Source organism: Zunongwangia pacifica, from assembly GCF_023499215.1.
Lineage (GTDB): Bacteria > Bacteroidota > Bacteroidia > Flavobacteriales > Flavobacteriaceae > Zunongwangia > Zunongwangia pacifica.
This window is the reverse complement of sequence record NZ_JAKHSK010000014.1, coordinates 57,672-115,342: the sequence shown is the minus strand read 5'-3', so window position 1 is coordinate 115,342 and position 57,671 is coordinate 57,672. Positions and strand designations below refer to the sequence as shown.

The following is a 57,671-nucleotide window of genomic DNA, read 5'->3' as shown; positions in this document are numbered from 1 at the left end:
GAAGATGAATTAATGGAGGCCTGGACAATGATGGTGGCCAACATCAATGCCGCTACCACCCAGGAAGAATTTAATGCCCGGTTTGCGCTATTTACGCCCGTTATTCTTAAAAAAATGAATGCTTTTAAAATTTCTAATCCAGAATAAGCGTTTTTTAACCGGAGTTTAGACCATTCATTGTATTCTTTAGCGGTCTTTTTCTTCAGTATAGTAAGAAGTCCCCGTTAAAAATTTTTGAAGCCTTGGAGAAAATTTAGGGGACTTCTTGCGGTTTTGCCTGATAAGGCAAAAATACCTTAGAAAAAGTGTCCTTTCTTTTGGTTCGTTTTCTTTGGACAAGCAAATCGACTTTAGGAGATTCACGAGCTCCAAAACCAATAAGCAACAGCGAGCTAAAGAAAATGAACAGAACACCATATAAAACTAAAATTACCCTAACCCGAAGGGTCTCTATTGATACTTCAAATCGATGATTTGGAATTCGCGATTTATAAAGATGATTAAAAATGGAAGGTAAAAAAATGCTGAATTTTCCTTTGATGTAAAAATAGAAGAACCACATATAACCGGATTGAATGATATAACCACCCTGCTAATTTCTGTAGAAGAATCATTTGTTTGGGATAAAGACAATCAAAAATTAGAAATCACCACATTAAAGTTTACCTAAATCAATAAACTCTTTTTTAATGACACAAGAACTGTATCAGAACGCCCTAAAATTTGCTGGCGAAAAGCACAAAAATCAAAAAGTACCCGGCACCAATTCCAATTACGTCGTGCACCTTTCCAATGTCGCGATGGAAGTACTTTTGGCCTACAATGCCGCTCCTCTTTTTAATTTAAATGATGCCGTACAAGTAGCGCTACTGCACGACACCTTAGAAGACACCGAAACAGAATATGCCGAATTGGTAGCTAGGTTTGGAGAAAAAGTCGCCTTAGGCGTACGGGCATTGACCAAAAATAACAACCTGAGCTCTAAAAAGGAAAAAATGGCAGACAGCCTAAACCGAATCAATCAACAGGAAAAAGAAGTAGCAATCGTAAAATTAGCAGACCGAATAACCAATCTGCAAGCACCACCCAGCCACTGGGAAAAAGATAAGATTCTAAATTACCTAAAAGAAGCACAGCTAATCAATGAAACATTGCGCGGAAAAAATGAATACCTAAACCAAAGATTGGAAGATAAAATACGCGATTATAAAAAATATACCCAATAAAACGAATCTGTTATTAAAACCGCCACTAATTTCACGGAAAACAGGTAGAAAAATCAACCCCTAAAAGTCCAAATTTGTAGTATAAAAATTGACGATTATGGATTTTAAAACAATGGTACAATTACCGGTTATAGAGACAAGAGAAGTTTTAAAAATACTTCAGGAAGTCGCAGACCACGAGCGTAAACAGGAGAACCCAAATATGCCAAAGATTAGCTTTAGCAATACAGATGGTACGATTTCGGGGTATTTTATAAACTACGATGCCGATAAAGGGGTGGTTTTAATAGGAAATTGGTACGATAATGAGGCCGATTTACAATACGTGAGTTTCCATAGCATTTCGTGTATTATGTTACAAAACGTAAAAGATTACGTACACCTGCTATCTGACGGTACAATCCCGTTTACGCCCAATCCTAAAGACGTTCCAACGCAACTTCAGCTTAAAAAAGAGATAAAAGCAGCCGTTTTAGCCCTTCAGGAAGGCTTAGGTAAAGAATTGACTGTTACGTTTGATGCTGGAGAAAACCCAAGCGATACCGAGAAATTCTACACCAAAAAAGCCATTCAGTTTTTAAAAGAAACCATTCTTAGCCTTGCCGAAAATAAGCTGGCAAAAGAAGCATTTTCAGAAAGCATTGACGCGATAACTTTTAAAATTTCAACAACCAATGCAGTTCAATTAAACGAGCGAGTGCTTCACATTTCCTTCAATCTTGAAAAAGGCTGGAAAAGCATTTTCAGTAAGACGGAATTACAAGACGAAATCGAAAAAAACTTATAAAATTTAATTATTATGGTTCCCAATACTGTTATCGATCGTATAGAATTCATTTTAAATAAAGATGAAACTACGCAACAAAACTATACCTTACAGCAATTTGATTATAGCATTGCTAGTGCTTACGATATACATAATGAATCTGAAAAAAGAATGGATGTTTACGCCTCTGGTTGTAATAATAACGAGCCAGACCAACTGTTTTTAGAATGGATTGCCAACCACCCTGGCGATTGGTCGGGAATAGTAAAAATCTTCTTTAAAAACGAAGAAACCCCCAATATCACCCTCCATTTTAAAAAATCTATTGCCCAAAGTTATAACCAATCGTTTACCGAGAATAACGGGTATCAACAAAACGGCTATTTTTCTGCAAATTTAATGGGAGTTGTTATTAATAACGTAGCCGTGAATTAGTGCTTAGTTAAAGTAAAAAAAACGTCATTCTGAACCTGCCTGTCGATAGACAGGTTTGTTTCAGAATCTCATCTCATTGATTTAAAAATTGTTATGAGAACCTGAAACAATTCCGATAGCTATCGGAACAGGTTGACGAAAATTGAGTTTTTAGACAGCCTTTTTTGTTTTCGTCATTTAAGACAATAATTTTTTTGCCGCTAAAGTCCGTTTTGAATATTATGTTGAAGTACAATTTCCTAATAGAGTACCGAGAACCTAATGCTTGGCATTAAGTTCTCGATACAAAAACCCTAACCTAAATTTTCACTCCAATAAGCGGTCTTGAAATCTAACTGGAATGTACCAGCAATTACAAGTTATTTTCTAAGTATTCTTTAATCGCAATATCCGGGAAATAACCACTGTGGTGACCACCCCAACAAGCGGTAAGTGAAAATGTACCATCAGCTAACTTTAATTCTTTAGCATCTTCAGCACCTTCGTTCGGGATACAAAAAACCTCAATCGAATTGATACTTTCCTGCACCGCTTCTTTTCCCATATCGTCTGCACAAATATCTTTTAAAGCGTCGGTAAGTCGTTGTAGGCAAACGCTGGGTACAAACTTCATAAAATCAAGTTCAAACGTATCCCAGTGAATGTTTATTGGTAACTCTTTACCGGCAATCTCATTAATCTCGTTTTGGTAATCCCCAACATATTGGTCTTCTATCGCTTTTGCGGTTTTCTTTTCCTGTAAACCCATCTTTTTAGTTTTTAAATGAATACTCCAAAAGTATCGGCTAATTTTCGATATTTATTGACCGTTTTACAGGAATCGGAATATTCACGGAATTCAGGGAGGTGTTTCGATTTCCTATCGTTTACATTCGTTTTATTGGCTTCGCCAAAAGGTTGAATACCTTGAGGCGAGCCTCGGAATTGAAATTTTTTTTCTATCAAATGCCTTGTGGGCTTGCCCTTAGGTAGTTTATTAATATTAGGCTTTTATGAAAAATATCTTTTATACTATAGCGATCCTGGCGGTTATTGTGTGCTGTTTTCAATCCTGCGCCCGCTTATTTGGCGGGATGAGCAAAGACAAAGCAGCCACTACGCTTAAAAAATACCTGAGTAAACATATCAATCACTCCTTAGCCTTCGAAAATCTCAATCGGTTTTGGAACGAAGGAAATATGAACCCCAATATGTTTTCGGTTGAAATTTTTGAAAAAGGAAAGCCGGATTTACGATTCCCGCTTTATTTTGACGCGAAATTGATGAAAGAAAAGGATTCTTTATACCAGGGAGGTTTGCACAAAAAATCTATTGAGCAAATGTATAAGGAGACGAAGGCAGATTATCAGGTTAAGCAACACTTGGTGGCCCAATTAAAAAAGAAAGATGTGATCCTGGAGATGGATTATGCTACGGCGACCGTAAAATTTACTGACAATCCATCACCCCATTTTATCAAAGAAACACTGGTTTCCCTTTTAAAAATGATGAATCAGCATCAAGATTCGCTGTTGTATGCAGGTTCTCTTCATTTTAATGTACAGTTACCCTCAATTGCTCCCCAGGAAATACAGGCAGTAACAGAAACACAACACGAGGAATGGCGATTTTCGCATTTTACCCTTAATTCTAAAACAAAGGCCTATCAACCGCTGCAAGAGTCGATTCAGCAAGGCATAAAAACCTATGTAAAGACCAATGTGAATACCTACCAAATGCATCCTTATCGTAAACTGTATGTAAATGCTGATACTTTTAAGGAAGCCGTATGGATTCAAGGTTTAAGTGAGCGGGAAGCGTCGAATAATTCAGAAATGGCCGACTACAAAGCGCCCGTTACCGCCGTGATATTCCAATTTTTTGATATCGAAGATCAAAGCATCAAAAGCACTGAAATCCTTCCGCTAGACGTAGATCGTACGTTTGAAGAACAGTGGGAAAAAATGGATGAAAAATTACCATTTTCAGTAAAATAAAGCTTGATTTTTTTTGGTTCTTTTTCTTCAGTATAGCAAGAAGTCCCCGTTAAAAATTTTCGAAGCCTTGGAGAAAATTTAGGGGACTTTTTGCGGTTTTGGCACCGGTTTTTAAAAGCTTGTTACATTCAAAAAACTACTGAATTTGATAGCCTATCTTTTAAATCAATTAAAAATCCGCTAGCTTAGTACTTTAACAAAAATGGATATAACACAACTTGTTGGGTTATCCGTACGTTACCTGCAAGCTGAAAAAAACGATGGAAGTTAAATACGACAAAATAGGAATTGATTACAATCTGACCCGAAAAGCGGACAAATATTTGACCGAACAATTACTTTATCATTTGCAACCGACCAAGGACGAAAAATATTTGGACATTGGTTGCGGAACAGGAAATTACACAAGTGAACTTCAAAAAAATGGATTTGACTTCATTGGTATTGACCCTTCCGAATTAATGTTGGAGAAAGCAAAACTTAAAAACCACAAAATTCATTGGAAAATAGGTTCCGCAGAGAATACTGGACTTCCTGAAAATTTTGTGGACGGAATAATCGGTTCTTTGACAATACATCATTGGACTAATTTAACAATCGGATTTTCAGAGCTGAATAAAGTCTTAAAGCCAAACGGCAAAATTGTGATTTTCACATCAACACCCGAGCAAATGCAAGGATATTGGCTCAATCATTATTTTCCAAAAATGCTTTCCGACTCAATAATACAAATGCCAACTTTAGAAAAAGTAAAAAAAGCGATGAAAGATAGCGGAATCGAATTTCTGGAAACGCAAAAGTATTTTATAAAACCTGACTTGGAAGACCAATTTTTGTATTGCGGAAAACAAAACCCTGAACTTTATTTTGACGAGCAAATTAGACACGGAATTTCTTCATTTTCATCATTATCAAACAGAACAGAAGTCGAAAATGGATTATCGGAATTAAGAAAAGATATCGACAGTGGAAAAATTAAAGAAATAATAAAATCCTATGAAAATGATTTGGGAGATTATTTATATGTAATTGGAAAAAAGCCAGCAGGTAACAATGGTAAACGTTGCACAAGACCTTAACTAGTTAAAAAACGCATTCATTTAAACCGCTTTTAAGCGGTTTTTTTGTCTTATACGATCTCTAAATTAGATAGGTAAAGTCTCTTTAGAATGGACTTATATTCCTGATTTAAGGTCTTTGTGATCTTTAAATACAAGCCGAGCATTCCTGCTCCACTTTTCACCCGTTTTTGAGTGAATTTGAGGTACTTCTTAATGTTGTAGGCGATGGCGGACAGTTGCATACACTTGTTGGCTTGTTTTAGTCCTACGGTATTTACCTTCCTTAATCCCATAAACTGAGTGAGCGTTCCAAAGACGGGTTCTACCGTGCTTTGCCGTTTGCCTTTCATATACCTGCCCTGAGGGCTTTCTACCCGTGCGATGTTACGCTGGTATTCTGCTCGGTAATAGGTGACGCTAAACTTCTTTTCCTGTGCGCTTTTACCCAGACAGCTGCTACGTATGGGACAATCAATACACACGTGCTTGCGGGCACGGTATTCTTTCTTGCGGGTACCTGTCCTGTAATCGTTGAACTCCTTGGTAAACGGAATGATATTGCCCTGTGGGCACAGGTAATGATCTTGATCTTCAACATAAATAAATTCATCAGGGCCACCTTTAAACGTGCCGTGGGCAGGTATAAAACTCTTGAGTCCCTGACGCTCTAAAAAGGCGTAGTTCTCTCCGCTGCTATATCCCGTGTCTGCCACACAGTTCTCCCAGACTAGACCTTGTTGCCACAAGCGTCGCTTTACCCGTTTTACAATATCGGGAAGTTGTTGATTGTCTTTACCATCGGCGTGGTAAGCTTTGATGTCGGTGATCACGTGATGGCCCGTATCTACACTAAGTTGGCTCAGGTAATTGAGCTTTCTGGCCTTACCGGGCTTGACACTGATACGGGCATCAGGATCGGTAGGACTGTAATGCGTTTTATTACTGGTATACTTACTGCCTTTATTTCCTGATCCCGGACGCTGATCCTGATCTTTGCTCCAACGCTTGTTGCGGCTAGAGATCGCCTGGAGTTCCTGTTCATTGGCCGTTATGCTGCGTTGCCCTTTGTCTGATTTATCGACTTTACTCTTACGAAATGGCTGATCTTTATCCATCGCACTAATATGACGAACTCTGCGCAAATGAGATTCTAGCTGCTCTTCAGGTACTTTTAGTTCCAGAGTGTCCATCGAAGCGTTGGCCTTTACCGGTGCACTATCAATAGCCTGTGTATGGCCACTCACCATCCCCGCTTCTACACAAAGGCTGAATACTTTGGTAAATACCGACTCAAAGACTTCTTCAGGAAACAACTGTCGTGTTCGACTGATGGTAGAGTGCCAAGGCAGCTCTTCATCAATATCATAACCGGTGAAATATAAAATATCCAAGCGCATACTGCAATGCTCCATTAGCTTGCGGTCGCTGATGATATTCTCCAGATAGCCCACCAGACAAAGTTTAAAGAACACTACCGGATCTATACTCTTTTGACCGCTGCTACCGTAAAAGCCGTGCGTGACTTCATAGAGAAAATCCAGATTGAGCGCAGCTTTTAAACGCCTATAAAAATTTTTCTGGGGGACTCGGTCACTCAAACGGAAGGAAGTGAAGAGTTTTTCCTGATAGTTCTTTTTGCCTTGCATCCCATGAAATTAAACTTTTTTACTAACTTGTGCAACAGGCACAATGGCTATAAGTAATTGCTTGTTCTCGCCTACTTCTGAAAATCCTCGCGGATTTTCAGTTTGGTGTGTACTTGCAAAGTTTAGTGCTAACCCACGCAACTACTCATAGCCGAGACGTTACCCACAAGTGCCACAAAGATCTTGCTTAACTAAAAGCAGACATTTCTTTACCCCAGGAGTCTAAACTTTTTAAGATAGATTCTAATGACTTCCCTTTTTCAGTTAATTCATATTCAACTTTTGGAGGAACTACCGGATATACTTTTCGTGTGATAAGATTATCCTTTTCAAGTTCACGAACGGTTTGAGTAAACATTTTATTAGAAATATCGGGAACTTTATTTTGAAGTTTTCCAGAACGAACTGGTCCTTCTAATAAATGAAATAGAACAAGAGGTTTCCATTTCGTTCCAATTAATTTCATTGTATAGTTAAGAGGACAATAAATTTTATTCATTTTAAAAATATAAATAACTGATTAACAACAAATAACTCTTTTAGTTACCTATATTACATTTGGGTAACTTATTTTTTAACAGACAAATATATCCTTATTTTGTAGCCTTAAAAATAAAATAGATATGAAAAAAGAAGAAACTTATCCACGATCATTTTCACACATTGGTATAACAGTGCCAAACATTAAAGAGGCTGTCAAGTTCTATTCTGAAGTGATGGGATGGTACACAATAATGGAGCCTTCAAAAGTTAAAAAAGAAAGAGAAACTGCTATAGGACAAATGTGTATTGATGTATTTGGAGAAGACTGGGAGGAATTTGAAATAGCACATATGTCAACATCAGATGGAATTGGAATTGAATTATTTTCTTTCCCAAATGGGAAAAAAGAAGCTCCAGGATTCAATCCTTTTAATACAGGATTATTCCATTTCTGTGTACAAGACCCGAACATCGAAAATTTAATAGAAAAGATAGTTTCTGCTGGTGGTAAACAAAGAATGCCAATAAGAGAATATTACCCAAATGATAAGCCGTATAAAATGTGTTATGTTGAAGATCCTTTTGGAATTGTATTTGAGATTTACACGCACAGTTATGAGCTTACATATTCTTCAGGAGCTTATGAAGAGTAAGCACCAGTGGGTAACAACGGTTAATCGCAAATAGGCGGTAGCTGAATAAAATTCGGTAACTTAGAACCTCAAACAAGAAAGCAAATGGCGGACAAATCCTAACGGATTTATCCGCCAACTTGCGATAACCGTAACCGTTGTACCACATACAGAAAAAATTCTCGAATTAGAAATAATTTCTTAGATTTATAAAAAATTGAGAGAAAATGGAAACTATCCGAATTGACATAATAAACCCTAAAGCAAAAAACCTTTTAAAAGATTTAGCTGACTTAAACTTGATTAAAATTAGCAAAGAAAAAAAGAAATCGGACTTCTCTACTCTTTTAAAAAAATTAAGAACTAAATGCAAAGATGAGATTTCACTTGAGGAAATAACAAATGAAGTTGAGCAAGTGAGAAAATCACGATATGAAAAATAAGAAAATAATCCTTGACACAAATCTTTGGATTAGCTTTCTGATTTCTAAAAAGTTTAATCAAATCGATAAACTGATTGAAAACAAAGAAATAACCATAATTTTCTCAGACGAATTAATTGAAGAGTTCATAGATGTTGTAAGTCGTCCAAAATTTAAAAAATACTTTTCTAAAAAGGACATTGAAAAAGTTCTCGAGTATTTTGATCAATTTGGAGAATTAATAAACGTTAAATCCAACATTCAAATTTGCCGAGATGAAAAAGATAACTTTTTACTTAATTTATCGATAGATTCGAATGCTGATTATTTGATAAGCGGAGATAAAGATTTATTGGTATTGGAAAAAATTGAAGAAACCAAAATTTTGACTTTTGCCGATTTTATTGAAGATATTAGATAAAAGTACGTGGTACAACACCATATAACAACAATTGCGGCTTTGTGTCCTGCGGACACAACCGCGCAAGCATAAAAGTCTGTAACTTTTGTTATCTTAGTTTTTAAACAATCCGTAACTGATTTTTACACAAGACCGTTAGGTACATTTAAAAAAATCGCTTTCAAGTGAAATTCATTGATAAATGATTGTATCTTTGATAATATCAAATGATAGTATCAAAATGAATCCTCCTTACGAAATAACTCCAGAAATTTTAAAACTTATAACTTCAATCTCAGAAAAAATTGGAGAAATAAATGCTACTTATCTTAACAGACCTTCCCCAAAATTAAGAAAACAGAACAAAATAAAAACTATTCATTCTTCACTGAAAATAGAAGGAAATAGTTTGACAGAAGAACAGATAACTGCTTTACTTGAAAAGAAAAGAGTTATTGGTCCAAAAAAAGACGTTGTAGAAGTTCTAAATGCCATAGAAATCTATGAGAATTTAAATCAATACAATCCAAATAGTGAAAAATCCTTTTTAAAAGCACATCAGCATTTAATGAAAAACCTAATTAATGATGCCGGAAAATATAGAAGACAAGGTGTTGGTATTGTAAAAGGTTCAAAAGTAGAACATTTAGCACCACCTTTTGAAAATGTCTCTTTCTTGATGAAAGACCTTTTCAAATATTTAAAAAATTCAGATGAAATAGAATTAATCAAAAGTTGTGTTTTTCACTATGAAATGGAGTTTATTCATCCATTTTCAGATGGAAATGGCAGAATGGGAAGATTATGGCAAACTTTAATTTTGATGGAAAAATATCCAATCTTTGAATTTTTGCCATTTGAAACAATGATTAGTAATGACCAAGAAAAATATTATAAAGCATTAGCGCAAAGTGATAAATCAGGAAAATCAACAAAATTTATCGAATATATGTTAACCGTTATTGATGCTTCAATCAATAAGTTATTAGATTTTAATAATAGAACCTTTAATGAAAATGATAGACTTGAATATTTTATATCACTAAATAAAAATGAGTTTTCTAGAAAAGATTATATGGATATTTTTAAAGATATTTCTTCTTCAACAGCCAGTAGAGATTTAAAAAAAGGTTTGGAATTAAATCTATTCGAGAAAATTGGAGAAAAGAATAAAACTAAGTATAAAATAATAACTGGGCACAACAATATATAACAACAATTGCGGCTTTTTGATCAACGGATTCAACCGCGCAAGCATAAAAGTCAGTAATTTTAGCTATCTTAGTTTCTAAACATCCCGCAAATGATTGTTATACAAGACCGTTGTGTGTAGAATTTAACAAAACGAACGAAATGGAAATAAAATGTTTAGACACCAGGGGAAGAGTAGAACATTAAAACATAACCTACGACTGGCCTCGATTTTGTCTTTTGTTTCTGGAATTGTAAATGTTACGGGCTTTTTAGAATTTAAGCAACTAACTACAAACGTGACAGGTCATTTTGCACTTTTTATGAATGATGTTTCCAATTTTGAATTTTGGAAAGGAACAGTTTATTTTCTTTATATTTTTTCATTTCTCTTTGGTTCTTTTTCATCAAGTTTCCTAATCGAAAAATTGAAAGAAAATAAAAAACTTAATGTTTTTGTGCTACCAACAATGATTGAATGTGTCATTTTATTATCAATTGCGATCATAAGCAATACTGGTGAAATAAAATATCCTAATCTTATTGTTTGTCTGTTACTTTTCGCAATGGGACATCAAAACTCTTTTGTGACAAAAATTTCGAATGCTGTCGTAAGAACAACCCACTTAACAGGGCTGTTCACAGATTTAGGAATTGAATTATCACAACTTTTCTTTCCTGAATATCATCCTTATAGGGAAAAAATTAAAGCAACTATAAAACTGCGTATGTATATCATTTGTTTCTTTTTCCTGGGCGGAATAATCGGCGGATTTCTTTACTCAAGACTTGACTTACGATTAAACACGCTTATTTTAGGAGTGGTGATTTTAGTAATAAGTTTATTCTATGATGATTTGCGGTATAAATTAATAGCTACGAGCAGAAAATATAAACAAAGAAAAATTGCACGCAATAGCCATTAAGTAATTACGTGTTCTCGCCTAGCCTTCGACAAGCTCAGATCATCACTTCTAAAAGTGTTAAACAACACCCTACACTCACAATCGAAACCGTTAATCATCAAACAAACCCGATTCTATCGCGTATTTTACCGCGCCGGTAGTGGTTTTGGCACCGGTTTTTAATAAAATATTTTTACGGTGCGTTTCTACGGTATTAACCGAAATAAACAACTGTTCTGAAATTTCTTTAGAAGTCAGCTCCTCACTTAACAATTTCAGCACTTCCTTTTCCCGGGGAGAAAGCTCAATATTTTGGTATTTTTTGCGTTCAAAAACACTCTCCATATAGCGCTGCTTAATACTTTCAGAAAAATAAGACTCATTGTTGATTACCGTTCGTACCGCTTTTTGCAACTCCTTTTTACTGGTGAATTTCGGCACAAAACCATCGGCCCCTTTCTGGATTATTTTATGTACCGTAAGATGGTTATCCAACATACTTAGCATAATGATTTTTACCTCACTGTGCTTCTTTTTAATTTCTTTAAGCAAAGCCACCCCATCCATTTTGGGCATATTAATATCGCTGATGACCAGGTCTATCTCAAACTGCTTTAACAAGCGCAGTACCTGCTTCCCCTCGGTCGCTAAATGAACATTCGCGATTTCGGGCATCGCTTGTAAAATGGTATTGATGCCTTCTAAAAACATTAAATGATCGTCTGCGATAATGATGTTTATTTGTTTCAAAATGGGTGTTTTAAAGGAATGTTTATGGTGATTGAAGTACCGCTATCTGCGCTACTGTCAATTTCTATGGTGCCGTTTATTTGCTGTAAACGTTCTTTAATATTTCGTAAGCCTATTCCCGGTTTTTTAGATTTTCTAAACCCAATGCCGTTATCATTTACTAAAATATTTAAATGCTGTTGGTGCCTGGTGAGTTGAACTTCAGCTTGTGTCGCTTCAGAATGTTTACAAATATTGTTGATTAACTCTTGTACCACGCGATAGGTAGCGATTAAAAGATCGTTGGGTAAATTATCGATGGCTTCTTCAGGATAGAAAAACCCCTGAATGCTTAACGTGCTATTTTTGGAAACCTGCTGAATAAAATCTTTAAGAAAACTACAAAAACCTATTTTAGAAAAGGGCAATGGGTGTAACTGATGCGAAAGTGCCCGCACATCTGTACAGGCGTTATTGATGCCTTCCAGAATGCGTTTTACCTGTGGCTTTTGCGGTTGATCTTCGACATAATTTTCAAAAGCAATTTTAATTCCCGCCAAATCACCGCCAATGCCATCGTGAATTTCGCGGGCCAGGCGTTCACGCTCTTCATCCTGTCCCTGCTGGTGGCGCTCGATCACCGCTAATTTATGATCTTTAATCATCTGGTTAATTTGCTGCTCTGAGTTTTTTTCTTTTTGCAGGTAAAGTTCTTTCTGCACCTGCAACCGCTGAAGATAAAATCGGCGTAAAACCAGTAACGAAATCAATACAAATACAAATCCGCCAATAAACACATTTCGCAATAAACGTTGTTTTTTTACGCTTAAGGCTGCTTTTTGTAATTCAAATTCGTTTAATTTCTTTTCATTTTCAAGCAACTTTATTCGCGCTTCCTTTAATTCGGTTTCGTAACGTTCTTGTAAATTGGCGACATATTTTTCTTTAGAAAGCGAATTTTGTGCGGCTTGTGCACGAATGGATTTTTCGTAAAACGTGAGGGCTTTTTGATAATCGCCCTGCGTTTTATAGAGCTGCGCAAGGTTTTTATAAAAATCGGTATTGTAGCTTAATAAGGTTTGTTCTTCTCCTATTTTTAAAGCTTGCTGAAAATAAGCAATCGCCTGCCCGGTGTGGCCCAGTTTATCTTCACAGATGCCCAAATCGTTATACACAATGGCCATATCTGATTTAAACTGAAGTTCCTGCAGGAGTTTAAGCGTTTTTTTGAGGGAAACAACCGCCTGGCCATACTTTTTTTCTTCCACCAGCATTTGGGAAAGATTAATATTGATGTAAGCAATAACCGTTTTATTATTTTCTTTTTTTCTATAGTCTAAAACGGTCTTATAATGCTCCCGCGCTTCCTCAAATCTCCCTTGTTCCTTTAAAATGTTAGCAAAATTAAATAAGGTGGTATAAATACCGTTTTCGTCTCCCAATTCTTTAAATAAATGGGTTGCCCGGCTTAAATTTTCAATCGCTTTTTTATGCTCTTTCTGAAGGATATAAAGCGTAGCGATATTTTGATAAGCATTGGCCTGCTGCTGTTGGTCATTGTCTTTTTTAGCATAATCCAGGCAATGCAAAAAACTCTCCATTGCCTGGGTATAATTGCCCATATTCTTATAACCCAACGCCAATAAATTATAACTTGTGGCTAAGCCTGAATCGCTTTCTAATTCTTTTAATAATTCAATTGTTTTTTTGGAATGAACAACGGTGTTTTTATAATCTCCGGAACTATTTTCTAAATTTCCCAGCGCATAATAAGCACGGGCTTGTTGTTGCTTTAGCCCTGCTTTTTTAGCGATAGCCAACCATTCTTTAGCGGCTTTAGCGGCTTTTTTAGGCTGGCTGTACAAGTATTGCTGATAGATGGCTGAAAGGGAATCGATGGTTTGGGAGGTTGCTGAATTTTGACCAAACCCGGGAAGAAAAATTCCTAAGAAAAGCACTAAAACCAGTAACCGATGTTTTTTAAATACCGTCATTTATAAATGGGTGCACGCTTCACTCCTAAGCGTTTCTAATTTTCAATTCAAATTTACCATTGATAGCTGTGAACGTAAAGCTATTCTTCCCTTTTTTTGGTGGTTATGCCATTAAAAATTCTTCTTCATCCAGGTATAAATCGTCCAGAAAGGCTTCTAAACTTTCTGCTATTTGGTAGCCTATTTCCTGGTCTGCACCAAAACGTATGACTTGACCGGGAGTTCCTTTTTCTGTAGGCGCAAAATCTAAGGCGATAAAATTACCGTTGTATAAATCGAAAAACGGGATCCAATACGGCGTGGTGTACATCAATAAGGTTTTCCCTTCATTTTCACTATAGGTGTCCCATAATTCGTCCTGCGTCCAATCTTTATAAACAGATTGCCAGTCTTTCCATTCCTTTAAAATCGATTCGGCATTTAAAAAAGGGGTATTTTCGACACCGTTGTGCAGGCTTAAAAAATCTTTGAGCAGCGGCGGAAATGCAAAGCCTGCTTCGGCTTCAAACTCGTCATAAATTTGTTGATGATCTTTAGGCGTAATCACGTTCCACGAATTTTTGGCGACCAGTTTTTCAAAATTCTGCTGTATGGATTCCAGATTATAAGAGGCGTCAAGATGTATAAAAGGCGCTAAAAAATCGGCTTTTTCCTTCGCTAATTCTTCCGCGATAAATTCATTGGGAATCGCGTTACTTATAAAATCTCCGGTATGATTAAAAATTTGTTCCTGAAGCTTTTCATCAATAGGTCGATAACTATAACTCTGTTTGGAAAACATAAATAATTGAGGCTTATTTTCATCTTCTTCATCGATGATGCAATCGTACCAGGAGTTAAAAATTTCGGTTTGTTGAAAGCTAACCGTAAGCACCTCTTTATGTTCTAAATAAGCAACACCATAAAAGTTGGTGTTGAAATTAAGATCTGGAGTAATAAATAGTAATTTAAAAACCTTATGTTGGGTGTATTCTTCCAGTGTTTTTAGCAGGGTATCCCTAAATATAAAGCTGTTTTCATAACTTAAATAGTCGATATCTTCTGGTAACAAGGTGACCTGAACGGGTTCAAAATTAAAATCACTCCACTTTTTATGTCGTAGTTTGGTATAATATACCGCATTGGGATTCATCATATACTAATTTTTTTAGGTGGCTAAAGTAGTATAGATTGGGGCTAAAAAAATCCCTGAAAATCGGGATTTTAAGTGTAAACCAACTATTCCGTTTTTTGATGGATGGGTTTTATGGTAGTACGACCAGGGCCATAACTCCCGTAAATTTCCTGAAAATGAACCTCCAGTTTTTCAACAAATCCTTCCATAGAAAAGTCGGGGAGCTGATCGAGACAGGTCACCATTAATTTCTTAGCGATAGGGAGAGGCGGATGATGAATCGCATCGCAGCTTAACGCATAATTTAATAAGGAAACGTCTAATGCTTTGGTGCGGAATTTTCCCTGAAATTCATTTTCTACATTGGCTTCGTTTTCATTATGCTGTAATTGCACGTTTTTGGTGGCACTCATTGGTCCGTTCCCGTGGCGGGTTTGGTAACAGCGGGTAACGTAATAGATCTCGATTTTGGCGGTTTTTAGGTACTTTTCTATCAGCTGAAGGGCATTTTTAGAGGTGGTATTGCTCCAGGTGGTGTGCGGATAAAATCCATACTGCGTGTCTAATAAAATTCCCTGACTTCCTTCAAAAATAAAATGCTCAAATGCCGGAACCAATTCAGGCAAATTTGCAATGCTATAAAAGGCTTGAATGTGTTTGCAGCTTTCTATAAAAAAGGTTTCATCGTATTGTTTCAGCTCTTCTTTATAATACTTTTTAACCTCCTTAGGCTGCGCTTTCAGTTGATGCTCGTAGTAGGTTTTAATGCTGTTTAAACGCTGCTTAATGACCCATTCAAACTGTAAATCGTTGGCGAAAAAAAAGATTTCTTCCTTGTTTCTGGCGATGGTTGTCCCAAAACCCAGGCCGCAAGATCCGTGTTGTTGCTGTTTTTCTACCGCCCGGTTAAAAGCGATATCGTAAAGGGTAGTGACCATCGCCAACGGATGCAAATACAGTTGGGGTTGATAGGCTTTTAAGAATTTTCCTTCCTGAAAAATGGCCGGCGGAAAAATGGTGGTTTTTTCTGTATAAAAAGTGGGGACGTTTTGTAACGTACCCGACCCAAAATTACTGAAGGTATGGGTGATTGCAGGCGTGGTAACGGTGTGACCTACCTGATGCCCTCCTGAAAAACGGATGACCAGACTTTTTTTAGGATGTTGCGAAGCCAGAAAATCGGTTGTTAGCCCTTTCCCGGCATCGCCAAATCCTAAATCGATGACTATACTGCATTTAGGCATTTACAACATATTTTCTACATCAATAGAACTACTGCCAAAAGAAGGCTGGTGGTTTTTAATAACCGTTTCTGCAATAATCTTGGCTAATTTCTTATAATCTTGAACTTCAATAAAATGATCGCCTAATAGTTCTTTCCAATTGCCTTTACGGTGATCATCTTTAGACCATTCATTATGTTCTAAATGCATATGAAACACCTCATATTTTTCCTGTGCTTCTTTGATGATCGCTTTGGTAGAAATGCTTTGAGCTTCGTCGGCAATGGTATATCTTTTTATAATTTCATCGGGAATATTCTCAAACACAGGCTCGTCACCAATGGTAAATAAAAATCCTTTTTGGTTTCTTTTTTCCCAACAATCGATAGCGGTATGGCGGGCGGCAAATAAATGCGCCAAATTATAGCCTTCCTGATTGTTGCCGCCACCGCCGCCTTCTAGATAAACGCGGGTTAACCAGCGGTCTAACAACTCGGCCGAAGATTCAAATTGTCCCACTTGTAACGGGGCGCTATCGTAAACATAATCGCCCAGTCCCATAAACAATACCTGCGGATGTTGGATACCGGCATCCATTAACGTCCCTATTAAATCGGGTAAAGCTTCTTTTACGATGAGCTCAGGGATAAATCCCATACTTCCGGTGACATCCAGTCCTACAATAATCGATAAGGATTCAGGGTGTTCTTCAGAATCCCGGGATTCCCTTACCTTAATCGTAGATGGATCCATTTCTGCATCGATAGTTCTGGCGGTAAAAATCTCTTCCCTGGATTTGTTACTGTATCCTTTAGAGCTTCTTAATTGCTCGTAAGCTTTATGACTAAATTTTCCTCCTCCCATAATTATAATGTTTCAATTTTATCACCAAATAAATACGTATATCGTTCTTTGGCCAATTCTAATTTAATTTCCAAATTCCTTATTTTCACCAATAGTTCCAGGTCTCTGTTCACGTAACTTTTAGCAGCAAAATTTGCGGCTTGCATTAACGCGTTTGGATTTTCTGAATTTAAATCCAGCATATTTTCCTGGTCTCGCTTTAAACGTTTTAAATTCAGCGCTAAATCTTCCACTTCCCGCTTATACATTAATTGGGCATCTTCATTGATTGCCTGGGCACGATCATCTAAAATCTGATCGTTATTTCGTTTTAATGAGCCTAAAAATGCAGCTCCTTTTTTATCATCTGCCATAAAAAATAGTTTTCTACAAAGTTAACTCTTAAAATAGCCATATCGTATCCCTGAATATGGGGAATTTTACCTGATCATCGAGCTGGAAAGCTTTGATCCTGTCCCGATTGTTTAAAACGAATGTTTTAAGAAATGCGTCAGCAGCCTGACTTAAAGTGATTTACTCTCTATTTTGATTTTAACAGGCGCGGAAGAACATAGAATATCCCTGAATACGGTTATCCTATTTTAAAAAAACCAACCCAACTTTGCAATAAAGTAACTCGTTATACTTTTTATAAAAATTTCAAGAGCTCTTGATCAATTATTTAAAAAAAAAACTATAAACCTATTGAAACGATGCTTAGTTTAGAATTAACTGAAAATACCTTTAAAATCAACACCGTCGCTATTGAATTTCCTGTTGGGATAGCACAGCTGGAGCAACTTATTAGCACAACCTACCGAACCATAAAACTTAAACATAATACCATTTTTACCTGGGATAGTTTAGGACTGGTAGCCTTTGCTAAAGACGGTAAAAATATAGAAAGTATAAGTCTTGAGTTAGAGAAAGAAACTTATGATTTTAGTCCGTCTCAAACATTCTCTGGCAACTTTATTTTTAACGGGGAAAACATTATGGATTATTATCGTAAGCATACGGAACAACGGGTAAAGTTGTTTAACGGTGATACTTCTGGCGCTTTGGTGTTAAATACGATAAGTGCCTGGTTTGATGTGCGAGAAGATAAGGTAAAGGCTATTGAAGTTAGTACTTACAAGCCTTATGATCGAGCGGAAGGAATCCCGAAAGACAAATATGTAATTCCTACACTTGATGAAGAGGTAATTTCTTTTACCGATTTAGGGTTTAAACTTTCGGTGATAGAAGAGTTAATGTACACCCAAGGTTTATTAAATCCGAAATTTGATGTGCACGAATTTGCCAAATGGTATGCCGACCGGGAAATTGATTTGGACGAAGAAGGCTACGAACCTATTGAAGAAGTTACCCAGTATTTTAAAGATTTTCCGGTTCCTAAACGCCTGGCTCCAAAACTTACCGAAATATACCAGGATGGCGGTAACGATATTTATATGAATTTGGTCCCCTTTGGTAGCGGTGAAGAGGACTATTGGGACATCAACACGGTAGAAGATGCAAAACACTTTCCTAACTTAAAAAAAGTAACCTTGTGTTACGCGAAAGACCACATTGTGGACGATTTTGAAAAATTAGGTATGGAAGCGGAATGGATTTAGACGTTCAGTAATCATAAATTACCGTGCATTCTGAGCTTATTGCAACAAATGAAGCTCGAAGAAATCGAGGCGATCGTGATTGATGGTTACACCATACTGGAAGAAAATAAATTGGGATTGGGCGGACATTTATATGAAAAACTGGATCGTAAAATACCGATTATCGGGATCGTCAAATCGCAATACCAATCGAATACCGCTAATTACAAAGCCTTATTGCGCGGGGGAAGCATACGTCCGCTTTATATTTCGGTCATCGGCATCGATTTAGACAAAGCCTATGAGCATATTCAATCGATGCACGGAAACTTTAGAATGCCCACCCTATTGCAACTGGTAGATACTAAAACCAAAGCAGAAAAAGGGTGAAGTTGTAGGAAGGATTTTTGATAAATTTAGAATTCTTACATTTAAGATTTTTCAGCAAAGCAACAAACCCAGTCACAGCAATATAAAATTCGACAGAATAGAAGCATTTTTCGTAAAGGGTTCGTAAACTTTTGCCATAGAATTATACAAGATGAAAATACTTAACAAAGGGCAGTATTACGGAAATCTTATGGTGGCACGATACTTACATCATTAACGGCAAAACCATCAATTCTATTGAGGCAAGAGGGGCAGGGGGTCAATTTATATTTATACTGCCAGCACTCCAATCGGTAGTGGTGATCACCGCAGGAAATTTTAGAAATGGAAAAGGAAATCAATCAAGAACTATTTTGAAAGATTACATATTACCTGCCATGATAGATTAAATTCATCGCATAAGGATGCTAATATTAAGTGTCATTAAAATAATTGATAGGTCTGAACGTTAGTAGCTAAATAAATAGTTTTTCAGAATAACGACTTGTCATGTTTTGATTTACAGAAGTATAAAACGGAGAGCTGCAATGATGCGAATATTAAAAAAGATGAAATATCCACTGATGATTGCTATACTGTTTTTAAATGTGAAGGGCATAGGACAGCAATTGGATGAATTGAAATCAATTATTGATTCCAAAGCCTATCCAAACATTGATGCAGTGGTTATTTCCCAAAATGACGCGATAATTTTCGAAAACTATTTTAACGGTTTTAAAAGTGATAGCCTGCATGACACCCGTTCTTCATTTAAGTCGATAACCAGTTTACTTGCCGGAATAGCTATCGATAAAGGCTTATTTAGCGTAGAGGATAAAATAGAGAATTTTATAACAGAATGGAAAAACGATCCAAGAGGAAAAATAACCGTAAAAAATCTTTTGGAAATGAAATCAGGCTTAGCCTGTGAGGGATTTTTTGGTATTGGGCCAGATTGCGAATCTGAAATGTGGGCAACAGACGATTGGCTTGATTACATTCTAAATATTCCATTGCGACACGATCCTGGTTTAAATTGGGCGTACACTTCAATAGAGCCGGAACTTGTGGGGATAATCATTTCAAGAACAAGTGGTCTTACACTTATGGAATTTGCTAAAAAATATCTTTTTGAACCACTTAAAATTACAGACTATAACTGGTATATAAAGCCAAATGGCGATGGTTATGCTGCGGGTTCATTTTTTATGAAACCAGTCGATATGCTAAAAATCGCAGAGTTGGTTCTAAACAATGGAAGCTGGCATGGTAAGCAGATCATTAGCGAAAATTGGATTAGTGAATCTATCAATTGTAAGACCGATGTAGAAATGTCTTTTACTCGTTTTGCCAGAACAGCTAATGCAACATATACAACCGCTAAATATGGATATTTTTGGTATCGGGAAAAACTGAAATATAAAGACATAGAAACCGAAGTGCTTTTTGCATCGGGGAATGGCGGGCAATATATGATGGTTCTTAAAGATTATAATGCTTCGATTGTATTTACCGGTAGTAATTTTGGAAATTGGAGGGGGAAATTACCTTTTGATATTTTATTGAAATATATTCTTCCGCAACTTTAAACCTTTAAATAAGCTCATAGAAGCATACTTATAAATGATAGCAATAAAACGTAGAAACCTTCTTAAAAATGCAATTGAACTCCGAAGATCAAAATTCAAAATGACCAGGATTATTTTTTTAGTAGTGATCACTTGTATCGTTCTATGCTCATCTGTAAATGGGCAGAATTGGAAAAATCCATCAGAGAGATATACAAACGCTTATAAAAAATATATCGATGCCACCTGCCCGATTCCTGACGATGATATTCAGCATTTTGTATATTTCTCAAGGGACAGAGAATCAATAATAGATCATCCGCTACTTTATATTTCCAGATTTAAAGGTGCCCAGATTATGTATTCCTGGAGAGCACTGGAAACCGAGAAAGGAGTATATGACTTTTCAAAAATTAAAGAAGATGTTGACTATCTTAAAAAGTATGATAAAAAGCTTTTTATACAATTGCAGGATGTCACCTTTGATACAAAATATAAAGCGGTTCCCGATTATCTGCTAACCGAAGAATATGATGGAGGCGCGGTATTTCAATACGATGATCGCGGTAAGCCAGAAGGTTGGGTTGCTAAGCGCTGGAATAAGAAAGTACAGGATAGGTTTGCCCATTTACTGATGGCCCTGGGGAAAGAATTTGGTGAAGTATTAGCAGGAATTAATCTTCAGGAAACAGCAATTGGAGTGAACGCTAAAACAGCACCAGATTTTACGGAAAAGGCCTATGTTGATGGCGTTAAAAATAATATGTTGGCATTGAAAAAAGCATTTCCAAAAGTGACCACTATGCTTTATGCCAATTTTTTTCCGGGGGAGTGGTTACCCTTTGAAGATAAAGGCTATTTAAAATCTGTTTATCACTATGGTGAAGAAATTGGGGTTGGTCTGGGTGGGCCTGATTTGATGATTACCAGAAAAGCGCAATTAAACCATAGCCTTGCCCAAATGCACGAAGGCGATTTTACCGTTCCACTGGGCATAGCTGTTCAGGATGGGAATTATATAGGAAAAACCGGAGCTGATGAAGATTATGATGAGGAAAATGATCAAATTAATAGTTCCAGAAAAAACCTGGTACCGGTATTATACGCATTTGCTAAAGATTTTTTAAAGATCGATTATATATTTTGGGTGAATCAAAAACCTTATTTTGAAGAAGATGTGATCAGCTGTTTTTCAAAATGATCTATTTGATAAAGTAGCCTATAACCGAATTGAAATTAAGATATTTGTCGCAATTCTATATTTTTAGGTTACAGCGGAAAATTATAGCTGATTTTCTGCAATGATTTATAATTCTGACTTGTAAACTTGAAAAATTTACTTAAAATATTAATTCTGATTTTGTTTCTAGCTGCTAGCAAAAAAGAAATGAAAAGTAAAATACAATCTCCTAAATCATCTGACTTTGATCTTGAAACGGACTTAATGGAGTTTAAGAAAAGAATGACAGATTTAGACACAATTAAGTTGTTTTTTAACCATTCGGTTTGCACATACGAAGGCTATGAAAAGATTGAAATTACTAAGCAATCGGACTCCATAAAAGTTCGGACAGAATTTAAGGAACTTACGACTTTTAGTAAAGATGATAGTCCTGAATGGAAGTTAGTTTATGAGAAAACAATATCAGAAAATGATACTATTTGGCCATTTGGAAAATTTATTGAACGAAACACAAATCGTAAAACTTATAAGAAGAAAAAACATGCAACTTTAATAATCGAAAACAAAAAAGATACCATTCAGTTTTATACAGACGGTTTGGTCGATCTAAATCACTTTTTAGAAGATTATTATCTTACTATGAGAAAAATATATCCAGAAAACAAAAATGGCATTTATGGATATGAGCCTATAGAGAAATAAAAAAATTGTAGAAAGACAATGTAATTTAAAAGCTGTCTGATAAGTTCCTAAACTTAATTCATTACAGATGAATATTTCAGAAAAATGATAGCCGATTTTTCGAAATGGTTCATACATAAAAAGGTTAGCTTCAAATTTAAATAAATGCAGATACTATTTTTAGCTTTAGGATTAGTTGGATTCATAATTACAATTTTTGGAGCTAGATGGAACTTTAGGTCTTTTCAAACCAAAGAAATTATTGGTTTTTCGATAATTGAATTAGAAAAAGAATTTGTAATAAAAAAGCCTGGATTATTCACTATCTGTATTATAGGAGGAGGATACCTTAACAATAATGATAATTTTCGCATCTTAGTTAAAAGTAAAGAAAATCAAAAGGTAATTGACCTTAAAGAAAATTGTATAAAGCCAAGATTTCGGAGAAACTGTAAAATAGGCATTGAATATCGCCAATTTAGTATTTCGGATTCTGGTATTTATAAAGTCGAAATTGAAAACGTAAAAGATTTAATTGTTAAAAAATCTATGCTTAAAACTAAACAGATTTTTCAATCTCCTTTGCCTATTAAAAATATCGAAGTATTAATTAAAGAGACTATACCGATTAGCAAGAAATTATTGGGTATAGTATTTTTTATATTAGGTTTAAATATGTTTTTTTGGGGAATAATATTAGGAATTACCCCTGAACTATTTGGATAAAATGAAATCTACTAGGAGCAATTTAGGCCTTGTAGACGCAGGACGAAACCATATAAACATAAAATTGGGAATTTTCGCTCTATTGAAAATTAGTAATCTTAATAAGGAAAAAAGAAAATAATAACTTATTTAAAAACCAGAGAAAAGAAACTAATCAAAAGAAATAAGTGTTTTCAATTACACAATTTCCTATATTCCGGATCGTTTCCAATATTAAAAAAATGAAATTACCTACAAGAATAAATGAGGTTTCAGTAAGTTCTAAAGTTGAGATTGGAGTATTTCCGCCAAACGGATTTCTAAAATTTGAAGAAGCAAGTTTAGGCAATGGAGACTACTTTGGTTTTTATTGGGAGTTTGGAAAAGAACACCAAGAACCAATTATTTGTGAAATGATTCATGATGAAGGAATTATTACTCCAAGTTTTTCAAGCTTAGGCAAATTTCTAGAATGGTATAAATTGAATGATTTTGAATGGGGAGAAGAGGAAGTGGAAGACGAAAATTTTACACTAAATTTTCTGAATAAAGGAAATGAGCAGCTAAAACAAAATAATCCTGAAAAAGCTATTGAATTTTATAAAAAGAGCACTGCAAATTTTAGAGAGTTAAGTGAAAATTGGTTCAAACTTGCTTCCCAACAGAAAAGAGTAGGGAACGAGCTAGAATTTCAAAAGAGTATTATCAACTCTATTCTATCAAATTGGGCGATAGAATTACCTTCTCAAAATGCGCTAAGAATGCTTAAAACTTTAAAGCCTATTAAGGAATTAAAAGATCATCCTTTAATTAAAAATCGTGAAAATTTTGAATTTGATTTTGGTGGGAAAAAGCAAAATGAGAACTATCAGATAATGCAAGAAATGATTACGGGATTAAATGAAATTGGAGATCGTAATAGGGCCTTAATCATGGAGCAGAATTATGCATTAATGATGTATAGGGAAACTTTTTCGTTCCAGGAAAGGTGTCATTTCAATATTGAGGACTGGAGAAAAGATTTTGCCTTAAAAACTAAAGAAAGAACAGATATAAACCAGTTTAAGACCACAAAAGGTTAATTGCGGCTAAACGCATAATTGATATTCGACCTTTTTTAGGTAAATTTATTTTAAGCAGCTATGACTTGGTAAAGTAACTCTAAACTATTATACTCTAAAACTTTACCTGCAGGCATAACATCAGTATTAAAAAATAGGGACACACTTGTGATCTGGATTTCGGAGAATCATCCTGAATTAAAGGGATTTTTGCAAGATCAAAAGAAGATTGGAGTAATAAATTACTTAAAAGCGATAAATTTGTATACACAAATAACTGAAGAATAAATGGGCGCAACCAAAATTTGCCTAATACATGGGTATACCGCATCCAAAACCTCAAATTGGTTTCCATCATTCAAGAAAGAACTGCAAAGTGAGAAAATAGATGTTATTATTCCGGATATGCCTAATTCAAAAAATCCTCAGTTTGAAGAGTGGATTAGTCATATGGAAAAAGTGATAACACATTATGACGAAAACACTATTTTTATAGGACATAGCTTAGGATGTGTAACACTCTTAAACTATCTAAATACCAATAGGCTGAATACTGTAAAAGGGCTTATTCTGGTCTCCGGGTTTATTGAAGAAACTCCTATTCCCGAATTGCAACAATTTGTTCAATCAGAATTGGATTTTGAATACCTCATTAATCTAACTGAAAATCGCATAGCCATATCTGCAATAGATGACGATATTATACCGTATGGATATTCAAAGCGCATGGCTGAAAAACTAAAAGCAAAATTCATATTATTAAACAAAGGCAAACATTTTATTGATAGGGATAATTTCGTCAATTTTCCATTCCTGGTTAAAGAGGTTAAAAAGTTAATAGAATAAACCAGTTGCGAACATAAAACAGCAAACGTATGTTACAAGTGTACTTTTTTATTCACCAAGGTTACTCTAACCGCTTATAACGATCGATATTGGGCAAATTTGTAAGAACAATCTACAAATGGAGAAGCTATCGGGAACTACAATAAACCATAACCGAAACAGCCATTAATCCTTTAAACCAAATCTAAACAACCTATAACCAGTATATAACTAAAGAAATATAGGATAAAGAATTTACATTAAATAGAAAGCGATTACAAACGCAATTACCGAGATGATAATTCCTAACATAAAGACCGTATAGGTTAATCGCAGTAATAGATATTTACGGTGTAATACTTTCCCCAATAAATGTAGATCGAGCATTAAAGATTCGTATACATAATCCTTATCCTGGATCATTTCATTAATACCCCATTTAAATAAATCGAACGGCATTTTGTGAAAATTTCCGAAGAAAAGAAGATTAACATCACGATTTTTTACCTGCTCTTTAGTAAATTCTCCAGTGGTTACATTTGGCCGCGTAGACATGATCGATAAGATCATTGAAGCCACACTAAAAAGCACCAATACCAGTGTAGGGATTAGCAGGTGGCGATTACTAACCGCATCTAATTTTGGGATGAGGTTTGAGATCGCTAAAGAAATAATAATCGCATTTACCGATAATAAAATGTTGGCTTTGGTATCTGCAATATCACTTAGCTTAATATGGTTTCTTAAAGTGACCCTAAACAGGGTTTGGATACTTCGCTCTGGATTATCATTTTTATATTTGGCTTTAAGCCTTGCTTTATGCTCTTCTTTATTTAGTTTTTTCTCTCGCTTATTTTGTTTTTCAACTAATTCCAGTAGGTTTTCTTCCTTAGCCTGATTCCAGTTCTTTAGGGCATAATCGGTATAAAACGTATGCTTTTCAGTGAGCATTTTTATGTTTTCCATAATCCACTCACTCGAGCTGTAATTTTTGCGATTATGTAACTGAAGCTCCTGTCTTAAAAGTTCACTGGTTTCCTCGTAATATTCTTTAGCAAAATGGGAAGAATCGGCATCTTTTATAATCATCTCTCCGATATCCTGCGGAGTATGGCTAAATTTTGTAGCCAGAATATATTTAGCCACCATATCGGTAAGCTCCTGGGTGGCATTATTCTCTTCTAGGAAGCTTTTGGCTATTTTAACGCTAGATTCTTCGTGGTTCTCGTGACCTTCAGTATATCCGGTGTCGTGAAACCATGCAGCCAGCTTAAGCGCTTCCTCTTGTTTAACATTAATTTCAGAATGTTCAATTAATTCTTCAGTACTTTTAACAACTCTTTCGGTATGCTTGTAATTGTGATACAGGAAAGTGTTTGGAAGTTTTTCCTTGAATAATTCAAGAACGTAATCATCAGCTTTATCTAATAGGTTGTTCATCTATAAAAGTACTAGTTTAACAGATGCCAAATTACAAAAATTTGTCTAACAACATTTATGAAAAGAAATAACTACTTCTGTTTTTTAATAATTTTAACTGTTTTAGCTTCCTGCACAAGCTCGGCACCAAAATATCGTAAGGGAGAACCCACTTCTAATTTTGGATATCCTGAAAATAAGCAAGTTGAAAAAACTTTTTATTTGTTAGGGGATGGGGGATATTCTCCTGAAGGGGGAACCTCTAAGGCCTTAATTGTGTTTAAAGAATTTATAAAACAGCGCGACACCAGAGGGGATTATGCGATATTTTTAGGTGATAATATTTATCCCGTAGGTATGCCACCCAAGGATGATCCTTTACGCGAACAATCGGAATATCGATTAGATGCGCAATTGGATGCCGTTGAAAATTATAACGGAAAAGTAATTTATATTCCCGGCAATCACGATTGGTATAGTGAACGTATCGATGGTTTAGAACGCCAGGAAGAATATCTTATCGAACAATATGGCGATTCTTTAGACTGGTCACCCAGTACGGGATGTGGGCTTGAGATTAAAGAAATTTCTGACGATATACAGATGATTATTATCGACTCGCAGTGGTATCTCGAAGACTGGGATAAAAGTCCTACGATTAATGATAATTGCGACCAGATAAAAACCAGGGAAGCACTTTTTACTGAAATTGAAAGTGAGCTGAAAAAATCACAAAATAAGACAACAATCATCGCTTTACACCATCCTATTTTTTCCAATGGGATTCATGGAGGGCAATATAATTTTAACAGACATTTATATCCATCACAAAAGAAAATTCCGGTTCCGGTGCTAGGATCTTTAGCGATGTTGATAAGAACCACCGGTGGAATTTCTATTCAGGATCTCCAAAACGAACGTTATAAGTCACTTTCAGACCGATTACGCACAATGGTTAAAGGAAGGGAAAGAGTGGTCTTTGTTTCAGGGCACGAGCATACACTTCAGTATATTGACCATGACGGAATTAAGCAAATAATCTCTGGCTCAGGTTCCAAAGAAAACTATGTAGCCTTAGGAACAGATGGTTTGTTTGCGTTTTCATTACAGGGTTTTGCGGTATACGATGTTTTTAAGGATGGCTCTTCCTGGGTTAGTTATTATCGAAATAAAGATAACAAACCAGCATTGATGTATCAAAAGGAAGTTTTTCCTTCTCCCAAACCTTATAAGCTAGGGGATTACCCGGATTCATTTCCGCAGAAAAAAACAGCCAGTATTTATCCTGATGAGGATGTTGAAGTAAGCGGAATCTATAAAACGCTTTGGGGAAAAAGATATAGAAAATTATACGGAACTGATGTGGAATATGAGGTAGCCGATCTTGATACGCTTTACGGAGGCTTACAACCCCTACTCGAAGGAGGGGGACACCAAACCGTATCGATTAGGGTAAAGGATTCTTTAGATAGAGAATACAATATAAGAAGAATAAGAAAAGATGCCGTACAGTTTTTGCAATCTGTAGCCTATAAAAGTACACCCATAGAAGAGCAATTTAAAAATACTTCTGCTGAAAATCTGATTAGTGATTTTTATACTTCAGCACATCCATTTGCATTTTTAGCCATTCCTACGTTATCAGAAGCTATTGGTTTGGCCCATACAAATCCTAAGATATTCTATTTGCCAAAACAGGATAACCTTGGTGCTATGAATGAAAATCATGGTGATGATGTGTATATGATTGTAGAACGACCGGAAGAGCACTGGTTAGATAAGGAAAGCTTTGGATCACCAAATCATGATATTGTGAGCACTGCAGGGATGTTTGAGCGCATAAGAAAAGATGAGAAGTATAAGATTGATGAACCTTCCTATGTAAAAGCACGCATTTTTGATATGCTGGTAGGCGATTGGGACAGGCATCAGGATCAATGGCGCTGGGCAGAGAATGAAGATGAAGACGGAAACCGAACCTTTACGCCAATACCAAGAGATCGTGATCAGGTATTTTCGAATTTTGATGGTGCCTTTTTTGGAACTTTACGCTCTCTGATAGGTTTGGCAAATCAATTTGCAGTGTATGATAAGAAATTAAATAATGTTGAATGGTTTAATATTGCCGCTATTGGTTTAGATCGCTCCATCCTTCAAAATACCGGAAAAGAAACCTGGTTAGAGCAGGCCAGATTTATTCAGGAAAATATTACCGATAAGGTGATCGAAGATGCCTTTTCTAAACTCCCGCCAGAGACTAATGGCGAAATTACAGAGGGAATTATTGAAAATCTGAAAGGAAGAAGGGACAATATTGTGGATATCGCTGAAAGATATTATGATTATTATGCAAAATTAGCGATTGTAACCGGTACAGATAAAGACGATTTTATCGATGTTACCCGTATGCCTGAAGGGAAAACCAAAGTAACGATTTATAGAAATAAAAAAGGAAAAAGAGCCGATATCGTAAGTGACTTTGTATACGACAAGCAATACACCAAGGATATTTGGGTTTATGCATTAGACGATGATGATATTATTACTGTAGATGGCGAAGGCGATAACCTTATCTATGTAAGGGTTATAGGTGGGCAGAATAATGACATTTACAGGATAAGAAATAAGAAGAAACTGAAAATCTATGATTATAAGTCTAAACCTAATACCATTGAGGAAGGAGCCGATGCCAGATTTAGATTTACAGATCAATACGATTTAAATATTTATGATAAAGACAAAAAAGTTTTTAGTTCGACTTCTATAATGCCGGGAATAGGTTATAACCCAGATGATGGATTAAAACTAGGTTTTAAAGCACTGTACACGATTAACGATTTTAAAAGAAATCCTTATACTTCGCAGCATGAATTAAAAGCCGGTTTTTATTTTGCTACAGATGGATTTGATCTAAGTTATAAAGCAAGGTTTGCGAATATAATAGGGGATTATAATCTACAGTTAGGAGCCCATTTTACAAGTCCTAATTTTTCCAGAAACTTTTTTGGTTATGGAAATGAAACCATAAATCTGGATGATGAATTTTCATTAGATTACAATAGGGTGAAAATAAGCCGTGTTGGTGGAGATGTTGGTTTGGTAAATGAAACTCCTTTTGGTAGTTATTTTAGTTATAAGGCAAGTTTTGAAACCATTGAAATCGATAACACCAGAGGGCGTTTTATCGATCAATTTACACCAGAGAATCCCGATGGCTTTTTTGATAGAAAGTATTTTGCCGGTCTCGACGCCCTTTACCGTTACGAAAGTTATGACGATGTGTTAAATCCAACCCGTGGGATGCAGTTCGACTTAAATTTAGGTGGAAAATTGAATACCGCCGATACCGATCGTAAGTATGGGTATTTTAAATCGTATTTAGAGTTCTATAACTCATTAATTCCCAGTAGAAAGCTGGTGTTAAAAAGCCATGTGCAAACGCAAATAAATATCGGTACAGATTACGAATTTTATCAGGCAGCTGTTTTAGGAGGAGGGTCTGGTTTAAGAGGATATAGATTACAACGTTTTACGGGTAAAAGTGCATTTGCTACAGGAGGTGATATTCGATATAGCTTCAACCAGTTTAAGACGTCATTTTTGCCTTTTCAGATTGGTGTATTTGGAGGATATGATATTGGTAGGGTATGGCAAAAAGATGATGGCAGTCATATATGGCATGACAGTTATGGCGGCGGTATCTGGATTAATAGCGCTGAAGCGGTAAACGGAACCTTGCATGTATTTAACGGAGACGAAGGCTGGCGTTTCAGTTTTGGGTTTGGATTTAGATTTTAAATAAAATAACATGATTTACTTAAAAGCCTGCATGATAGCAGGCTTTTTTGTTGGAACTAATTTTATATTCGAAAGTTAAATAAAACTTAAAATTTAAGAAACCTTTAAATATATAACGAGTTTTTTAGTTATTAGTGGATATCAATCAATAAATCATCATTTTATGTTTAAAAAAATACTGGTACTGGCCATAGGACTTTTCAGTATCTCCTTATCTGCACAGAAATTTGAAATCTCAGGAAAATTAATCGATAAAGAAAGTAAAGCTCCCCTTGAAGCTGCTACAGTTTTTGCCGAATCTGTTCGGGATAGCACCCTTGTTACCTATACCATTACCGATAAAGATGGAGCGTATAAATTAATAGGGAGGACATCTTTGGAGGCCGTAAATGTGTATGTTTCTTTCGTAGGATATGTACCATACGAGCAAAGAGTAAGTTTAAAAGGTGACAGGATGATAAGGCTAGATCCTATAGAACTCGAATTTCAGGTAGAAGCCCTGAGCGATGTTTTGGTGAAAGCAAGAAGAGCTCCGGTGACGATCAAAAAAGATACGTTAGAATTTAATGCAGAATCTTTTAAAACCAAAAAGGATGCAACGGTGGAAGATTTGCTAAAAGAACTTCCCGGAGTAGAGGTAGATGCCGAAGGAAATATTACGGTTAACGGTAAGCCGGTAAATAAAATTCTGGTGAACGGTAAATCATTCTTTGGAGGTGACGATCCTACCATAGCCACCCGAAACCTAACCAAAGAAATGATTAGTAAAATTCAGGTTTCCGATACTAAATCAGATTCCGATGCTTTTACCGGTGAAACCAGTAGTGGCGAAAATAAAACCATCAATATCACTATAGATGAAGATAAAAATAAAGGTGTTTTTGGTCGGGTATCTGGTGGTGGCGGAACAGATGAACGTTTTGAATATGCCGGCCTGGTAAATTATTTTGATAATGATCTACAGATAAGTGCACTTGGCGGTGGTAATAATATTAATTCTCCCGGTTTTAGTTTTGGTGAAATCGAAAAGATGTTTGGAGGAGCCAGAAGTGCAAGTATATCAAGCACTGGGGCATTTAGTATTAACGGGAGGAGTTTTGGGTTTGGTAGCGGTATTGTAAATTCTAGAACTGGCGGACTTAATTTTGCGGATTCATGGGGGAAAAGTTCAGAAATTTCAGCCGATTATTTTTACTCGGGATCAAATAATTATGAAGAAACCCAGGGTGAACGAACAAATATCTTACCCGATAATCGCTATTTTACCGAGAGTTATTCTAAGACTGAGGGAAATACAGATCGCCATCAGGCTAATATGAAGTTTACAACGAAGCCAGATAGTACCTGGTTTATAGATGTATTACCATCTTTCAGCTATACAAAGGCCGAAAATAATTTTAAAAGAAATTCTCGTACTTATGATGAAGATGGCGATTTAACTAATCAATCTGAAAGTGATAACCAAACCTTTAGAGATGGGCAAACTTTTGGGGGCAATTTTAATATAAATAAAAAATGGAACAACGGATCTTCACTTTCATTACGCGTTAACGGTAATTTAGAAAATAATGATTCAGAATCTTATATAGTAACTTCAGCAGAGACTTTTGGTGATGACGATCAATTAATCGACAGGAATCAATTTACTGATGGAAAACAGGAAAACAATACTATTAATTCTACTTTAAGGTATAGGCTACCGATCGTTAAAGAGAAATTTTTTCTGAATTCTGAAATGGGGTATGGAAATGATTCTAGAGATGATAAGCAATATGTTTATGATCTTAATGATGCTTCTGGAACCTTTGATGACTTTAATTTGGAACAGAGTACAGATTTTGAAAATGTAAATGAATTTTATCGCCCAGAATTTGGATTAGATTTCAATACAGAAAAGGTAAATATAGGAGTAGATGTTGGTTATGTATATCGAGAATTGACGAGTAGCGATAATCTTCGTGATTTTAATTTTTCACAGGATTTTGATGCTTTAGAGTACGATTTCAATTTTAGTTATAGAATTAATCAAAAAATGAGTATATATTCTTCTGTCTCCAGAAGAAATGATGCACCAGGAGTACGCCAATTATCACCTTATGTTGATATTTCAGATCCATTAAATACCATTCAGGGAAATCCAGATCTTAAGCCTTCTAATGAAACCAATTTTTATATAAACTTTAATAATTACGATTTTCAAAAACGAAGTGGTCTTTATGCCTATGTAAGTTTTACAAAAACAGATGATCAGGTGGTATCAAGATCTGAGGTAGATGACAATTTTGTGCGTTCTACAACGTATGATAATGTTGATGGAGCTTATAATGGGTACGGAAGTTTTAGTTATAGTAAGGATATTGAGCTTGATACTTTATCTAGTCTAAGAGTAGGCTTTGGCCTTTACGGGAATGTACAACGAAGCTTAAATTATAACAACAACGAGATCTACGATCGGGATTCCAGATTAATAGGCCCTACTTTAAATTTAACTTATAAACTGGGGGACTTTTTAGAGCTGCGTCCAGGATATAACATGAGATTTAATACCGTAGAATTTGATACTGATGCTTTTGACGATTATGAGTTTACAAGACATGAATTTCGTCTTCGAACAACCACCAATTGGCCTAAAAATCTGGAATGGCAAAATGATCTGACCTATTTTAATAACCCGAATGTAGGGCAGGCTTTTCAGCAATCTACGGTACTTTGGAATAGTACATTGACCTATTCCATACTGGATAATAAAGGAAATATTAGTTTAAAGGCTTTTGATTTGTTGGATCAAAATACCAACACTCAGCGGCAATCAGAATTAAATTATGTAGAAGATGTTCAAAGCACGGTGCTGCGAAAATACTTTATGTTAGGTTTCAGCTATAAGTTTAATACCTTGGGGAAAAAAGGAGTGATTGAAGATAGAAACTTCTTCTTCTGATAATATGAAGAGTGCTAATTCAAAAAAATAAGGCTTTTGGGATTCCCAAAAGCCTTATTTTTTTGAAATGGAGAACTAATTATTCTTCCTTCGCTTTTTCGCTTTGATTTAAGCTTAAATTATTTGAAAAATCAATCGTTCTAATTGGGAATGGTATATTGATATCGTTGTTGTCAAAGGCCTTTTTAATGGCTATAATAGCTCTGCTTTGCGCTGAAAGAATATCAAAGTTTTTTCTGGCATCCGTCCAAAACCTTACCGTAAAATTAATTGAACTATCTGCAAATTCATTGTAAAGAAATTCTACTTCTTCTTCACCATTCTGCGGAAATAATTCGGCAATCGTATCTACAGTCAATTTTTTAACCATTTCCAGGTCTGAATCGTAATGCACCCCGCAGTCGACAAAAATTCGGGATCGCTCCGTTCGACTAAAATTCTTAAAAGCTTCATCTACAATTTTAGAGTTGGGGATCACCACATAATTATTGTCAGATTGTTTAATCTTAATACTTCTTAAGTTAATTTCAATTACCGTTCCCGCATAGCCATTGGTTTCTACCCAATCACCAATTTGCAGCTCAGGTAAAAAGCTTAAGATCACTCCAGAGAAACTATTATTAAGAGGTCCCTGTAATGCCAAACCTACCGCTAAACCAATTACTCCTGCCCCCGCAAGTATAGAGGTAAGTAATTTGTTTAAGTTAAGCAGTCCTAAAGCCACAAAAAATCCGGTAAGGATAATGATAGCTTTAAGTACTTTAATGGTAATTTCCCTTATAGAATCCTGTTTTACTTTTCGAATTAAAAGTCGGTTTACTAACTTCCCTATCCATTTAGCAATAAACCAAAAAAGTATAAAAACGAGAACTGCCAAAACAATATTTGGCAGATTCACGATTAAGCTGTTAAGCCATCCTGTAAGTTTATCAACTAAGGATTCTAATGATTTTTCAATATCAAAGCTTTTTGACATGTAATTTAACGGAATTATTCAGCAGGAATAGCTTTGTGATTTTCAGTTGTTTTCATCTTCCAAGCATCCAGCATCCAGCTTGTTTTCTCAAGTTCTCTAATATAAGCACCAATTAAATCTATAGTTCCTTCATCACCGGCAGCATCTGCAGCTTTCACTACTTTTCTCATTTGTACCAAGATCGTTCCATGATCTTTAATAAGCTGATCGATCATATCGTAGTCGGTAAGTTCAGAAATTGATTCTTCTAAATTCGACATTTTTAAATAATCACTAAGATTACTTGTTGGTTGAAAACGTAAGGTTAAAACACGTTCTGCAATTTCATCTACTTTCAGCTTCGCATCATCATACATTTCTTCGAATTTTTCATGTAAATCGAAGAAATTTTTGCCGATTACATTCCAGTGAAAATTTCTTAATTTCTGATAGTATAAGTGGTAATCAGCCAGTAAAATGTTTAACTCATCTACAGTTAAAGCTATTTTTTCCTTGTCTAATCCTAAATAGTTCATAGTATTTGTTTATAGTTTTTTTAATTTCAATACAAAAATACAATACTTAGTTGATGTTTTATAGCGTTTAATAGAAGTTTAACGCTATAGCGCAATCAGCCTATTCTATAGGTCTATTTTGTTTCATATCAAGTTTTTTGTTCATTTCATCAGATACCTGACCGCTAGAAACACCGTATCCATCAACTAAAGTTCCTTTTTTACCATTCTCTGTGGTGATTGCATATAGTATCGCATTGTCATCTGGATTACTCATGCCTTCAAATCGCAATACTTTATCAACATCGAATTCGTGAACACTAAATTTTTCGTTTTCCGACTTTATTTCCAGATGCTCATCCAGAAGATTAAAATCATATTCGTAGCCTTCTTCTAATTTTAGTTTATTTATTGCTTGGGAAAGTGTTCCGTAATCTTTCATATTTCGTTAATTTTTCAAGTGGTTTGAAATGTTAAATTACGTTGAGATCGCCTTATTTCCAAGTGATTTGGTTGGTTTAGTATAAGTTTAACTCGCTTTGGCTATTCCTTAATAGTTGATGATTTAATGATCTTTTTTCCTGCTGAAAAGCCCTATGGGTAAGACCAGTAAAAAGAAAAAGTACCAACCGGTTACCAGGCCAATAATGGTAATTATGGCAGCGATAATATAAAACCAGTAAGAATTAAAGAATTTCATAAAGAAGATAGATAATAGCTATTATAAAGAGGACATAAAATAACCAGTATGGTCTAAAATGATTTGGATCATTGCCCAATAATCGGATAGTGAGCTTATAATAAAAACGTCTGTTTTTGGCGATATGATTATAAGCATGATCGCTTATTTGCTGAAACAATGCGTATTTATGATACCAGTTATGCCATTTTTTATTGCCTGCAAACCACATAGCTTTATAAGCAGAGTCTGGACCGGAAAAAACTCTTCCGTCTTTCGTAATAAGTCGGCTGGCTTTTTTGAATTCTTTTTCGGGAATATCAGGAAAATCAAGGGCATGTTTTTGTAGCGTAATATATTTAATCTTATTCCCTGTTCTTTTTTTCCATCTTGTTTTCCAGAATTTGCAAAATCCACAGTGACCGTCCCATACCAAGACAGGGGTGTTGGGGTTATGTGTTGTAAGTTCTATCTTTGTAAACATGAAAATAAGATTGCCCGGTCACATATTCGTCGAATTTATTTTTTAGCAACGTCAAAAATGCTTTTCTTTGGGGTAAAAACCACATTTAAACTTTAGGTTGAAGGTATGAAAAATAAAATCACCTTAAAAGAGCTTTCTAAATTGCTTAACGTTTCAGTTTCTACTGTTTCTAAAGCCTTAAACGACAGCCCGGAAATTAGTCAGAAAACAGTGGAGCGTGTGAAAGAACTGGCCGCACTACATAATTATCGTCCTAATCCGGTAGCTGTTAATTTAAAAAGCAGCAGGAGTGGGACCATTGGTGTGATTATTCCTAACATTGCCAATGTCTTTTTTGCTAAAGTCCTATCGGGGATAGAAGCAAGGGCACAGGAAGAAGGCTTACAGGTAATCACCTATATATCTAACGAATCTTACGATCGTGAAGTTCAGATTATAGATCATTTAACCTCTGGTTTTGTGGATGGTGTTTTACTTTCTATTGCCGAAGAAACACAACGTAAGCGTTCATTCGAACATATTTATAATTTAATCGATTATGATATCCCAGTGGTGCTTTACGACCGTATTAATTATGATATGCCTGTAGATAAAGTAGGTGTAGATGATGCGGAAAGTTTTAAAAAGGTAACCACAAAACTCATCAAAAAGGGAATCAAGAAAATTGGTGTGGTTTCAACCATTCTTCACCTGGTTAATGGTAAGGAAAGGATTAGAGGATATCAGGAAGCTTTATTGCCCAGTATGAAAGAGCATATTGCAGCTTCAACAAGACGGGAGTTTCTGGAAGAAAAAATTCACGAGATTTTAATCGATGATAAGGTAGAAGCAGTGCTTTGTTGTGATACTGAAAGTACAATGAGAGTGTACCGCTATGCTTACGAACATAATATTCGTATTCCCGAAGATTTAAAGGTTGTTGGTTTCTTAAATGAAGAAATTACGTCTTATTTAACCCCATCAATTAGTTATATAGAGCAAAATCCTCGTAAAATTGGAAAAGGAGCGATGAAGCTTCTTGGAAGACGATTAAAAGGAGAAGCCGAATTAAATAAAACTACAGAAAAAATTATCAAAACTAAATTGGTAAATTTAGAATCGACTACGTTCGATTCTGAACATTAATTATCAATATTTTGATAGACACAAATAAACAGGCAAAATTAACCACCAGTACGGTACTTGTTACTGGTGGCGCCGGTTTTATTGGTTCTAATCTTTGCCAAACTCTTATAGATCTTAATGTAAAAGTGATTTGCCTCGACAATTTTTCTACCGGAAAAAGAGCAAATCTTAACGCATTTAAAGCTCATCCCAATTTCACTTTACTAGAAGCCGATATTTGTGATGCCAAGGCGTGTTTAAATGCTTGTAAAAATGTCGACTATATTTTGCATCAGGCGGCATTAGGATCGGTTCCCCGTTCAATTAAAGATCCACAAACCACGAATAATGTGAATATAAGTGGATTTTTAAATATGTTGGTTGCCGCTAAAGAAAACAAGGTAAAAAGATTTATTTATGCGGCAAGTTCTTCAACTTATGGTGATGCCTCAGCTTTGCCAAAAATCGAAGATAATATTGGGAACCCCTTGTCTCCATACGCAATCACAAAATATGTAAACGAATTGTACGCCGATGTTTTTCAGAAAACTTATGACTTAGACAGTATTGGTTTGCGTTATTTTAATGTATTTGGGAGACATCAGGATCCAAATGGAGCTTATGCAGCGGTAATCCCAAAATTTGTGAAAAAACTAATGGATCATCAATCGCCTTTGATTAATGGTGATGGGAGCTTTTCGCGAGATTTTACCTATATCGACAATGTGATCCAGATGAATTTACTGGCAATGCTTACCGATCATCCGGAAGCTGTGAATCAGGTATATAATGTGGCCTATGGCGGAAGAACAAATCTGAATCAACTTGTTGAAATATTAAAGTCAGAATTATCTAAATTTGATCCTGAAATTTCAGGAATTTCAGCGAAATACGGTCCCGAGCGCCAGGGCGATGTACCACATTCGCAGGCATCGATCGAAAAAGCTAAGAAATTACTTGGATATCAGCCAGAATTCTCGGTTACCGAAGGTTTAGCTGAAGCCGTTTCCTGGTATTGGAATAATTTAAAGTAAATGACACAAAAGAAAATAGCAGTTATAGGTCTTGGATATGTAGGTTTACCTTTGGCGCGTCTTTTTGCCACGAAGTATACCGTTGTTGGATTCGATATTAATGACACTCGAATTAGCGAATTACAGCAGGGAAAAGACAAGACTTTAGAAGTTGAAAATAAAGATTTAAAAGCAGTTTTAAAAGAAACTAATTCTGAAGAAATTGGTTTATTCTGTACGTCAAATTCTGAAGATATAGAAGACTGTAATTTTTATGTCATTACTGTTCCCACTCCGGTAGATAAAAACAACAAACCAGATCTTACCCCGCTTTATAAAAGTAGTGAAACCGTAGGGAAAGTGTTGAGAAATGGAGATATCGTGGTTTATGAAAGTACTGTTTTTCCTGGAGCTACTGAAGAAGAATGTGTGCCGGTATTAGAGAAGTTCAGCAAGTTAAAATTTAATAAACACTTTTTTGTAGGCTATTCTCCAGAACGTATAAATCCCGGTGATAAAAAACATACAGTCGATAAAATTTTAAAGGTCACTTCAGGTTCTACCAAAGAAATTGCTGAAGAAATCAATGCTATTTACGCCTCGGTAATTACCGCGGGAACCCATTTGGCACCTTCAATAAAAGTAGCCGAAGCGGCTAAAGTGATTGAAAATTCGCAACGTGATATCAATATCGCTTTTGTAAACGAATTGGCAAAAATCTTTAATATTTTAGAGATCGATACTAAATCGGTGCTGCAAGCTGCCGGTACAAAATGGAATTTTATTCCGTTTACTCCAGGACTTGTTGGTGGGCATTGTATTGGTGTAGATCCTTATTATCTGGCTCAAAAAGCCCAGGCGGTAGGCTATCATCCTGAAATTATCCTTGCCGGAAGACGTATGAACGATAGTATGGGACAATATGTCGCTGCCGAACTGGTAAAGCTGATGCTGAAAAAAGATCTTAAGGTTAAAGAGTCTAATATTCTTATTTTAGGATTTACCTTTAAGGAAAATTGTCCAGACGTTCGTAATACCCGGGTTATCGACGTTTATCGCAATTTGAAAGATTATGGGGTAAATATTTCGGTGTATGATCCTTTAGCAAATCCCGAAGAAGTGCTGCATGAGTATGGTGTAAAAACCTTAAACAAAAAACCCAATGCTAAATACGATGCTGTAATTTTAGCTGTCGCCCATCAGGAATTTCTAGAAATGGATTTGGAAGAATTGAAAACCAAAAACGCGGTAATTTATGATGTTAAGGGTGTTTTAGGTGAAAAAGCCGATAAAAAACTGTAATTTTTTATCCAATTTCAGGTTTAGTTTGCTGTAATTTTTAAAGCTAGTTTAATATGTATCGTAAATACGTAAAAAGTGTATTCGACTTTATTTTTGCGCTGTTTACGCTAGTCCTTTTTCTGCCATTTTTTGTACTCATCATTTTATTTATCCCTATTTTCGATAGGTTTCATCCCTTTTTTATTCAGGATCGGGTAGGGAAGCATACCCAAAGTTTTAGAATTTACAAGTTTAAAACGATGAATGATAAGAAGGATTCTGAAGGGAAACTTTTACCGGAAGAACTTCGCGTTACCAGGTTAGGCCGATTTTTAAGACAATCGGGTTTAGATGAAATCCCGCAACTTATTAATATTCTAAAATTTGAAATGAGTTTTATAGGCCCGCGACCTTTGCCGGTATATTATATTAATCTTGACGATAAGTTACAGCGAGACCGGCATCGTGTGCTGCCGGGAATTACAGGGCTGGCACAAATAACCGGTAGAAATTCGCTAAAATGGCCAGAGAAATACCGTCTTGATAATTATTATATCGAGCATCAAAGTTTTTGGATGGATCTTAAAATTTTATTGAAGACCATTTACAGTGCCAATGGTTACGATGCAGTAAATTTTGAACATGTAATTCCTAAAAAGAAAGCAGAATAACCTATATTTCCTAAAATTCATTTATTAATGAAGAAAATCTGGCTTTCACCGCCGCATTTAAGTGGTAACGAACTGCAAAAAATACAGCAGGTATTTCAGGAAAACTGGGTGGCACCCGTGGGGCCTCAGATTAGTGAATTTGAAGCTAAAATTTCTTCATGTTTAGAAAGTAAGGATCATCACGTCGTAGCCCTTAATTCGGGAACTTCAGCCTTACATTTAGCTTTAAAATTATTTAATATTGGTAAAGATGATGTGGTGATTTGCCAAAGCCTGAGCTTTGCGGCTTCCGTAAATCCGGTGTTGTATGAAGGTGCATGTCCCATTTTTGTAGATAGCGAAAAGGAAACCTATAATTTATCGCCTTATTTTTTGGAAGAAGCCATTAAATCCCAAATTAAAAAGGGAAAGAAACCTAAAGCGATCATTGTGGTCCATATCTACGGAATGCCTTATAAAGTGGACGAAATTCATCGAATTTCGGCTGAATATGAAATCCCAATTATAGAAGACGCGGCGGAAGCTTTGGGAAGCAGGTATAAAAATAGGCCGTGTGGTAGTTTTGGCGATTTGGCGGTGTTTTCTTTTAATGGAAATAAAATTATTACCACCTCGGCCGGCGGCGCTTTAGTTTGCCAGGATCAAATTAAGAAAAACAAAGCTATTTTCTGGGCTACGCAGTCTAAAGAAAACGAAGATTTTTATCTGCATAAAGAAATCGGCTATAATTACCGAATGAGCAATGTTTTGGCGGCAATCGGACTTTCACAAATCGATGTTTTAGAGGAACGTGTGCAAAAGAAACGCGAAATTCAGCAATTTTATGCATCATTTTTAAATGACATAGAAGGTTGTGGAATTTTTAATGAATTTTCTTCGGAATATAAAAGCAATCACTGGTTAAGTATTTTAGAAATTGATCCTGAAAAAGCGCAAATTTCACCTTTAGAATTAATGAACAAATTAGCTGAAAGAACTATCGAAAGTCGGCGTATTTGGAAACCATTGCATACACAACCTATTTTTGCCGAATTTGATTTTTACGGAAATGGTGTTGCTGAAGAAATTTTTGAAAATGGCTTATGTTTACCATCGGGAACAGCAATGACAACTACAGAACTCGATTTTATAAAAACTGAAATTCTAAACATCTTAAAACATGGCTAAACCAGATTTTAAAACACAGATTATTTTGTTTGGTGAAGCTTCTATGCTTTTACAAGTTTCTAATTTTGCTAAGGAAAACTGGCCTAAAGCTAAGCTGTTGATTTTGGATGAAAAACGTCTTCATACTAACGAAATCGAACATTTAGATATTCAAGAAGACCAATGCACCGTAATTTACATCGAAGAAAAGCATAAAACCGATTTTGGGATTAAAGCAGCGTTTTTGGATACAGCTATTAATGCAAAAGCTGAAGTTTTTACGATTCCGCTTCAGGATTGGAAAAAAAATACCTTCAATTTTAAACAATTTCAGCTTCAGGATTTATATAAAATTGATAACGTAGCCCCCAGTAAACTTACGCAGCAACATAAAAAGTTATTGATTACCGGCGGGGCTGGTTTTATAGGTTCGGCTTTGGTAAAATATTATTCAAACTCTTTTTCAGAAATCATTATTGTAGATCAAAGTGAGTCGGCTTTATTTTATCTGGAAGAAGAAATAGGGTTTTTATATCCCAACGCGAAGATTCGAGGGTTGCTTGCAGATATTACCAACCGACAACGAATGACATCAATTTTTGAAGAATTTAAGCCAGACATCGTGATCCATGCCGCGGCATATAAGCATGTTGTTTTGTTGGAAAATGAGTTGGAAGAGGTGATAAAAAACAATATAGCAGGAACATATATTGTCTTTTATTTGGCTGAAACCTACAAAGCAGAGCAATGTATTTTATTGTCGACAGATAAAGCGGTGAATCCAAAATCGATTATGGGAACGAGTAAACTTTGGGCAGAAAAACTGTGTTTATGGTTTTCGCAGGTTTGTGATGAGACCCGTTTTAAAACCATTCGGTTTGGGAACGTTTTAGGAAGTACAGGGTCGGTATTGCCGGTTTGGGAAAAACAACTGGTTTGGAAAAAGCTTATACGCGTAAACAATCCCCAAGCGTATCGTTACTTTTTTACACTTCAGGAAGTTTTTAGTCTTACCGATTTTATTTTGGAAAGTAAAAAATCTGGTTGTGTTTTTACGATTCTTAATACCTATCCAGTCGCGTTAAAAACAATGGCTAATTTGTTTTTATATCAACGATCTGGCGAAATTATGGAGAGTAATTTAAAGCAGGGCGAGAAAGAGCAGGAGCAATTAATTGCCGAAAATGAAACGACAGTTGAACAAAACGAAGCATTTCTAATTGTTAGAAATACTGAAATTAAGGGTGATTTTCCTGAGCAGTTAAACTTATTGCTTAGCGATAAAATGCTGTTTCAGGATAAAAAAAGCATCTTTGAAAACTATAAGGTTTAGGCAAAAAGCGATTTGCTATTTTCTATCACAGGTTTTAGCATTTCAATTTCTTTCGATTTCAACTTGATATTTTGTAATTTTTCAAGGTGTTCTAAACGATGTGTATCACTACTTATATAATCGATCATTTGATTTTCGAGTAATTTAAAGGCCATTTTCTGGATTCCTTTTCCGTAGTGTTCACTAAGGGATAGCATGTTTAACTGAAAATAACAACCGCGGGTTTTTAAACTGCTGTACTTTCTTAAATCGGAAGCGTGGAAAAAACCATAACGTTCTGGATGTGCTAAGATTAAGACATGGCCCTTATTTTGGAGGGCAAAAATAATTTCTTTCAGGTTAATTGGCGGTTGTAAAAAAGACATTTCTACCAGACTAAAATTCCCTGAGATTTTCAGTAATTTTTCATCATCAATTTTATCCATGAGGGGTTGATCCATCATATACTCGGCAGCAGCCGAATTCTTAATGTGTTCTGGCTGTGCGGCTTTTAACTCCTTAAGTGCCGCGTTAATAGTATCTGGAGTGTTTGGATAATAATCGTTCATTACGTGGGGCGTATGCACAAAGCTGGTGACGCCAAACTCTTCAAATTTTTTAAGAAGCTGAAGGCTGGTTTCCACATCGGGAGATCCATCATCGATACCGGGTAAAATATGGTTATGAAAATCGGTAAATCCTTCTAAAAGGTCTACAAAAAAATACTTCTTCGCGAAGAATGAAAACATCTGATTTACTTTTGCCGAAAAGTAATATGTTTTACTTAAAAGGGCAAAAAAATATCAGTTATTATGTTTAAATATTCGCTGGTGCTGAACGATTTTTTTAAAATTAAATACTTAAATTGTTAAGTTTGGTTTTAAAATCTTAAATTTAAAATGCCCTTAATCATTTTTTGTTTATAACAGAGGGTTTTAACTCTCTATTAAAAATTATGCAAAGATCGCTTAACGTACATATTCTTCTTTTTGGCTTTATTAAAGAAAGTGAAACTATTCTAAGTGCTTTAAGGCAAGAGCCAAATCATTATATTTCACAATGCAGTGGTCTAAATTCCCTTAAGCGAATCCTTCTTGAAAATTGCGATGTGGATATATTGGTACTACAACTAAGTTATCAGGAAAATGATATCGTAGAGATTTTAAATTTTATTACAGAACAGAAAAATCTCGCCGTATTAATTGTATCCAATAGTAAAATTAGGAAACACGCTTACGATGCTTTTGGATTGGGGATCGAGGATTACATTCATGTATCTGAAGTTACTCCCGCGTCTTTAAAACGAAGCATCTATTTTGCCATAAAACGTAAAGAATATAAACAACAAATAAGTAAATCTGAGGATAATTATAAGACATTGTTTCAATCTTCACCCTTACCTATGTGGGTGTTAGATAGATATACTTTAAAATATTTGAGCGTAAATCAGGCGGCTATCGATCATTATGGATATAGTAAACAAGAGTTCCTAAAAATGAAAGCCAGTGATTTATGGGCACCGGAAGAAAAAGAAAGGATAAAATTTTTGATAAAAGAATTTGCCGATGATTTTTTGCACGATACCATGTGTTACGTTAAGAAAGATGGTACCGAGATTAAAGTGAATTTTTATAGCTCTCCCATTAATTACGATAATATAGAGGCCCGGTTAACTATTGCTGAAGATGTAACAGAGAATCTTAAGATAAGACAAGCCTTAAAGGATAGTGAAGAGCGCTTTAAATCTTTAGTGCAGGAAGGTGGAGATTTAATAGCCATTTTAGATGCAGATTTTAATTATAATTATATAAGTCCCAGTGTAGAAAACATCTTAAGATTAAAACCAAGACAACTAAAGCAGCAAAACTTTTTTGATAGTATACATCCAGAAGATCAAAAATATTTAAAATCGATAGTAAGATCAATAAAGCATACTGAAAATAATAAAATAGGCCTTCCTTTTTATAGAGTTAAAGATGGTATGGGATATTGGCGGTATATGGAGACGAAATTGTCCAACTTAATGGATTATGCACCTATTAAAGGGATTGTTATTAATAGTAGGGATGTAACTGATTTGGTGGAGCAGAGAAATCGTTTGTCTGAGAGTTTATCGCGATACGAAATAGTTTCTGAGGCAACAAGTGATATTATAACCGATTTAGACCTAAATGACAATACCGTTACAATTTCAAAAGGTTTTTATAAAGTATGTGGTTATGACCCTGGTAAAATAGAAAAAAAGGATTTTAAAAAATGGTGGTATCAACATATTCATGATAGCGAAAGAAAATGTATTAAGAAAAAAGTTGAAAAAACACTTAAGGAAGGAGGAAAATCTTTTCAGCTAGAATATAGATTTTTATGTGCAGATGGAAGCTATAAAACTTTTTTAGATCGAAATTATGTACTTTATGATAAAAAAAACAAAGCACAACGAATAATAGGCTCTAAACAGGATATTACCCAGCAAAAGGAATATATTAAACAAATAGAAAACAGAAATCAGAAATTAGAAGAAATTGCCTGGGAGCAATCTCACATGGTAAGAGGACCTTTAGCCAAAATTATGGGACTGGTTGAATTATTAAAGTATACTGAAAATAATCCTAAAGAAACTAAAGATTTATTAGAAAATATATTAAATTCCGCCGAGGATTTAGATGCTGTGATAAGAAACATAGCACAAAAGACATATTATAAATAGATTTATACAGCCCTAAGTCTATGTAGAACATTAATCTTAACCTACATTATGTTAGAAGTCATTTTGGTAGATGATGATGATATTGTTTTAATGATGCAACAAAAAATGATTTGTAGATGTGAAATTTCATCTGAGCCTGTCATTTTTAAAAGTGCTCTTGAAACTTTAGAGTATTTAAATACACCCGATAATTTAAATGATAAAAAGAAGGAGTATCTTATCCTTCTTGATATTAACATGCCTATAATGTCGGGATGGCAATTTTTAGATAAGATTAAAGAGCATCCTTTGCACGACCAAATTCATGTGATTATGGTTACTTCATCTATAGATCAAAAAGACCGAATAAGAGCTAAAAAGTACCAGCGAGTTATTGATTACATAGAAAAACCTGTAACCTTAAAACATTGCGAGTCACTAAAACAGCTAAAGCCTATTAACGTATTTTTTTAGGGATAGTTATACTTTTTTCTAAAGGATGTGCCTCTTCAATTTTTTCATGCGCCCATAACTCGTCTTCACGATCTAATTCTAATTCTTGCTGTACCCATTCAGCCCTAGGTTCGTAATTTAATTTTATATACATAGGGAAGTGATCGCTACCAATACTTTTTTCCCTGGCAATCTCAATTAAAGTAAAATCTTTAGAGTGAAAAACATGGTCTAATGGCCAGCGAAAAAAGCGATAGCCAGCATGAAAGGTATTAAAAAAGCCTCTTCCTATTCGTGGATCCATTAATCCGCTCATTTGTTGGAAAAGTTTTGTCGTTCTGGACCATGCTACATCATTAAGATCACCAAAAACCAGTACTTTGCGATCTTCTGGTGATAAATCCCTTCCCAGCATTAAAATTTCAGCATCCCGGTTAGTCGAGGTATAACTTTCAGTAGGACTTGGAGGCATAGGATGTAAACAGTGAATCTTTAATTTAGTACCATTTCTAAGCTTTACATAACCATGAATCGACGGGATGTCTTCCTGAACAAGATAATGAACGTCGGCATCTATTAACTCTAGTTTAGAATACAAGTGCATTCCGTAAAGATTGTCTAAGGGGACTTTTACGGTATATTTATAATCGCCTTCAATTTCTGCTAATTTCTTTTCCCAGCGTTTATCGGTTTCTAAGGTTAGAAGGATATCTGGTTGTCTCTTTTTAACCAGAGCAATTAATTTTTCAGGATGCTTATTTGGGGTTAAAACATTGCTTACCAGAATAGAAATAGTATCATTTTCTTCTTTCCCTTTAAATTTAATTACCTGTTTTTTGGCAAGTATAGTGTATGGGAATATTTTAACACATTGATAAATTAAACTTAAGGAGAGAAGAATTGTCGCTGCATAATGCCATGTTTCAGAAAAATCATATACAAAAAAGCATAATATCAGCGTAATAATGATGCATACCGAAATTTGTATTCTGGGAAAGTCGAATCCCCTAATCCACCATTGATCAAAGCGTGTAATAGAGGCTAAAGTTGGAATTAAAAAAATAAAATTAAGGCAAAGTGTAATAATTTCAGCGCTATCCATGCTGATGCTCGTTTTATATTGGAAATTTTTCGATCAATTTCGTTTCAAATCTCTGATTATTCAAGAAAATTTGAAAGCATTTAAGAAAAGAATAACGTAAAGTCAGCAATTTTAATCGATAATCGAGACTAAATGCTCCGGTCCCGTTCCGATAGCCATCGGGATGTCTCGAAATAAAATGATTTCCAAACTAATGCCTCATGTGCCTGTACTGAGGGAGTTTACTGGAAAGCCAAAAAATAAACTCTTCATTTCTAAAAGTTATGAAATGTTGAATTTTAATTCTATTGAAAAAAGCTTAATTTTAAAGTATGAAGAAGAAAGATAAAATGAAGGAAAAGGGGTTTGTCTTCAAGAGATATGAAGAGCCGAATACAAGTCCTTTTGAAAAACTCTTTGAGATTTTTAAAGAATTGATCACGCACACTTCGGGTGATTTAGATGAAGCGCTAGACTGGTTACGCCAGTTAGATGAAGAATATCAACTTACCACGCCAGATTATACGATCGAAGATTTTATTGAAGACCTTAAGCAAAAAGGCTACATAAAAGAAGAAATAGATCCAGATGGTGACGGTGAAGGAGATGGTTCTGGTAGTTTAAAGATCACTGCCAAGACCGAAAGAGCGATACGCCAGCAGGCGCTAGACCAGATCTTTGGTAAGATGCGGAAAGGAACCTCGGGTAATCACCGTACAAGCCATATTGGCCGTGGCGATGAGCATACCGGCGATTTTAGGGATTACCAGTTTGGAGATTCTTTAGACCGAATTTCGATGACCGAAAGCTTACGAAATGCCCAGATCAATCACGGTATAGGTGATTTTAATATGACGCATGATGATTTGGTAGTCGAGGAAACTCATTATAAATCCCAAATGAGTACCGTTTTAATGATCGATCTTAGTCACAGTATGATTCTTTATGGGGAAGATCGCATTACTCCAGCAAAAAAAGTAGCGATGGCCTTGGCCGAATTAATAACTACGCGTTATCCCAAAGATACTTTAGATATCATTGTTTTTGGAAATGATGCCTGGCCGGTTTCTATTTCAGATCTACCGTATTTAAAAGTTGGTCCTTACCATACCAATACCGTGGATGGATTAAAACTAGCTATGGATATTTTGCGTAGAAAGCGAAATACCAATAAGCAAATCTTTATGATTACCGATGGGAAACCAAGCTGTATTAGGGAACGTGATGGCAGTTACTACAAAAACAGTATGGGCTTAGATCCATATATCGTAGATAAATGCTATAATATGGCGCAGCAGGCACGTAAACTTCAAATTCCCATTACTACGTTTATGATCGCACAAGACCCTTATCTAATGCAATTTATAAGGGAATTTACGCAGGCAAATCAGGGAAAAGCATTTTATACCGGCCTTAAAGGACTTGGGGAAATGATCTTTGAAGATTACGAAACGAACAGAAAAAAAAGAATTAGAGGCTAAAAGAAAAAGAAGATATGAATATTGAAAAAATGAAAACCCTTGGAGACCTCAAATCTTCAGGATATAAAAGTAAAGGCATAAAAGATGAGCTTCGTGATAATTTAATTGAAAAAATTAAGAAGAATGAAGCCTCATTCACCGGAATTCATGGTTACGATGATACGGTGATCCCCGAACTAGAACGCGCGATATTATCAAAACATAATATCAATTTATTAGGATTACGTGGGCAGGCAAAAACAAGGTTAGCACGTTTAATGCTAAATCTTCTAGATGAATATATCCCGGCGGTGGAAGGTTCAGAAATTAGTGACGATCCATTTAATCCCATTTCGCGTTATGCAAAAGAACTAATAGCTGAGAAAGGCGATAAAACGCCAATTACGTGGATTCATCGTAATGAACGATTTTTTGAAAAGCTCGCCACACCAGACGTTACGGTAGCCGATTTAATTGGGGATGTAGATCCTATTAAAGCGGCTAATTTAAAATTAAGTTATGCAGACGATCGTGTGATTCATTTTGGGATGATCCCCCGTGCTAACCGTAGTATTTTTGTTATTAATGAGTTGCCCGATTTACAGGCCAGAATTCAGGTGGCGCTGTTCAATATCCTTCAGGAGGGCGATATTCAGATTCGTGGTTTTAAATTAAGATTGCCTTTAGATATGCAATTTGTATTTACAGCAAACCCCGAAGACTACACCAACCGTGGTAGCATTGTAACTCCGCTTAAAGATAGGATTGGCTCGCAAATTTTAACGCATTATCCTGAAACAATAGAGATTGCCAAGACCATCACGCAGCAGGAAGCGAAGTTAGATTCCAGACAAACCGAAATGGTGTATGTCCCAGAATTAGCGAAAGACCTGCTGGAACAAATTGGTTTTGAAGCCCGAGAAAGTGAATTTATAGATGAGAAAAGTGGAATTAGTGCCAGAATGAGTATTACCGCTTATGAAAATCTTTTAAGTGCGGCAGAGCGCAGAACCTTAAAAAACGGAGAAGATAAAACCTTGCTAAGATTTGGCGATTTTATGGGGGTTATTCCTTCAATAACAGGTAAAGTAGAACTGGTGTACGAAGGAGAGCAGGAAGGAGCCGCCGTTGTTGCAACGCAATTACTGGGGGATGCGGTAAAAACCTTATTCCCTGACTATTTCCCTAAGATCGAAAAATTACAACGCCCAGATGAGAAAACACCGTATGATGATTTGGTGGAGTGGTTTTTTGAACAAACCGGATTTGAACTTCCAGACGATCTTACCGATGAGGAATACAAGAAAAAACTGGATGAGGTAGAACCATTAAATGAACTGATCAAAAAATATCAGCCAGAAATGGACAAAATCGATACCTATTTTCTAAAAGAATTTTTACTTTGGGGATTGGTAGAATTCAAGAAACTAAGCAAGCAACGATACACCAAAGGGATTCAGTTTAATGACCTCTACGGAAGTTATATTAGCGGACTATAATTTTTCTATTGAAATAAAACGAATAAAAGCCCGATTTTACTAAAAATCGGGCTTTCGTTTTTCATAAATTATGAAAATCTCATATTTTTTCAGTAAATGTGGATTTTTAATTTTTTATATCTTCTTATTTCTATACTTTTATCACATCTTTTAAGGAAAGCAATGAAGAGTATTAAAATAAATAGCGATTCTACCATTACTTCTACAACAGGAGTTGCTATTTCTATTATTATTACTCGTACAATTATTACCCCTTTGGGGTAGTATGTATATAATTTTCCGTCCGCACTCACACACGTTTTACAACGAACTCAAAACTATTTATTACAAACTATTTAAATTATTCTTATGAATATTCTAAAATTCGGAGGATCTTCTTTGGCCTCTCCGGAGCGAATCAAACTTGTAGCCGAAACTGTAAAAAAGCATGTGCAACAAGATAAAACCATTGCTGTATTTTCAGCGTTTGGTGGGGTAACCAACGATCTTTTAAAAATGGCAGCATTGGCGGCTAAAGAAGATTTAGCCTATAAAGAAATTCTGGCTCAAAACGAGAAAAGACACCTTGATGCGGTAAAAGAACTTATTCCCGTTCAAAATCAAAGTGGGGTTTTAAGCAAGGTGAAAACCGAGTTTAATAGACTGGAAACCTTGTATGAAGGTGTTTATTTGCTTAACGAGTTATCCAATAAAACAAAACACGTAGTGTCTAGTTTTGGAGAAATATTATCCTCTTTAATTATTGCGGAGTATTTTAAAAGTCTGGCCACAGATGCGCTTTTAATCGATTCTAGAGAATTGATTGTTTGTAAGAATAATAACGAGAAAATTCAGTTGAATTATGAACTGACCAATAAAAACATTGTTCAGTATTTTAAAGAAAATGATGCCAGTCTTTTTGTGGCTCCCGGCTTTGTAGCTAAAAATGAGCAGGGCGTGCCAAGTACATTAGGACGAGGTGGTAGTGATTTTACCGCGGCCATTTTTGGTGGCGCTTTAGATGTGGCCAAAGTGATTATTTATACCGATGTAAACGGAATGTACACCGCTAATCCAAATGTGGTGCATCAGGCCTATCCGCTTAAGAATATTTCCTATCAGGAAGCGATGGAATTATCGCATTTTGGTGCCAAAGTTTTATATCCGCCAACCTTACAACCGCTTTTGGATAAAGGAATTCAAATTCATATCAAAAATACATTTTCACCAGATGATGCAGGAACCTTAATTTCAAAATCCAGTAAAGAAAACTTTAGATGGGTAACCGGGATCACGCATATCGATGATATAAAATTGCTGAATATTGAAGGTAGCGGAATGGTAGGAATTCCCGGTTTTTCAAAACGATTTTTTGAAACCTTGTATCAGGAGAATATCAATGTCGTGTTGATCACTCAGGCTTCTTCAGAGCATAGTATTTGTGTGGCGGTAAAAGGTGACGAAGCTCAGGCCGCAAAAGAAGCTTTAGATGAAGCTTTTGCCGTAGAAATCGATTACCAGAAAATAAAACCGGTAGAGATTGAAGGTAATGTGGCGATCATTGCTTTAGTGGGAGATCGTATGAAGAGTCATCACGGACTAAGTGGTAAAATGTTTAGTGCATTAGGAAATAATAATATTAATATTAGAGCGATTGCTCAGGGATCTTCAGAGCGTAATATCTCGGCGGTGATTGCTAAAAAAGATATCAATAAAGCATTAAATACGCTACATGAACAGTTTTTTGAAGTACCTTCTAAAGAACTCAACCTTTTTATCACCGGAGTTGGAAATGTGGGTAGCAAACTGTTATCACAATTAGAAAAGCAGGAAAAATATCTGCTGGAAAAATTGAGGCTTAAAGTTCGTGTGCTAGGATTATCAAATTCCAGAACTATGGTTTTTGATGAAAACGGACTGGATTTAAGCAAGTGGCAGGAATTATTAGATGGTGGCGAAAAAGCCAGTAAGCATAACTTTTTTAATAAAGTAAAAGAATTCAATTTGCGTAACAGCATTTTTGTAGATAACACCGCCAGTGCCGAAATTTCAAAATGGTATAAAGAATATCTTGCAAATTCGATTGCTGTGGTGACCTGTAATAAAATTGCTGCTGCCGATGATTTGGTGAATTACCAGCACTTACAACAATTGTCCAGGGAATACGGAGCATCATTCCTTTATGAAACCAATGTTGGTGCAGGATTGCCCATTATCGATACGCTTAAAAATTTAATAGCCTCAGGAGATAGAATCCATAAGATCCAGGCAGTACTTTCGGGTAGTTTAAATTTTGTATTTAATACCTATAATGCGACCGAGCCATTTTACAAAACCGTAGAACAGGCGATGGAAGAAGGCTATACGGAACCCGATCCTAAAATCGATTTAAGCGGAGTAGATGTAGCGCGTAAGATATTGATCTTAGCCCGTGAAAGCGGACTAAAAATGGAGCTTAGTGATATCGAGAATAAAAGTTTCCTTTCTGAAGAAAGCCTGAATACCGAGAACAACGAAGATTTCTTCAAATTACTTCAGGAAGATGAAGGCAAATTCAAAGAGATCTACGAAGATGCGGCTAAAGACAATGCGCAGCTAAAATATGTAGCACAGCTGGAAGATGGTAAAGCTTCTGTAGGATTACAAAAAGTAGGAGCAGAGCATCCTTTTTATAATCTTAGTGGTAGCGATAATATCGTATTGTTCTTTACAGATCGTTACAGTGTACAACCACTAATCGTAAAAGGAGCAGGTGCGGGAGCCGATGTTACGGCTTCGGGAATATTTGCTGATGTGATACGAATAGGTAAAAAATAACGATGGAAGAAATAAAAGTTTTTGCACCGGCAACGGTAGCCAATCTTTCCTGCGGTTTCGATGTGTTGGGGTGCTGTCTGGATAATGTGGGGGACCAGATGATCATTAAAAAAAATGATCTTAACCAACTTCGAATCACCAAACTGGAAGGGCAGGATCTTCCAATGGAAGTCGATCAAAACGTAGCGGGGGTAGCGGTAAAAGCCATGCTCGAAAAACTACAATCTAACGAAGGTTTTGATATCGAGATTTATAAAAAAATAAAAGCAGGAAGCGGAATTGGCAGTAGTGCTGCCAGTTCTGCCGGTGCTGTTTTTGCTGTAAATAAGCTCTTAGGATCTCCACTAAAAAATGTAGAATTATTACCTTTTGCGATGGAAGGTGAACGTTTGGCCAGCGGTAATGCGCATGCCGATAATGTGGCACCCGCTTTACTTGGGGGCTTTACACTGGTAAAAAGTTATGAGCCTCTAGAGGTTTTATCTTTGCCATCTCCCGAAGAATTGAATGTGGTGATTCTTCATCCTCAAATCGAGGTGAAAACCAAAGATTCACGTGCAATTATAAAGCGTAATATTAGTCTTGATAAAGCGGTGAGCCAATGGGGAAATCTTGGTGCGTTGGTAAGCGCCTTATATATCAACGATTATGATTTGTTGGGCAGAAGCCTTAAAGACGAAATTGTAGAGCCTATCCGTTCCATATTAATACCATATTTCGATGAAATTAAGGAGATTTCTTTGGAAAGCGGAGCACTGGGATTTGGTATTTCGGGTTCGGGGCCATCGGTTTATGCGATGTGTCGTGGTGAAGAAAGGGCTGAAAAGGTAAAAGCCAGTATTGCTGAATTTATGGAAAAACAAAGTATAACTTACGATCTTCATTTATCAAAAATCAATCCTGAAGGGGTAAAAATATTATAGAAAAATGAACTATTTTAGTCTGAATAATAAAAATCATTCTTCCAGCTTCGAGAATGCCGTAATTAGAGGTCTGGCTCCAGATAAAGGATTATATTTTCCTGAACATATCGAAAAGTTACCAGATTCTTTTTTTTCAGCATTACCAAATATGCCGCAGACTGAAGTCGCTTACCAGGCGATTAAGCAATTTGTTGGTGATGAGATCCCTGAAGCCGAACTTAAAAAAATTATCGCCCAAACTTTAGATTTTGAATTTCCGGTGGTGCATGTGAAAGACAATGTGTACACTTTGGAGCTTTTCCACGGCCCAACTTTGGCGTTTAAAGATGTTGGCGCACGTTTTATGGCAGGTAGCCTGGGGTATTTTATCACCAAAAACGAAGTTGGTAAAGTAACCGTGCTTGTAGCCACTTCAGGAGATACCGGTGGGGCAGTAGCCAACGGATTTTTAGGAGTAGAAGGGATCGATGTGGTGATTTTATATCCTAAAGGAAAAGTGAGTAAAATTCAGGAAAAGCAATTAACCACCCTTGGTGAAAATGTAACCGCTTTAGAAATTGATGGTGCTTTTGACCAATGTCAGGATATGGTAAAACAGGCATTTTTAGATGAAGAAATTCAGTCGAAACGACAGTTAACTTCAGCAAATTCTATTAATGTAGCCAGATGGCTTCCGCAGATGTTTTATTACTTTTTAGCGTATCGCCAGTTAGCTTCCGAAGGAAAAAATATTGTTTTCTCGGTACCGAGTGGAAATTTTGGGAATGTTTGTGCCGGGATGGTCGCTAAGGAATTAGGACTGCCCATAAAGCATTTTATTGCTTCAAACAATGCTAATAGGACGATTACCGATTATCTGGAAACAGGAACGTATGAGCCACGTCCAAGCGTTTCGACAATTTCGAATGCGATGGATATTGGGAATCCCAGTAATTTTGTGCGAATCTTACAGCTTTTCCAAAATGAGTATGGTAATGTAAAAGAAAATCTTACCAGCTTTAGTTATGATGATGAGGTAACTAAGGAAGCGATGCAAGAAGTTTATAATGAAACCGGTTATGTAATGGACCCGCATGGTGCGGTGGGATACTTGGGACTTCAGGAGTATTTTAAAGATCATCCTAATGAAGTTGGTGCATTTTTGGAAACCGCACATCCCTGTAAATTCCGGGAAACGGTAGAAGACGCCATTGGTAAACAGATCGATATTCCAGATTCCATAAAAGAAGTTTTGGAAAAAGAAAAGAAAGCTATTTCGATTAAAGATTATGCTGATCTAAAAGCCTTTTTATTAAGCTAGTAATCAATTTAATTTTGAAATTATAAAAAGAGGCTGTCTAAAAATACCTCAAAACGTCATTCTGAACTTGTTTCAGAATCTCATCTCATTGATTTAAAAATCATTATGAGAACCTGAAACAAGTTCAGGTTGACTAAAATGGAGTTTTTAGACAGCCTTTTTGTTATGATCAAAAGGGGGGAGTTTTTAGTACTTTGCTGAAGCACCTTCAGCAGGTAAACTATTTTTAATGAACTCACGAATATCTTCGTTTGCCGTTTCAAGATCAGCTTTTCTAAGGTACATCATGTGCCCGCTTTCATAGCCTTTAAAAGATAGTCGGTCTTTCATTTTTCCACTAGGGTCTAATTGCCACATCGAGTATTTGGCATTAAAATAGGTACAGGCACCATCAAAATATCCCGATTGGATCATTACATCCAGATTGGGATTTTGCGCCATGGCCTGTCTTAAATTTTCACCGCTATTATCACGGCTGCGATCCCATGGATGAACCGGACCAAACATAAAGTATTTAAGATCGGTTTTAAAATTAAGATCCTCTCTTAAGTAATAATTAATTGCAGGAGTAAAAGAATGTAACCAGGAGGTTAATTCAGCATTATAATCTGGGTATTCACCGGCATCTTTACGATCGATCCCTAAATAGCGAGAATCTAATCGGCCTACCGTAAAACCATCTTCACGTTTTAGTTCTTTCCAGAAAGCACTAATTGGTAACTCTAAATTATTCTGAAGATATACGTTCTTATCTATACTAGAATAGTATTCCATTTTTTGGGCTACGGTATTTTGAACAGCTTTAGAAGCATATCCACCTTTAACCAGTACCGGCAGTAATTCGTTAATGCTGTAAGCTTCTACTTCATCCAAAAGATCGGTTAACGATTTATTTTGTAATTCTTGCGGAAGTAATTTATGATACCATGCAGTAGCCGCGAAATAAGGTAATCGGTTAGCTACTTCAACAGGACCTTCACGGTCTATGCCTAATTCGGTTGGGGAAACAAGGATCACCCCGTTTAAATACATCCACTGGCTGTTTTGAAGTTCTAAAGCCAAACCACTAACTCGGGTAGTTCCGTAGCTTTCTCCAATTAAATATTTAGGTGATAACCATCGATTTTCGCGAGTAACAAAGGTATTTAACCATTCTGCTAAATAACTAATATCCTGATTAACACCAAAGAATTTACTTTTGTCAACTTTTCCTTCAGCATCAGGAATAGGTCTGGAATAGCCGGTATTTACAGGATTTACATAAACAATATCGGCAACATCTAAAATCGAATATGGATTTTCTTTAATTCCATAAGGTTGTACAGGATATCCTTCATCATCAATTTTCAGGATTCTAGGACCGGTGTACGCAATATGCATCCAAACCGAAGCAGAACCGGGACCTCCATTAAAAGAAATCACCAAAGGTCGATTTTCGGTATTCTTAATATCGCTTCTTTTGTAATACGTATAGTACAAACTGGCAATAGGATTCCCTTGTTCGTCCCAAACGGGTTGCATTCCGGTTTGGGCTATATAATTTATATTTTTACCTTTTATGGTGACCGAATGATTGGTGACCACAGTGGTATCTACAGGAACTTTTACCTTTTGGGCAAAAGAAGCCATAGCCAAAAGCGAGAAAAAGAGGGTGTAAATTTTCTTCATTAGTGATTAAATTGTTAGGGTTAAAGCTGAAAAATACTGCTATTTCTCATTTTGTACAAAAACAAGTTGTAAATTATACAAAATAGCCTTTAAAATAAAAAAGCGTAAGATATGGATTTGAACAAGTTTTTTAATTTATATCTTACGGCTTCTCCTATTTATAGTAGAGGGTGATTTTCTATTTCTTATTATTAAGGTTGTTATCCTTAAAAATGATAACATAACTTAGCCAGATGCCTAAAAATGCAGCCAGAATAAAAAATAAGATGGCAAAACCAGGATAACCAAAGATGATAAAATCGGTAGGGATTTGCATTAGCATCGATGCGCCCATGATCATTGCGGCAATGATAATTCCTAAAGTAATCCTGTTGGCTATTTTTTGAAAACCATCGGTAAGGCGTTCTTCATCTAAGGCCTCGATATTTACCTTAAATTTATTTTCAGCAAGATTATCGGTAATTTTATTTAGACGCTCTGGAATATGTTCTAACAGTTTTTTAGATTCCAGCAGCATCGAGAAGAAATTTTCTGGCTTCAGCTCTTCATACATTTTCTTCTGCATGATTTTTTGAGCATGTTTTTTAATAGCGATCCTAAGATCAAATTCGGGATCTAACACGGCGATGATCTGATCCATATTCAGCAATATTTTTCCCAGAATGTTCACTTCAACGGGCATGTGGATTCCGGTTTCGGCAGCCAAGCGATTTAACTGAATAAGCAATCTTCCCGTTTGTAATTCTCTTGCAGGGCTATTTTCACTTTCCATAATAATATCACTAATTATTTTATTGAAAGTAGTCAGGTCGCTGTCCTCATCGGTTTCGCTCATATTGATAATGATATGGGCTGTTTCTGGGCCGTTATTGTTACTTATGGCAATTAAAAGCTGAAGCAGACATTCCTGCATGTGGCTGGTAAATTTGGCTACCATTCCCAGATCGATAAGGGCTATTTTGCTGTCTTTTGTAAACTGAATATTCCCGGGATGAGGATCTGCATGTACAAATCCGTCATTAATAATCTGTTGTAAATAGGCTTCCACCAGTTGATCGACCATTGGGGCGTAATCAACTTCTATTTGTTTAAGCGGGGAGAGGGAAGTTATTTTCTTTCCGTCAATAAAATCCATTGTTAACACCCGGCTTCCGCAGTAATCGGGAATAGGTTCAGGAACAATTAAATAGTTGTACGGCAGTAGGTTTTCCCTAAGCGTAATAAGGTTTTGTTGTTCTTTAAAATAATCCAGCTCGTTTAATAAAATACGTCGTAATTCGGCTAAAACGGTATCTATGGCATACTTTTTTGCAATTTTAGAATGTTTAACCGCAAGTTCTGCCATTTCCTGAAGGGTATCCATATCATCCAAAAACTTACGTTTAATGCCTGGCCGTTGAATTTTTACGGCTACCGGTCTTCCGCTTCTTAAGGTGGCATAATGAACCTGGCCA

At 35.8% G+C, this 57,671-nt stretch carries 53 protein-coding genes (2 of these 53 cut by a window edge); 34 read left to right on the top strand and 19 right to left on the bottom strand.

The annotated features are described in order from the left end of the window. From L1967_RS11470 to L1967_RS11455, 4 genes are all read left to right on the top strand, one after another. Positions 1-147, top strand: partial view of a hypothetical protein gene (locus tag L1967_RS11470; protein WP_249601769.1) — the 3' portion only. The gene continues 231 nt to the left of window position 1, outside the view; 147 of the gene's 378 nt are visible here — the last part of the coding sequence; its start codon lies off the left edge, out of view; the stop codon is at positions 145-147. Between the two features lie 542 nt (positions 148-689). Next, complete coding sequence (locus L1967_RS11465; RefSeq protein ID WP_249601768.1) at positions 690-1,226, top strand: HD domain-containing protein; 537 nt, start codon at positions 690-692, stop codon at positions 1,224-1,226. Between the two features lie 97 nt (positions 1,227-1,323). After that, complete coding sequence (locus L1967_RS11460) at positions 1,324-2,013, top strand: hypothetical protein (protein WP_249601767.1); 690 nt, start codon at positions 1,324-1,326, stop codon at positions 2,011-2,013. Between the two features lie 12 nt (positions 2,014-2,025). Then, entirely contained in the window at positions 2,026-2,427 is a 402-nt protein-coding gene (locus tag L1967_RS11455; RefSeq protein WP_249601766.1) for a hypothetical protein, read from the top strand. Between the two features lie 352 nt (positions 2,428-2,779). Here L1967_RS11455 and L1967_RS11450 read toward each other — a convergent pair whose 3' ends face one another. Further along, entirely contained in the window at positions 2,780-3,175 is a 396-nt protein-coding gene (locus L1967_RS11450) for a hypothetical protein (RefSeq protein ID WP_249601765.1), read from the bottom strand. Between the two features lie 244 nt (positions 3,176-3,419). Between L1967_RS11450 and L1967_RS11445 the strand changes: the two genes are divergently transcribed. Both L1967_RS11445 and L1967_RS11440 read left to right on the top strand, forming a co-directional pair. After that, a complete protein-coding gene (locus L1967_RS11445) occupies positions 3,420-4,403 on the top strand; it encodes a hypothetical protein (RefSeq protein WP_249601764.1) in 984 nt (327 codons plus the stop codon). Between the two features lie 260 nt (positions 4,404-4,663). After that, positions 4,664-5,482 carry a class I SAM-dependent methyltransferase gene (locus tag L1967_RS11440; protein ID WP_249601763.1) on the top strand — a complete coding sequence of 273 codons (819 nt, stop codon included), beginning with the start codon at positions 4,664-4,666 and terminating at the stop codon, positions 5,480-5,482. A gap of 50 nt (positions 5,483-5,532) precedes the next feature. On the opposite strand, the gene L1967_RS11435 is transcribed toward L1967_RS11440, so the two are convergent. Then, on the bottom strand, positions 5,533-7,110 hold the full coding sequence (locus tag L1967_RS11435) for an IS1182 family transposase (RefSeq protein ID WP_249601762.1): 1,578 nt from the start codon (positions 7,108-7,110) through the stop codon (positions 5,533-5,535). A 187-nt stretch (positions 7,111-7,297) separates the two neighbouring features. Further along, complete coding sequence (locus tag L1967_RS11430; RefSeq protein WP_193712032.1) at positions 7,298-7,609, bottom strand: winged helix-turn-helix transcriptional regulator; 312 nt, start codon at positions 7,607-7,609, stop codon at positions 7,298-7,300. 124 nt (positions 7,610-7,733) lie between these two features. On the opposite strand from L1967_RS11430, the gene L1967_RS11425 reads away from it, so the two are divergent. From L1967_RS11425 to L1967_RS11405, 5 genes are all read left to right on the top strand, one after another. After that, positions 7,734-8,246 carry a lactoylglutathione lyase family protein gene (locus L1967_RS11425; RefSeq protein ID WP_249601761.1) on the top strand — a complete coding sequence of 171 codons (513 nt, stop codon included), beginning with the start codon at positions 7,734-7,736 and terminating at the stop codon, positions 8,244-8,246. A 206-nt stretch (positions 8,247-8,452) separates the two neighbouring features. Further along, entirely contained in the window at positions 8,453-8,668 is a 216-nt protein-coding gene (locus tag L1967_RS11420; protein WP_249601760.1) for a hypothetical protein, read from the top strand. Then, positions 8,658-9,068, top strand: coding sequence for a putative toxin-antitoxin system toxin component, PIN family (locus L1967_RS11415; RefSeq protein ID WP_249601759.1), 411 nt, complete (start codon positions 8,658-8,660; stop codon positions 9,066-9,068). Before L1967_RS11420 ends, L1967_RS11415 begins: the two co-directional genes overlap by 11 nt. Before the next feature lie 220 nt (positions 9,069-9,288). Beyond that, positions 9,289-10,260: a Fic family protein gene (locus L1967_RS11410; protein WP_249601758.1), complete on the top strand. Its 972-nt coding sequence runs from the start codon at positions 9,289-9,291 to the stop codon at positions 10,258-10,260. 151 nt (positions 10,261-10,411) lie between these two features. Then, positions 10,412-11,164, top strand: a complete 753-nt coding sequence (locus tag L1967_RS11405) for a YoaK family protein (protein ID WP_249601757.1) — start codon at positions 10,412-10,414, stop codon at positions 11,162-11,164. 90 nt (positions 11,165-11,254) lie between these two features. Here L1967_RS11405 and L1967_RS11400 read toward each other — a convergent pair whose 3' ends face one another. From L1967_RS11400 to L1967_RS11375, 6 genes are all read right to left on the bottom strand, one after another. Then, positions 11,255-11,893, bottom strand: coding sequence for a response regulator transcription factor (locus L1967_RS11400; RefSeq protein WP_249601756.1), 639 nt, complete (start codon positions 11,891-11,893; stop codon positions 11,255-11,257). Then, a complete protein-coding gene (locus L1967_RS11395; protein ID WP_249601755.1) occupies positions 11,890-13,866 on the bottom strand; it encodes a tetratricopeptide repeat-containing sensor histidine kinase in 1,977 nt (658 codons plus the stop codon). Before L1967_RS11395 ends, L1967_RS11400 begins: the two co-directional genes overlap by 4 nt. Positions 13,867-13,969: 103 nt before the next feature. Then, positions 13,970-15,001, bottom strand: coding sequence for an SMI1/KNR4 family protein (locus L1967_RS11390; RefSeq protein ID WP_249601754.1), 1,032 nt, complete (start codon positions 14,999-15,001; stop codon positions 13,970-13,972). An 83-nt stretch (positions 15,002-15,084) separates the two neighbouring features. Further along, a complete protein-coding gene (locus L1967_RS11385) occupies positions 15,085-16,224 on the bottom strand; it encodes an adenylosuccinate synthetase (protein ID WP_249601753.1) in 1,140 nt (379 codons plus the stop codon). Beyond that, positions 16,225-17,067: a hypothetical protein gene (locus L1967_RS11380; protein WP_249601752.1), complete on the bottom strand. Its 843-nt coding sequence runs from the start codon at positions 17,065-17,067 to the stop codon at positions 16,225-16,227. 2 nt (positions 17,068-17,069) lie between these two features. Further along, on the bottom strand, positions 17,070-17,420 hold the full coding sequence (locus tag L1967_RS11375) for a hypothetical protein (RefSeq protein ID WP_249601751.1): 351 nt from the start codon (positions 17,418-17,420) through the stop codon (positions 17,070-17,072). 339 nt (positions 17,421-17,759) lie between these two features. Here L1967_RS11375 and L1967_RS11370 point away from each other — a divergent pair, with 339 nt between their 5' ends. From L1967_RS11370 to L1967_RS11335, 8 genes are all read left to right on the top strand, one after another. Next, the gene (locus L1967_RS11370) at positions 17,760-18,665 is read left to right on the top strand and encodes a DUF6892 domain-containing protein (RefSeq protein WP_249601750.1); all 906 of its coding nucleotides are present in this window, start codon (positions 17,760-17,762) and stop codon (positions 18,663-18,665) included. A gap of 48 nt (positions 18,666-18,713) precedes the next feature. Next, positions 18,714-19,034: an endonuclease V gene (locus L1967_RS11365; protein WP_249601749.1), complete on the top strand. Its 321-nt coding sequence runs from the start codon at positions 18,714-18,716 to the stop codon at positions 19,032-19,034. A gap of 548 nt (positions 19,035-19,582) precedes the next feature. Continuing rightward, on the top strand, positions 19,583-20,602 hold the full coding sequence (locus L1967_RS11360; RefSeq protein WP_249601748.1) for a serine hydrolase domain-containing protein: 1,020 nt from the start codon (positions 19,583-19,585) through the stop codon (positions 20,600-20,602). Positions 20,603-20,702: 100 nt separating this feature from the next. Next, on the top strand, positions 20,703-21,782 hold the full coding sequence (locus tag L1967_RS11355) for a hypothetical protein (RefSeq protein WP_249601747.1): 1,080 nt from the start codon (positions 20,703-20,705) through the stop codon (positions 21,780-21,782). Positions 21,783-21,908: 126 nt separating this feature from the next. Then, entirely contained in the window at positions 21,909-22,466 is a 558-nt protein-coding gene (locus L1967_RS11350) for a hypothetical protein (protein ID WP_249601746.1), read from the top strand. A 144-nt stretch (positions 22,467-22,610) separates the two neighbouring features. Continuing rightward, complete coding sequence (locus L1967_RS11345) at positions 22,611-23,171, top strand: hypothetical protein (RefSeq protein ID WP_249601745.1); 561 nt, start codon at positions 22,611-22,613, stop codon at positions 23,169-23,171. Positions 23,172-23,392: 221 nt separating this feature from the next. Further along, entirely contained in the window at positions 23,393-24,232 is an 840-nt protein-coding gene (locus L1967_RS11340; protein WP_249601744.1) for a hypothetical protein, read from the top strand. Between the two features lie 267 nt (positions 24,233-24,499). After that, entirely contained in the window at positions 24,500-25,057 is a 558-nt protein-coding gene (locus tag L1967_RS11335) for an RBBP9/YdeN family alpha/beta hydrolase (RefSeq protein ID WP_249601743.1), read from the top strand. 234 nt (positions 25,058-25,291) lie between these two features. Here the strand turns inward: L1967_RS11335 and L1967_RS11330 are convergent, their stop codons facing one another. Further along, a complete protein-coding gene (locus L1967_RS11330) occupies positions 25,292-26,476 on the bottom strand; it encodes a Pycsar system effector family protein (protein ID WP_249601742.1) in 1,185 nt (394 codons plus the stop codon). Between the two features lie 57 nt (positions 26,477-26,533). On the opposite strand from L1967_RS11330, the gene L1967_RS11325 reads away from it, so the two are divergent. Both L1967_RS11325 and L1967_RS11320 read left to right on the top strand, forming a co-directional pair. Beyond that, entirely contained in the window at positions 26,534-30,253 is a 3,720-nt protein-coding gene (locus L1967_RS11325; protein WP_249601741.1) for a metallophosphoesterase, read from the top strand. A gap of 163 nt (positions 30,254-30,416) precedes the next feature. Next, the gene (locus L1967_RS11320) at positions 30,417-33,191 is read left to right on the top strand and encodes an outer membrane beta-barrel protein (RefSeq protein ID WP_249601740.1); all 2,775 of its coding nucleotides are present in this window, start codon (positions 30,417-30,419) and stop codon (positions 33,189-33,191) included. Between the two features lie 79 nt (positions 33,192-33,270). Here the strand turns inward: L1967_RS11320 and L1967_RS11315 are convergent, their stop codons facing one another. From L1967_RS11315 to L1967_RS11300, 5 genes are all read right to left on the bottom strand, one after another. Next, on the bottom strand, positions 33,271-34,167 hold the full coding sequence (locus L1967_RS11315) for a mechanosensitive ion channel family protein (RefSeq protein WP_249601739.1): 897 nt from the start codon (positions 34,165-34,167) through the stop codon (positions 33,271-33,273). A gap of 14 nt (positions 34,168-34,181) precedes the next feature. Beyond that, positions 34,182-34,682 (bottom strand): Dps family protein, encoded by a 501-nt coding sequence (locus tag L1967_RS11310; RefSeq protein ID WP_249601738.1) that lies wholly within the window; start codon positions 34,680-34,682, stop codon positions 34,182-34,184. A gap of 100 nt (positions 34,683-34,782) precedes the next feature. Continuing rightward, complete coding sequence (locus L1967_RS11305; protein WP_249601737.1) at positions 34,783-35,103, bottom strand: phosphoribosylpyrophosphate synthetase; 321 nt, start codon at positions 35,101-35,103, stop codon at positions 34,783-34,785. A 123-nt stretch (positions 35,104-35,226) separates the two neighbouring features. Further along, complete coding sequence (locus tag L1967_RS22265) at positions 35,227-35,361, bottom strand: hypothetical protein (protein ID WP_262917439.1); 135 nt, start codon at positions 35,359-35,361, stop codon at positions 35,227-35,229. Continuing rightward, positions 35,348-35,824 (bottom strand): thiol-disulfide oxidoreductase DCC family protein, encoded by a 477-nt coding sequence (locus L1967_RS11300; RefSeq protein WP_249601736.1) that lies wholly within the window; start codon positions 35,822-35,824, stop codon positions 35,348-35,350. The genes L1967_RS22265 and L1967_RS11300 overlap by 14 nt, the downstream gene beginning before the upstream one ends. A gap of 105 nt (positions 35,825-35,929) precedes the next feature. Between L1967_RS11300 and L1967_RS11295 the strand changes: the two genes are divergently transcribed. Genes L1967_RS11295 through L1967_RS11270 form a run of 6 tightly spaced genes read left to right on the top strand, consistent with a single transcriptional unit; the run spans position 35,930 to position 42,372 of the window. Beyond that, positions 35,930-36,949, top strand: coding sequence for a LacI family DNA-binding transcriptional regulator (locus tag L1967_RS11295; protein ID WP_249601735.1), 1,020 nt, complete (start codon positions 35,930-35,932; stop codon positions 36,947-36,949). Between the two features lie 11 nt (positions 36,950-36,960). Continuing rightward, complete coding sequence (locus L1967_RS11290) at positions 36,961-37,962, top strand: SDR family oxidoreductase (protein ID WP_249601734.1); 1,002 nt, start codon at positions 36,961-36,963, stop codon at positions 37,960-37,962. Next, positions 37,963-39,243 (top strand): nucleotide sugar dehydrogenase, encoded by a 1,281-nt coding sequence (locus tag L1967_RS11285; RefSeq protein WP_249601733.1) that lies wholly within the window; start codon positions 37,963-37,965, stop codon positions 39,241-39,243. A gap of 53 nt (positions 39,244-39,296) precedes the next feature. Further along, on the top strand, positions 39,297-39,893 hold the full coding sequence (locus L1967_RS11280; RefSeq protein WP_249601732.1) for a sugar transferase: 597 nt from the start codon (positions 39,297-39,299) through the stop codon (positions 39,891-39,893). 27 nt (positions 39,894-39,920) lie between these two features. Further along, complete coding sequence (locus L1967_RS11275; RefSeq protein WP_249601731.1) at positions 39,921-41,060, top strand: DegT/DnrJ/EryC1/StrS family aminotransferase; 1,140 nt, start codon at positions 39,921-39,923, stop codon at positions 41,058-41,060. Beyond that, on the top strand, positions 41,053-42,372 hold the full coding sequence (locus L1967_RS11270) for a polysaccharide biosynthesis protein (protein WP_249601730.1): 1,320 nt from the start codon (positions 41,053-41,055) through the stop codon (positions 42,370-42,372). The genes L1967_RS11275 and L1967_RS11270 overlap by 8 nt, the downstream gene beginning before the upstream one ends. On the opposite strand, the gene L1967_RS11265 is transcribed toward L1967_RS11270, so the two are convergent. After that, positions 42,369-43,100: a tyrosine-protein phosphatase gene (locus tag L1967_RS11265; protein ID WP_249601729.1), complete on the bottom strand. Its 732-nt coding sequence runs from the start codon at positions 43,098-43,100 to the stop codon at positions 42,369-42,371. The genes L1967_RS11270 and L1967_RS11265 overlap by 4 nt on opposite strands. A gap of 206 nt (positions 43,101-43,306) precedes the next feature. Here L1967_RS11265 and L1967_RS11260 point away from each other — a divergent pair, with 206 nt between their 5' ends. Next, positions 43,307-45,058 carry a PAS domain S-box protein gene (locus L1967_RS11260; protein ID WP_249601728.1) on the top strand — a complete coding sequence of 584 codons (1,752 nt, stop codon included), beginning with the start codon at positions 43,307-43,309 and terminating at the stop codon, positions 45,056-45,058. A gap of 48 nt (positions 45,059-45,106) precedes the next feature. Then, positions 45,107-45,511: a response regulator gene (locus L1967_RS11255; RefSeq protein WP_249601727.1), complete on the top strand. Its 405-nt coding sequence runs from the start codon at positions 45,107-45,109 to the stop codon at positions 45,509-45,511. Here the strand turns inward: L1967_RS11255 and L1967_RS11250 are convergent. Then, complete coding sequence (locus tag L1967_RS11250; protein ID WP_249601726.1) at positions 45,495-46,592, bottom strand: endonuclease/exonuclease/phosphatase family protein; 1,098 nt, start codon at positions 46,590-46,592, stop codon at positions 45,495-45,497. The genes L1967_RS11255 and L1967_RS11250 overlap by 17 nt on opposite strands. A gap of 311 nt (positions 46,593-46,903) precedes the next feature. On the opposite strand from L1967_RS11250, the gene L1967_RS11245 reads away from it, so the two are divergent. From L1967_RS11245 to thrC, 5 genes are all read left to right on the top strand, one after another. Next, on the top strand, positions 46,904-48,052 hold the full coding sequence (locus L1967_RS11245; protein WP_249601725.1) for a vWA domain-containing protein: 1,149 nt from the start codon (positions 46,904-46,906) through the stop codon (positions 48,050-48,052). A 14-nt stretch (positions 48,053-48,066) separates the two neighbouring features. Next, a complete protein-coding gene (locus tag L1967_RS11240; protein ID WP_249601724.1) occupies positions 48,067-49,530 on the top strand; it encodes an AAA family ATPase in 1,464 nt (487 codons plus the stop codon). Between the two features lie 348 nt (positions 49,531-49,878). Further along, positions 49,879-52,326, top strand: coding sequence for a bifunctional aspartate kinase/homoserine dehydrogenase I (thrA, locus tag L1967_RS11235; protein WP_249601723.1), 2,448 nt, complete (start codon positions 49,879-49,881; stop codon positions 52,324-52,326). Positions 52,327-52,328: 2 nt separating this feature from the next. Beyond that, positions 52,329-53,249 (top strand): homoserine kinase, encoded by a 921-nt coding sequence (locus tag L1967_RS11230; protein WP_249601722.1) that lies wholly within the window; start codon positions 52,329-52,331, stop codon positions 53,247-53,249. 4 nt (positions 53,250-53,253) lie between these two features. Beyond that, on the top strand, positions 53,254-54,549 hold the full coding sequence (thrC, locus tag L1967_RS11225; RefSeq protein ID WP_249601721.1) for a threonine synthase: 1,296 nt from the start codon (positions 53,254-53,256) through the stop codon (positions 54,547-54,549). Between the two features lie 186 nt (positions 54,550-54,735). On the opposite strand, the gene L1967_RS11220 is transcribed toward thrC, so the two are convergent. Beyond that, positions 54,736-56,217 carry a S10 family peptidase gene (locus L1967_RS11220; protein ID WP_249601720.1) on the bottom strand — a complete coding sequence of 494 codons (1,482 nt, stop codon included), beginning with the start codon at positions 56,215-56,217 and terminating at the stop codon, positions 54,736-54,738. A 178-nt stretch (positions 56,218-56,395) separates the two neighbouring features. Next, positions 56,396-57,671, bottom strand: partial view of an ABC1 kinase family protein gene (locus L1967_RS11215; protein ID WP_249601719.1) — the 3' portion only. Its footprint extends 395 nt past the window's final position; only the last 1,276 of its 1,671 coding nucleotides appear in the window; its start codon lies beyond the right edge, outside the window; it ends in the stop codon at positions 56,396-56,398.

Bases quoted from the DNA above. Each gene is read 5' to 3' on its own strand.
- thrC (WP_249601721.1), top strand. From the start codon at position 53,254: ATGAACTATTTTAGTCTGAATAATAAAAATCATTCTTCCAGCTTCGAG.
- L1967_RS11240 (WP_249601724.1), top strand. From the start codon at position 48,067: ATGAATATTGAAAAAATGAAAACCCTTGGAGACCTCAAATCTTCAGGA.
- L1967_RS11455 (WP_249601766.1), top strand. From the start codon at position 2,026: ATGGTTCCCAATACTGTTATCGATCGTATAGAATTCATTTTAAATAAA.
- L1967_RS11355 (WP_249601747.1), top strand. From the start codon at position 20,703: ATGACCAGGATTATTTTTTTAGTAGTGATCACTTGTATCGTTCTATGC.
- L1967_RS11295 (WP_249601735.1), top strand. From the start codon at position 35,930: ATGAAAAATAAAATCACCTTAAAAGAGCTTTCTAAATTGCTTAACGTT.
- L1967_RS11450 (WP_249601765.1), bottom strand. From the start codon at position 3,175: ATGGGTTTACAGGAAAAGAAAACCGCAAAAGCGATAGAAGACCAATAT.
- L1967_RS11415 (WP_249601759.1), top strand. From the start codon at position 8,658: ATGAAAAATAAGAAAATAATCCTTGACACAAATCTTTGGATTAGCTTT.
- L1967_RS11395 (WP_249601755.1), bottom strand. From the start codon at position 13,866: ATGACGGTATTTAAAAAACATCGGTTACTGGTTTTAGTGCTTTTCTTA.
- L1967_RS11305 (WP_249601737.1), bottom strand. From the start codon at position 35,103: ATGAAAGATTACGGAACACTTTCCCAAGCAATAAATAAACTAAAATTA.
- L1967_RS11460 (WP_249601767.1), top strand. From the start codon at position 1,324: ATGGATTTTAAAACAATGGTACAATTACCGGTTATAGAGACAAGAGAA.
- L1967_RS11440 (WP_249601763.1), top strand. From the start codon at position 4,664: ATGGAAGTTAAATACGACAAAATAGGAATTGATTACAATCTGACCCGA.
- L1967_RS11325 (WP_249601741.1), top strand. From the start codon at position 26,534: ATGAAAAGAAATAACTACTTCTGTTTTTTAATAATTTTAACTGTTTTA.
- L1967_RS11465 (WP_249601768.1), top strand. From the start codon at position 690: ATGACACAAGAACTGTATCAGAACGCCCTAAAATTTGCTGGCGAAAAG.
- L1967_RS11270 (WP_249601730.1), top strand. From the start codon at position 41,053: ATGGCTAAACCAGATTTTAAAACACAGATTATTTTGTTTGGTGAAGCT.
- L1967_RS11380 (WP_249601752.1), bottom strand. From the start codon at position 17,067: ATGGGAGGAGGAAAATTTAGTCATAAAGCTTACGAGCAATTAAGAAGC.
- L1967_RS11430 (WP_193712032.1), bottom strand. From the start codon at position 7,609: ATGAATAAAATTTATTGTCCTCTTAACTATACAATGAAATTAATTGGA.
- L1967_RS11425 (WP_249601761.1), top strand. From the start codon at position 7,734: ATGAAAAAAGAAGAAACTTATCCACGATCATTTTCACACATTGGTATA.
- L1967_RS11335 (WP_249601743.1), top strand. From the start codon at position 24,500: ATGGGCGCAACCAAAATTTGCCTAATACATGGGTATACCGCATCCAAA.
- L1967_RS11285 (WP_249601733.1), top strand. From the start codon at position 37,963: ATGACACAAAAGAAAATAGCAGTTATAGGTCTTGGATATGTAGGTTTA.
- L1967_RS11445 (WP_249601764.1), top strand. From the start codon at position 3,420: ATGAAAAATATCTTTTATACTATAGCGATCCTGGCGGTTATTGTGTGC.
- L1967_RS11345 (WP_249601745.1), top strand. From the start codon at position 22,611: ATGCAGATACTATTTTTAGCTTTAGGATTAGTTGGATTCATAATTACA.
- L1967_RS11375 (WP_249601751.1), bottom strand. From the start codon at position 17,420: ATGGCAGATGATAAAAAAGGAGCTGCATTTTTAGGCTCATTAAAACGA.
- thrA (WP_249601723.1), top strand. From the start codon at position 49,879: ATGAATATTCTAAAATTCGGAGGATCTTCTTTGGCCTCTCCGGAGCGA.
- L1967_RS11385 (WP_249601753.1), bottom strand. From the start codon at position 16,224: ATGCCTAAATGCAGTATAGTCATCGATTTAGGATTTGGCGATGCCGGG.
- L1967_RS11340 (WP_249601744.1), top strand. From the start codon at position 23,393: ATGAAATTACCTACAAGAATAAATGAGGTTTCAGTAAGTTCTAAAGTT.
- L1967_RS11390 (WP_249601754.1), bottom strand. From the start codon at position 15,001: ATGATGAATCCCAATGCGGTATATTATACCAAACTACGACATAAAAAG.
- L1967_RS11435 (WP_249601762.1), bottom strand. From the start codon at position 7,110: ATGCAAGGCAAAAAGAACTATCAGGAAAAACTCTTCACTTCCTTCCGT.
- L1967_RS11220 (WP_249601720.1), bottom strand. From the start codon at position 56,217: ATGAAGAAAATTTACACCCTCTTTTTCTCGCTTTTGGCTATGGCTTCT.
- L1967_RS11260 (WP_249601728.1), top strand. From the start codon at position 43,307: ATGCAAAGATCGCTTAACGTACATATTCTTCTTTTTGGCTTTATTAAA.
- L1967_RS11280 (WP_249601732.1), top strand. From the start codon at position 39,297: ATGTATCGTAAATACGTAAAAAGTGTATTCGACTTTATTTTTGCGCTG.
- L1967_RS11405 (WP_249601757.1), top strand. From the start codon at position 10,412: ATGTTTAGACACCAGGGGAAGAGTAGAACATTAAAACATAACCTACGA.
- L1967_RS11370 (WP_249601750.1), top strand. From the start codon at position 17,760: ATGCTTAGTTTAGAATTAACTGAAAATACCTTTAAAATCAACACCGTC.
- L1967_RS11420 (WP_249601760.1), top strand. From the start codon at position 8,453: ATGGAAACTATCCGAATTGACATAATAAACCCTAAAGCAAAAAACCTT.
- L1967_RS11300 (WP_249601736.1), bottom strand. From the start codon at position 35,824: ATGTTTACAAAGATAGAACTTACAACACATAACCCCAACACCCCTGTC.
- L1967_RS11365 (WP_249601749.1), top strand. From the start codon at position 18,714: ATGAAGCTCGAAGAAATCGAGGCGATCGTGATTGATGGTTACACCATA.
- L1967_RS11255 (WP_249601727.1), top strand. From the start codon at position 45,107: ATGTTAGAAGTCATTTTGGTAGATGATGATGATATTGTTTTAATGATG.
- L1967_RS22265 (WP_262917439.1), bottom strand. From the start codon at position 35,361: ATGAAATTCTTTAATTCTTACTGGTTTTATATTATCGCTGCCATAATT.
- L1967_RS11360 (WP_249601748.1), top strand. From the start codon at position 19,583: ATGAAATATCCACTGATGATTGCTATACTGTTTTTAAATGTGAAGGGC.
- L1967_RS11230 (WP_249601722.1), top strand. From the start codon at position 52,329: ATGGAAGAAATAAAAGTTTTTGCACCGGCAACGGTAGCCAATCTTTCC.
- L1967_RS11310 (WP_249601738.1), bottom strand. From the start codon at position 34,682: ATGAACTATTTAGGATTAGACAAGGAAAAAATAGCTTTAACTGTAGAT.
- L1967_RS11250 (WP_249601726.1), bottom strand. From the start codon at position 46,592: ATGGATAGCGCTGAAATTATTACACTTTGCCTTAATTTTATTTTTTTA.
- L1967_RS11315 (WP_249601739.1), bottom strand. From the start codon at position 34,167: ATGTCAAAAAGCTTTGATATTGAAAAATCATTAGAATCCTTAGTTGAT.
- L1967_RS11330 (WP_249601742.1), bottom strand. From the start codon at position 26,476: ATGAACAACCTATTAGATAAAGCTGATGATTACGTTCTTGAATTATTC.
- L1967_RS11410 (WP_249601758.1), top strand. From the start codon at position 9,289: ATGAATCCTCCTTACGAAATAACTCCAGAAATTTTAAAACTTATAACT.
- L1967_RS11245 (WP_249601725.1), top strand. From the start codon at position 46,904: ATGAAGAAGAAAGATAAAATGAAGGAAAAGGGGTTTGTCTTCAAGAGA.
- L1967_RS11320 (WP_249601740.1), top strand. From the start codon at position 30,417: ATGTTTAAAAAAATACTGGTACTGGCCATAGGACTTTTCAGTATCTCC.
- L1967_RS11275 (WP_249601731.1), top strand. From the start codon at position 39,921: ATGAAGAAAATCTGGCTTTCACCGCCGCATTTAAGTGGTAACGAACTG.
- L1967_RS11265 (WP_249601729.1), bottom strand. From the start codon at position 43,100: ATGTTTTCATTCTTCGCGAAGAAGTATTTTTTTGTAGACCTTTTAGAA.